The organism is Sporosarcina sp. NCCP-2222, assembly GCF_023168145.1.
GTDB lineage: Bacteria > Bacillota > Bacilli > Bacillales_A > Planococcaceae > Sporosarcina.
In genome coordinates this window covers 4772-46757 of the sequence record NZ_BQYK01000010.1, presented here as the reverse complement: position 1 = coordinate 46757, position 41986 = coordinate 4772, and the positions used below count along the sequence as shown (strand labels likewise).

Sequence of the window (41986 nt, the reverse complement as noted above, 5' to 3'; positions counted from 1 at the left end):
TGATTTGGATATGAGCAATATCATCATCCAGCATCTCAGCATACACCGTTTCGATTGGTATAATATCCCGTTCAATCTTCACGTCAAAAGGTTCTGCCGACTCTCCACGGCGGACAGATAAAGTGACATTCGTCCCTTTCTCGCCACGGATCAACAGTACAGCTTCAGATGAAGACATCCCCTGAATGCTTTTTCCGTCTACTGCCATAATGAGGTCATTCGGCAGTAGGCCAGCGCGTTCAGCAGGAGAGTTTTTAATTGGTGAAACGACTTTAATATAACCATTCGCTTCCTGGATTTCAGCACCGATTCCTTCAAAGCTAGAAGAAATGCTTTCATTCAATTGCTGGGCTTCCTGTTCATTCAAATAATCGGAGAATGGATCACCGAGGGACTCAATCATGCCATTAATGGCCCCATCAATCATTTTCTCTTCATCTACGTTGTCATAGTAGTTCTTTTTCACTTCATCGTAAGCGTCATAGAATTTCTTAAATTCTTTTCGCTCGCTCACCGTAGCGTTTTGAGGGTTGACTACTTCCACCACTTTTTCTTCGCCTGTCGTCAGTGCAAAAAAAGTGACTGCCGCACTGGCCAGTACCAAACCGAAAATCAGCATGACCAAAGTAAATGGTTTCAATCGAACATATCGGTTGGCCGGTGGCTGATATTCTTTCTGTTCCTCGTTGCCAGGGGTATTCTTTTCATTTTCTTCCATACAAGTCCCCCTCTTTCCTTCCAGCATTTTAGCATAAAGTTAAATACTGTTGATTCAATCCAAAAAAAGACCGCTTAGATGCAGCGAGCGGTCCTTCGATGCCACATTATTGAATTGCTGCATCCAATGCGACTTCAATCATGTCGTTGAATGTGGTTTGACGCTCTTCCGAGGAAGTCGCTTCCCCTGTCAGGATGTGATCGCTGACTGTCAAGACCGCAAGCGCTTGACGGCCGTATTTAGCAGCAAGTGTATAGAGGGCAGCAGTTTCCATTTCTACAGCCAACACACCATATTTCGCTAATTTTTCATGCTCAGCATGCTCATTGTAGAAGAAATCTTCCGTGAAGACATTGCCCACTTTAAGATTCAATCCTTTTTCAAGTCCTGCTTGGTAGGCTTTCAAAAGAAGATCGAAATTAGCAGTCGGTGCATAATCAACATCATTAAAGAATGTACGGTTGATCGGTGAGTTTGTAGTTGCACTTTGCGCGATAATGACGTCACGGACTTTAACGTCTTTTTGAATAGCGCCGCAAGTTCCGACACGGATCAATTTTTGTACATCAAATTCTTGCATCAGTTCCGTTATGTAAATGGAAATGGATGGAACCCCCATACCTGTTCCTTGAACTGAAATTCGTTTTCCTTTGTATGTTCCTGTGAAACCAAACATATTACGTACTTCGTTATATTGAGTGACATCCTCTAGGAATGTTTCCGCGATATATTTTGCACGCAGAGGATCCCCTGGCAACAAAATTGTATCTGCTATTTCGCCTTTTTTCGCATTGATATGTATGCTCATATCGTCACGCCTCACTTTCAGTTTTACTTTACTCATCATACAGTTAAACGGTCTATTATGCAATAATAGACCATTTAACGGCTCTGCTCCTGATAGCGTTCAAACAGCTCATCAAACACTGTGATCGGCATCTGTCCATCGGCTTTTTCTTCGAGATAACGAGAAAGACTGTCAAAAGAGCTTTCTTGCTTCGGAAAGCTATGGTCATGGAACATCGCTTCGGCAAATACCGCTTTTGCATCACCTTTTGGTCCTCCTCTGTAAGTTAGGACGAAATGATAGAAGGAACGGTCCATAGTAGCAGCTCCTTACTTTGTAAATAGTTTTTTGTATTCTCCATAACCTTCCTCATCCAGCCGATCAAACGGAACAAAACGTAAAGCGGCGGAATTGATGCAGTATCTCAATCCGGCAGGTCCCGGACCATCTGAAAACACATGGCCTAAATGTGAGTCTGCTGTTTTGCTGCGCACTTCAGTGCGTCTCATGCCATGACTCTGATCAAAATGCTCTGTAACTTCCTGTTTCTCAATGGGTTTTGTAAAGCTTGGCCATCCACATCCCGCGTCATACTTATCAGCCGAACTGAAGAGTGGCTTTCCAGAGACCACATCAACATAGATGCCGTCTTCGAACTGATCGTTAAATTCATTATGAAATGGCGGTTCTGTCCCATTTTCCTGTGTGACATAATATTGCATCTCAGTTAGCTTGTTTTTCAAATCCTCTTTCATGATGGATCCCCCCAAGTCACTTTTTTGTACTGCTCGCGTCCAGAGCCAATGGCATATCGATTATAGTGGGAAGGATTTTTCATATAATAATCCTGATGGCCTTCCTCGGCAGGATAAAATGGTTTCGCAGGTTTAATATCTGTCGCAATCGGTTTATTGAACTTGCCCGACATTTCCAATTCCCGTTTTGATTGCTCGGCAATTTTTTGTTGTTCTTCGGAATGCGTATAGATGGCGGTTCGGTATGATTCTCCCCGATCATAAAACTGGCCGCCTGCATCTGTGGGATCAATCTGTCTCCAAAAGACATCAACCAATTCTTTGTAACTGATCACGTCATCATCAAATGTGATTTCTACTGCTTCCCGGTGACCTGTTGTATTCGTGCATACCATTTCGTATGTCGGGTTCTCAATGTCTCCTCCCGTATAGCCGGACACAACAGATTGAACCCCTTCATAACGATCAAACGGTTTAACCATACACCAGAAACACCCGCCTGCAAATGTAGCTTTCTCTAAAGCCAAGTCCGTGCCCTCCTTTTATCGTCAATCAGGAATGATGACTTCCAATTCGATATTATCCTCTGCCAAGTTAAAAGTTTTAGCTTTCATCTGTATTTTACCGGAGATCGGTATTTCAGAAAGATTAATAAAAATTTCTTCTTCCTTTGGCCGTACGATAATCCAATCTGGCAATTTAACGGAGTCCTTCAAAAATTTCAAGATGGTCGCCGGTTGAATATTCAGGTTGCCAATTTCCATAGAAGATTGCTTCAAGATCAAATTGCCATCTTCCCTGACTACAGGGTCAAAATGCATCGTAACAGGTAATTTAAATGAAAATACTGTTGCTTCCGAATGCAGAACTACATCTTCGCCTACCTGCATAGTAACAGGCATGGTGTCCTGCTTGACCGCTTTGCTGATAAAACCGTTGGCTATACCCTCTAAATCAGCCTTCGTCGCTTTTACAGTCAATTTATTGCCAGCAGAATTATATGTTTGGACTTTGGGCAAAGGTTCCGAATCCTCAACATTTCCAAGAAACCAGATTAGCCCCACCAATACAGCCGCAATCCCTCCTAGCAATGTAAAAAAAGCGATTTTCCAAAAATTCAAGCGCCATCACTCCCCAAAATCCAATTTCCCTTCCGACAGTTCAGCCAAACCGCATTTCTGAATAGATGCTTGATAGCGGGCAGCCATCGTATCGTAGCCTTTTGCATTCGGATGAAAGAAGTCGGTATGATAAACTAAGTCTTCGTTTGTATCAAACAAATCGAAAACAGGTACAAAGCAAGCTTTTTGGTCCATAATTGCCTGCACCTCAATTGCTTCATTCCAATCCTCTATAATCGTCTCAAACTCATTTGGTTCATCCGTCACAATGGAAAAAGGATTATATAGACCCGCGATAACAACAATCGCATCGCCATTCAATCCGCGAATGATTTTAAAGACCTCATCTAATCGATTTTCAAATTCACCAAGTTCAGCATAGAATGGTTTCATCTTCAATTTGAAAATGTTGGCTTTTACGACCTTCATAATATCATTGCCGCCAATTGTCATATAGATAACATCGGCCTTTTTTATTTCTGATTGAACTTCTGGGTCTTCCAGCTGTTCAATCAGCTGGTCGCTTCTTTTTCCTCGTTTCGCCAGATTGTTGCTCTCAATTTCTTTAACGCCTTTCCATCTCTCCATGTCTCTTGTCATCCGGCCAAAATAGCCATCTTTTTTTCGTTCATCTCCAACACCTTCCGTCAATGAGTCTCCTAAACCGACTACATATACCGTTTCGGGAATGAAATAGTCCGGCACGTACCAGTCGGTGAAGGCAGAATCCACCCTTCCGGCGAAAGGGGCGCCGCCCTCGAGATTCTCATCGGCTTGGCAGCCGGCCAATAAACACGAGAAGATGACCATGAAGACAATGTACCTTCTCATAAACACAGTTCCTCATTTCTATGTGTAAGTGAAACTAGTCTTTTTCGGTCTTGCCAGTCCGCTTTTACACTTGAGTATGACAAGCAGCATGCCGTGTTGCCCTACGTGAATGGACTATGAAGTATCAGTCTGTATAATACATAAAACCGATTGCCCCTTCACCTGTGTGAGTACTGATGATCGGAGTTGTGAATGACAATTTCACGTCATTCCATCCCGATTCCTCGATGATTCGTTTCAAAGGTTCTGCCATCGCTAACCCATTTGCATGAGAAATACCAATCGCTTTAATGATTTTCCCTGCAGTTTCTTCTTTAAATGACTTTACTAATTGGGAGACGACTTGTTTATGGCTTCTTGCTTTTGAGACCGGAGTATAGACACCGTCCTGTAAGGTGGCAATCGGCTTAATATTTAGCAAGGAACCGATCATAGCTTTCCCTTTCCCGATTCTGCCGCCTTTCACAAGATTATCAAGCATGTCGACGACAACAAAGAGCGTAGTGTTTTTCCGCACTGCAGTGAGCCGGTCTTCAATTTCTTGGACTGACCGCCCATCCTTTGCCATTTTTGCTGCTTCGACCACTTGAAAAGTCAACGCATGTGAAATATACATAGAGTCAATGACTGTAACGGATGAATCAGTCATCTGAGCTGCTGCTTCTGCAGATTTCACAGTTCCGCTCATACCACCAGTCATATGGATGGATATGATCTCGCTCCCATCTGCGCCAAGCCGGTCATACAGTTCTTTAAAAACACCGACTGCCGGCTGTGAACTTTTCGGAAGTTCCTCTGCTTCCCGCATGAGGTCAAGAAAAGATTCGGGCTGGAGATCAACCCCGTCTTGATATGTCTTCCCTTCAATTTGAATGGTTAATGGCACTACGTGGATATCGTACTGATCCACATACTCCTTGATGAGATCCGCAGTGGAATCTGTCACGATATGAATCTTCTTCATGTATTACACTTCCCTTATCTTATTGGCAACGTTCTTCTTATTTTAGTATAGTAAAACGAAAGGAGGTCATTTTTATGACAGAGGCTTTTGATTATAAAAACGACAAAGAAGAATTATGGAATGCAATCACCCATGGAATTGGGTTTGCAGTCAGCATACCGGCACTGGTTTTCCTCATTCTTTCAGGCGTCGAAAAGGGAAAGGCCATTGCCGTTGTAAGCTTCGCAATATTTGGCGTTTCCATGCTCCTTTTATTCCTTATGAGTACACTGCTTCACAGTATGCCTAAAAAGCATAAACGCCTATTCTCCATCTTCGATCATTCTGCCATCTATGTCTTAATAGCCGGAACGTATACACCCTATTTGCTTGTAACAATACAAGGCAAATTGGGATGGGCATTGTTCGGCATCATTTGGGGACTCGCGGCAGCCGGCATATTGTTCAAGGTGTTTTTCATTCACCGCTTTGAATATGTATCGCTCATCTTCTATATCGTCATGGGATGGCTCATCATTTTTGCCATAAAGCCCCTCTATCAAAATATTCCTCTCCCAGGTTTCATCCTGCTTGTGGCAGGGGGAGTCCTTTATACAGCTGGCGCTTATTTTTACGCTGCCCGGAACATTCCATACAATCATGCGATTTGGCATGTATTTGTACTGGCAGGCAGCGCAGCCATGTATTTTAGCGTCTTATTATATTGTTAATGCTTAAACGCCTTCGAATCGTCGGAGGCGTTTCTGTATGCTTATGATTCCTCAATATTTTCCCGGTCATAAATAAAATAAGAAAACGGTGTGGAATCTTCCATGAAATGATCTTCGGATTCAGAGACGAGCTTCCACCCGGACCCGTAGGCAGGAAAATACGTGTCCCCTTGAAATTCCTTCCGTATAACCGTCACATAAATGCGATCGGCGAATTCTATTGCCATTTCGAATAGTTGGGCTCCCCCGATAATCACGATCTCCTCAGAGTACTCTCTGCCTTTTTTGATGGCTTCGTCAAGAGTATGGGCAACCACTGCCCCTTCGGCTTCATACGCCTCATTGCGCGTGACAACTATGTTTAATCTTCCAGGCAAAGGCCTTCCAATGGACTCAAACGTCTTTCTGCCCATGACGATTGCCTTCCCCATAGACATTTTCTTGAAATAAGCGAGTTCCTCAGGAATATGCCATGGCATTCTATTTTCAAAACCGATCACTCGGTTCAGATCATGCGCCACTAACATAGAAATCATTGTTCAACACTCCTTTACACTGCGATAGGTGCTTTTATTTTCGGGTAAGGGTTATAGTTCTCAATTTGAATATCTTCATACGTCAAATCAAAAATAGACTTTCCTTCAGCATGTAGCCGCAATGTCGGCAATTCTCTCGGTGTACGTGACAGCTGCTCCTTCACTTGCTCTACATGATTAGAATAGATGTGTCCGTCGCCAATCGTATGGATAAATTCCCCTACTCCATACCCGCACTCATGTGCGATCAGATGGATCAGTAAAGCATACGACGCTATATTGTATGGCACGCCTAGAAACACATCCGCACTCCTTTGATACAACTGGCAGGAAAGTTTGCCATCGGCAACATAGAATTGGAACATCGTATGGCACGGCGGAAGAGCCATGTCGTCCACTTCGGCGGGATTCCAAGCGCTGACTATGTGCCTTCTTGAATCTGGGTTGTTTTTTAATCCGTCAATTAAGTTTGTAATCTGATCAATCGTACGATCGCCGACTGTCCAAGAACGCCACTGCTTTCCATAAATCGGACCGAGGTCACCGTACTTTGCCGCAAACTGGTCATCTGTCAGAACACGTTCCTTATATATGGCCATCTCTGCTTCAAACGTTTTAGCAAATGATTCATCCTGATGAATGCGCCTGCCGAAATTCGTCATATCGGGTCCGGTGTACTCATCACTCTTTACCCACTTTTCAAAACCCCATTCATCCCAAATTGGATTCCGATCTTGAATCAATGTACGTAAATTAGTATCTCCTTTTAAAAACCACAATAGCTCGGAGGCGATCAAGCGAAAAGCAGTCTTTTTAGTAGTCATTAAAGGAAATCCTTCATTTAAATCATAACGCATCTGATAACCGAAAATGCTGATCGTTCCGGTACCTGTGCGGTCTTCTTTCACTGTTCCTTCTGATAAAATATGCTTACATAAATCCAAATATTGTTTCATCTCTAAAAGCCTCCTTGTACTTATAGCCAGTATAACGAAAAAACCACTGAAATGATATTAAGACAACCACTTCGGCGGTGTATTCTTCGCCACTTTTCAATGTTACTTCCTACCTTATCTATTCTTCGATAATAAACGTAACTTATCATATTTTTTCCTTATGAGAAATCAATGAGCTCTCGAGATCAATGAACACCAATCCAAATATTCGGGCTTCTTTTTTCGTTTTCAAACCAACCTCAATAATTTCCTTATTGTCCAAGCTACCACTCAAAAGCAAAAAGCACTTACCCACGAAACGTATCCATTTCAAAAGTAGTATATACGGAACGTCAAGTGGGACAAGTGCTTTTTACAGTTAGCATCGTGGAGGAATTATTGGGAGTCGAGAATCCACGTATTTTCAAACTCTCTAATACACCTGCTCGAGTCATCCGCTAGTCAACAATCCAGTTTTTCCTCTCAAGCATGCACGCTTATCTATGAATAAGAAATTTTATTACTTATATTTTTTGCCTTCTGCAGAAATAAAAAACCTTTCAAACTAAATATATAAGTTGTAAAGAATTACATACTAAAAAACGCTCATCATGATGACGAGCGTCCATACAATTTTATGACAACCATTTCGGCGGTGTATTTTTCGACCAGAAGATGTCTCCGATCGAGTGATGCGCTATAAACTCATCTTCTGCTGTGTGATAGTGAAAATTATAGAAAAAGCCGTCTTGCGGACGTTTTTCAGTCCGGACATGAAAACGGATCAAATCCTTTTCTTCATCTTTGTCGAAAACATGAAAAATCTTTTCTGCATAGTTTCCAGATGGTGTTTCTGTAATTGCGAGTCTTCGTTTATGAAGATCGCCTTTGCTTTCCAAAGTTCTTTGAATTACTTCCTCGATTTTAGGGAAAATAACAGCATCAAATTCATTTTGAATAACCGGACCGATTTTGGAACCAAACTTCAGATAAGACAGATCCTTCGCCGAGGTATATAACGCGGCAATGTCCGTAGAATCTTCCAATGAAGGTTCTGACTGAAAATAACTGTCTTCAAGACCAAAATCAAACTCCTGGCTAATGGAAGGTTGATCGCTTTCCCGAGTATCATCTTTCGGATTTAAGTTTGTCCAGATTTCATGGCTTGGCGATATGACACCTAATGTCAATATCGCAACGGCAGCCATCATGAGTTTTTGTAAGTATTGTCTCATTTCATTCACCCGCTTGATCGTACGTCCGATGAACTACGATATATTTGTCTTTTTTGTGTATATTTTCTAACACTCTTACTAAGTAAGACGAAAACAACTTGAAAAGGTTTCATATTTCTACTTTTCATTGTACAATAAAACCATGAAGATTTGGAGTGTAATGTAAGGAGGTTTTTATACAATGGATGTTCAACTATGGATTGGAATCGGAATGCTCGGACTCATTCTTTATTTAAGCTCCTTGAATTTTACTCATTGATCAAAAGAGTTCAGGTTAGCCTGAGACATTGGCTATATAACCTGGACAACCTTAGCGCTCCCTTTGCCTAAGTTCACGCGAATGATACGGCTGTTCAAGGGAGCCGGGTTGCGGTAATTCCGCAGCCTCCAATATTTTTTTAAGTACTTATTATAACTAATGAATCAAAAGCCGTCCTTTCATTTGAAGGACGGCTTTTTCACCTTTCGGCATAAGCAAAATGAAATTTTGTATTGGGCCGGACAATCCGGTTCAAGTGAAATTGTTCAAATACACCGGAGTCATAATGATCTTTTACGACGACTCGCTGACGTGAAACACGAAGTGCCTGCTCCATCCATTCATCCGTTAACGGGGTATGGACGCCCACCGAGCGCAAGGAGGTAAAATTCGTGGATTCCTCGATCGGTGCGCTGAACATCGTATCAATATATACAATATCCCAGGATCGATCTGCTTGTTGCTTCAATCTTTCAATTGCGTCTCCTTGAACAACATGAATACGTTTCATTGCAACGGCTAATTCAGGAACCGCAGCCTCGTAAGATTGAAGACCTCTCTTTGTAATAAAGGCCACCGCAGGATCTGCTTCCACTCCTTCCACCCGCCCATCATTGCCAGCAACAAAGGAAGCGATAATGCTGTCAGAGGCTAGCCCAAGCGTGCAATCAAAAAAGGAATTGCCCGCCTTTAAACGACTTACTTCTATTAAAGGATCTGTCTCCCCCTTCAACATCCGCTTTAAACGAAATGCCGCTGAATTGGGATGGAAGAAAAATGGCTCCTGCGAACCAAATGCGAAATATTCAAATCGATTTTTCCCGGCAACTAATACATGCGCAGAATAGGTCTCTTGCATATTGCGAACTGATCGTTTTCTTCGCTCGATCACCGGATGGCCAAGCAATTGACTTGCCGCTTCTGCCAGCCGATATGTTTCCTCATCGGGCCTTCCTGCAGTTGTAATGATGGTTTTCAATTTCCGCAAATTTGATCGAGGACCCCGGAAATATGCTCCTTGATTTGTTCCATTTCAAAGTTTTCAATTTGCTCCCGCGGGATGAAATACGCAAGTTTTTGATCCTTCCAAAAAGCGATGGAAGGTGAACTTGGCGGCACTTCGGGGAAGTAGCTCCGCATGATCTCAGTTGCTTCCTTATCTTGGCCGGCAAACACGGTCAATAGGTGGTCTGGACGATGCTCCGCTTGCCCCACTGCTTCCCTAACTGCAGGCCGTGCCAATCCGGCTGCACATCCGCAAACGGAATTAATGACTACGATTGCCGTCCCTTCAAGATTATCCATCGTTTCTTTTACCTCGTCGGCTGTCGTTAGCTCGGTAAAACCAGCAAGGACAAGCTCTTCCCGCATCGGTTTCACGATGCCTTTCATGTATTCATCATAAGCATTCATTTGAAATCCCCTTCCCAACCAATATGTCTATTCGTTTCCCGTTTTATTTTACATGTATTTATATTTAATTTCATGGAAACAGAACTGGAAGGCTTCTTTACGCACATTAAGGATCGGTTGATGGATAAAAACGCTAAAATGCATTTCATTTAACATTCTAATTTTAAGTTAATAAAAACTTGTTTGTACCGTATAATTAGCATGTTATTTAGCAATGGCTCATCAGTTATGATTTTCTCGCCAAAAGTTTTGCCGACTCACTTTGAATTTAAGCCCTATAATTGATATAACAACAATTGATGTCACACCAATTCAAATCGAATCTCGACCCTAATTGGTATGCTCTTTACTATTTTCTTCCTGTTTCCCACACTTTTGGAACCCGGTCTATTCTTATGGTCTTTTTGTCTCAGTCCTTTTCCGCATCCGTCCAGACGACCTTGTACAGAAAGGCGGTGTCATAAGCTTCTAGTTCTTCAGGCAACCCACCGTTGTCCGATGGACCGAGACTGCGGAGCATGCTGCCTTTTGTTCCGACCCAAGCAGCAAGATATGTCGGTTTATCCTTTAGGAGATTGGAATCTGTTCCTACCAGATTCCCAAATGAACGGGCTAAGGTTGCTACTTCAATGGGGTATGTGGTCGATGTGCTTCCTGAAGGGTAGCTGAGCACGATTTTCGCTTGTTTTTCATCAAGTTCCGCAACGTTAAATGCTAAATGCAATGAACTCCCCTTTGAACTGCTTGTCAAGCGTTGAAGATGTCACGAGCAATTCCTCTTTGAATTTTCCGCCATGGTAGACCTCGACGGAATATTTGAGATCTTCGTCTTCAGAAATTTTTCCGTTCACTGTAAAGAATTGCGGAATGGTTGCTCCTGACATCGAAAGTAATAACGCCTCCTGTTCGCTCAATGTATACGGCTCGATGCTCAATGTTTCACCGGTTGGATCTTTCGGAGACTGGAAAGAGCAGCCCGCTAAAAGAAATATCGAGATGAAGGCGATTAAATACTTATCGAAATGCTTCATTCAACTCCCCCTTTTATTGCTTGATCTTATTTGTTATACGTATTTTAATACAATAAGGTTCATTAAATATCCCTTATGCCAATTTTTATTAGAGAAGACTATTTCAGGTCTTTTAACTCAATTAATATTTAACCATTTACTTCAAAAACTGTTATTCATTTTCGACTAACAACTCACCTTATTTAAATCTATTCGGTTGAGGGGAAGAAAACGCTAAAATGCAATTCGATTAACATCCTAATTTGCAGATATTAACAGCCGCGAAACCGATAAAATCAGCGCTGTAATTCGCAATGGCACCTAATGTATGACGTGTTGTAAATGACCAACCAATAGGTATACCAAATCATCTGAATTTAAGCCATATCGTCGAGATATAACAAAAAACAGGGACACAACTTCATATGCGAATTGCGTCCCCGAATGGTATGTTATTTAAAGTTTTCACCCCGAGTTGCAAACTCGTAAGTATGTTTACATAATATTATTATCTGCTACTTGTAAAGCGGCTTAAAAAATCTTGCAGCCGTTCACTCTTCGGATTCACCAAAATTTCTTCCGGATGTCCCTCTTCTTCAATCACGCCTTCATTTAGGAAAAGCACACGATCGGCAATGTCCAATGCAAAATCCATTTCATGCGTGACAAGGATCATCGCCATTTCACCGGATTTCGCCAGTCCGCGAATCACTTCCAATACCTCACCGACCAGTTCCGGATCCAATGCGGAGGTTACTTCGTCAAACAGCATGACTTTAGGTTTCATCATCAGCGCCCTCGCCATAGCGACCCGCTGCTTTTGGCCACCTGACAATTGACTCGGATACAAATCAACCTTATCGGACAGCCCGACTTTATACAACATCTCCAAGGCGTTTTTGCGGACAGCTGCCTTCTCCTTCTTTTTTACAATGGTTGGGGCAAGCATGCAATTTTCCAATATGGTCATGTGAGGGAACAGGTTAAAATGCTGAAATACCATGCCGATGTCACCACGGATAGCCCGCAAGTGTTTCTCATCAGCAGGTAGCATTTTACTCCCCTTTTCCATCATCCAGAGGTTGTCACCATTTACTTCAATTACACCAGAAGTAGGCTCTTCCAATGTCATAAGCAATCGGATTATGGTCGTCTTCCCTGATCCACTCGGACCGATCAATGCCACTTTTTCTCCCGGCGCGATATCTAGATCGATCCCTTTTAGAACCTCTATATCTCCGAACGCTTTTCTGATATTTTTGTATTGCACAATCGGTGCATTCATTATCTAAAACTCCCCATCTTTATAAAGTTGCTGTTCTCTTATCGAATCTGCGATTGTATTTCCTTTCGAGCTTCCGTATTAGCAGTGCGGATGGATAACTCAATAAAAGGAAGAACAAAGCGACGACTGTTAAAGGTTCGACAAATTTATAATATTGCGCGCCATAGTCGTTTGCGATATGCAGCATCGCGACCACTCCAATTGTAGAAGCGAGAGGAACTTCCTTAAACATGATAATGAGATAATTCCCCAACATCGGTATCGTGGGAGGGATTGCTTGCGGTAAAATGATATGCAACCATTTCTGTTTTACCGATAAATTCAAAGCGGTCGCAGCTTCCCATTGTCCTTTTTCCACACTTTCGATTCCCGAACGATACACCTCTGAAGTATATGTGCTGAAGTGGAGACCGAGGCCAAGTATGGCTGCGGCGAACGGATTTAAAGCTATACCTATACCCGGAATGGCGGGCCAGGCATAATAAATGAAGAAAAGCTGCACGAGAGGCGGGGTTGACCGGATGAATTCTGCTATCCATCTAAACAACCAGTTAACTGGCTTCCACGGAATCCGGTTCATGAACACCCAGAAAAAGCCGAAAATCATAGCGAATGCATAACAGGCAATGGTCAAGCCGAGTGTAATCCATAATCCTTTAAAGATTAATGGAATGACATGAAAAAACACATCCCAACTCCAAGTCATCCGTGTACCACTCCCTTCTTCGCGAATTTTTCCATACGTCTAGTAAGAAAGATAAGTGGCAGCGCCAGAAGGAAATAGACAATTAAGATTAACAAATAAACTGTTGGCGCTTCAGACAAATGAGTGCTCCGATAAATATTTCCGTAATACAACAGATCCGTTAAACCAATCAATGAAACTAAAGATGTCGCTTTTAATATTTGGATAATGTAATTTCCAAATTCAGGTAACATCATGCGAATTGCCTGGGGCAAAATGACAAAACGCATCCGTTGGAACCCAGTGAAATTCAGTGCAATTGAAGCCTCTGTCTGACCGGCTGGTATGGAAAGGATGGCACCTCGAACAATTTCAGACATGTAAGCGCCGTAATTCAGTGAGATCGCCAATACTGCGACCCATATATCACTTCCGAGGTGAATATTGAACAAACCGGGCAATGCGTAGGAGAACCAGAATAACTGGACAATTAACGATGTGCCGCGGAAAATCTCAACATAAAATCCGGTAAACTTAGTAACTAGCAAGTGGTTCGAGACTCTTGAAAGGCCAGCTACGAGAGCAATTAGCGTGGAAAAAACGATCGATAATAATAACACGATCAACGTTATCTTTAACCCGCTCAATAAAACGAGCGAAATATCTGCTATGGAACCCATCGAAACAACTCCGTTTTTAGACTATTTCTGTACTCAGCAGCAGTCCCCCACTTGATAAAAGCGGGGGGTATGCTCAGCAAACCATTCGGCAACTTCTATTGGCGCACTAGACACTATAGGCCACCAACTAGTTTGTTGTCAGTAGTTTTCGCCGCAGCAAATGCTTTCTGTAGTCAGCTCTAGGTCAACAACGTTCAGCTCTTCTGTGAAGCCGTAAGGCTCAATTAGCTCTGCAATTTTTCCGCTTTCCTTCAGTTTTTTTAGTTCTGCATTGTATGCTTCGCGCAATTTATCATCATCAATACGGAACGCTGCCGCACCATAGCTCGGGACCCCTTCTATTTCGGGCTGTTCAAAGTCACCTACGAATTCCAATTTGTCTTTGTTAGCCGATTCCAAAGCCATTTTGATCGTCATTTCCGTGCCCGTCGTAGCGTCAGCTCTGCCAGATTCAACTGCTGCAAAGGATGCCGGAATATCAGGGACCATCATAATTTGCTTCTCATTTACCCCTTCTCGCAGCATGAAATCTTTTTCTGTAGCACCACTCATGACTGCCACTTTTATGTCTGGATTCGAAGCAATGTCCTTATAACTACGAAGGTCTTTCGGATTACCAGTCTTCACAATAAGACCTTCTCCGTATTGCATTTCTGGCTCACCGAATGCAACATTTTCGCAACGATCCGGAGTGATGGCCATCCCTGCAGTAATTACATCAAATTTCCTAGCGCCTAATCCAGGGATCAGCTGTGAGAAATCAGACAGATGCCCATCGACTTCCTCTATGCCAAGGTTTTCGAAAACGGCCGTTGCAATTGCGACTGCACCGCCTTTCAATTCACCATTTTCTTCATATGCATATGGTTTCTCATTTGCGAAACCAACTTTTACAACCCCTTTGTCCTGGAGGGACTTCAACAGATCCCCTTCTGCCGCAGTTGAATTGGATTTTCCATTCCCGCATGCGGCCAGCAATAAAACAATTCCCATGGCTACTACAATACCTTTGATTTTCTTCACAATTGACCTCCTTAGTATTTTCATCAAACCAGAAAGTTTGATAGTTTCCAGAGTAACATAGGAAATTTTTCAGTTCAACTGCATATCTACTTTTTCAACATCCAATTAACTAAATAACAAGCAACTAAACCATACATATCAACACTCTAGATAATTTGTATATTTTATTTAAAATTTTCATCCAGCGGCAATTTTTAAAGTGAAAGCGTTTCATTTATCGTTTTTTATGCAAGGTTTTTTCCAATTATACATTTATGATTTAATGAAAAAATAAAATAAAATAATTGTTGTAAAATATCGATTTAAGCACTGCTCTGTCTGTTCGCAGAGAGTTTTGACATGTACGTTTTTCATTATTTCTTCAACTCATTCAGCTTCGCACTCCCTTCACATTTTTTATTCGAATTAAAACAAAAAAGGTGACATTCATTTAACATGAATGTCACCTGCTTCTGTATTTAACCATTACGAATTTCTGTCATCTGCTTCCAAATAGAACCTTTGGCATCTTCCCCTTCTTCAATACGGGCAATTGCCATACCAACTTGGAGTCTGACTTCAAACTCAGGATCGTTCTCCGCTTCACGCAAAGCCGGAAGCGCATTTTCTGTACCTGTTTCATACAAAAACATCGCTGCACGCCAACGAACTAGCTTGTTTTTGTCTTTTAACGCCTCAATTGCTGCTGCTTCAAAACCTTCAAATCCAAGGTCGCTCATACAATCTCCCGCAGTCCGGCGCACTGCCCAGCTTTTATCTTGTAATGCTTTTTCCACTAACGGTATGACTGCTTCATCTTCCACCATTCCTAAGTAGACGGTCGCCAGCCGACGGATAGACATTTTTTCATCACCCAAGGCAGCTTCAAGAAGCGGAAGATCGGAAACATCAGGATCAGGCATTTGGTCAAGCAATTGGAAACGCTTTTCCCATTCATCCACACAAAACTCTTCAACGGACACCTTGTTTTTATTTTTGCCTGCAAGATTGTCTTTTTGTTCTGTAAATCGTTTTATGATTTCCGCTAACCTTTCCTCCGGGTATGCGGCTTCAATTTCGGAGACCACCGTTTCTCCAATCTCCTTTTTATCACCGTAGCGGATGCCATAGTCCGCCCATTTCCGCAACAAGATATAGTTTTCCACTTCAGCGCCTTGTACTTTATCCATCGCTTGACGAAAACGGTCGCTCAGACCGAATCTTTGTTCAGACTCACTGTCGAAAACTTTTACTTGCAGAGGAATATCTTTGTACGTTTGGACATGGACATACACTTCTCCAAAATGTTCATCTGCCGCCGGGGCTGTGTCTTGCACGCTTTCACTTTCTTCGTTGAAAACGGCTTGGACAGAAGCAAGTATCGATTCCCAGGCGACATTTCCCACACGCTCAATGGCCATAAAATTCAAGACATGATAAATCCCTTTCACACCTTGAATGGACAGCAATTCACGGATAGGTGAGGATACGTCTTGCGCATCCTCTTTTTTGTAGTTATGGCTGACGCCTGCCGGCAATTCAGTATCCAATACAATTTTCATCGAGTTGGGGCTAGGCGTAGGCTCAATCGTTACAATTTTCATGACGGAAACCCTCCTCTTCTTTAAGATTCAGCAATTTCTTGCAAATACGTCCAACGTTCAATTAACATTTCATACGTAGCATTTAACTCATCGAGCTTCCCAGTCAATACTTGCAATGTATCATAATCCGAACCGGACGTAACCATTTCTGCTTCCGTCAATTCGATTTCGGATTCCACTTTTTCAATATCAGCCTCAATTGTTTCCCATTCCCGCTTTTCAGCATATGTCATTCGTTTTTTAACTGGCTGCGGAGCCGTTTTCACTGGGACCGGCTCTGTTTTAGCCTCCACAGCGCGCTCCTTTGTTTCTGCTAATTTCTCATTCAAATAATCTGTATATACGCTGAAGATGACATCAACCTCGCCAGAACCGTCCAAAGCCCACAACTTCGTGGAGGTCCTATCCAAGAAGAATCGATCATGCGAAACTGTCAGGACGACTCCAGGGAAAGTGTCAATATATGATTCCAATACAGATAAAGTATCAATATCGAGATCGTTGGTCGGCTCATCTAATAAAAGAACGTTCGGCTGCTCCATCAATAGCTTCAGCAGGTGAAGACGTTTTCGTTCTCCGCCGGACAATTTACCAATTGGGGTACCGTGACTGGATGATGGGAACAAAAAACGTTCAAGCATTTGAGTGGCGGATATACGTACGCCATCTGAATCTTCTATGTCATTTGACGTTTCCCTAATATACTCAATAATTCGTTTGTTCTCGTCCATTACAGGAATTTGTTGATGGAAATGAGCAAGCTTAACAGTGGCCCCTCTTTCAATCGTCCCTTGATCCGGCAAAAGTTCACCAGCTATCAACTTCAGTAATGTTGTTTTCCCTGCCCCATTCGGTCCAACAATCGCAATGCGGTCTCCCGTCTGAAGAATGGCTGAAAAAGACCGAATCACTTCTTTGTCTGCATACGTTTTCGAGATTCCTTCCATCTCTACTACTTTTTTGCCAAGACGGGAGGTCTTTAAGGAAACATCTAAGTCCATACCATTATCATTTTTCTTCACTTGTTCTTCCAGTTCTTCAAACCGTCCGATTCTTGCTTTCTGCTTTGTTGAACGCGCCTTGGCACCACGTCTAATCCATTTCAGTTCATTGCGATAGCGATTCCGCATTTTGGCTTCTGTCGCCTGCGCCATTTCTAGCCGCAATGATTTCGCTTCCAGAAAATCCGCATAATTCCCTTTATGTGAGTACAGAGTCTTATCTGCAAGCTCATAGATACTCGTTGACAATGCATCCAAAAAATATCGGTCGTGAGTAATGAACAACACAGCACCCGGCTCGTTGTTCAAATAATCTTGAAGCCACTCAATCGACTTGACATCCAGGTGGTTGGTCGGCTCGTCCAACAACAATAGATCGGAAGGTTCGATGAGCACCTTGGCAAGGGATACTCTTTTTTTCTGCCCTCCGGATAACTCACCCATTTTCTTATCAAAAGTATCGATTCCTAATTTTGTAAGGATGGTTCTTGCTTTTGTGTTGAGATCCCAGGCAGACGTGGCGTCCATTTCATTTTGGAGACGGGCGTAACGTTCCTGATGTACAGTAGACTCCGAATCCTCCGATAGAGATGCGAGGGCATGTTCATAATCCAAATTAAGCTTAATGATCGGTGCCTCACTCGTAAAGACCGATTCAATGACTGTTTTATCCGGATCGACGAATGGCTCTTGCGGCAAATAAGCGATCGAATATTTATTGGGATGATCCTTTGTCAGTTCATCTGCCGGCTCCTGCCCAGCCAAAATCGACAACAGCGTCGATTTGCCAGTCCCATTGATGCCGATTAGTCCAATTTTGTCTCCACTCTCTATTGTAAAGGAAATCTTATTAAATAACGTTTTCTCCCCTACGGTTTTAGTTAAGTTCTCTATAATTAATTGACTCATCTTTCCACATCCATTTCTACTGACTGCATACTACTATCATAGCTCATAAGTAGTCCAGTGTGCATATAAGTTGTTTATAGCTGTCGCTTTCTAAGAGAGCCCGATATCGCTTTTGCACATGTTATTTCACCAAAAAATCAGTTAAAGGTTTAGCGGTAGGGGAACTGGGTATTCAGTGTACGGAAAGATTTTAAAATTGTTTTATTAACCACTGTTTATTATTATTTGAAAATAGAACTTTATAGACAATTCCGAAAGAGAAAGTGCTATTTATTAAGTCTGAATCAAATTAATAAATGGAAATAAATTATTTTTGACAAATAAAAAAGTTTGTTTATATAATAGAGCAATATAAAGGAGGAAATGAAATGTCGGAGTATACTAAAGAACAAATTGTCGAAAGTGTTCCACAAAAAGGATTCTTTGGCCACCCGAAAGGTTTGTTCACATTATTTTTCACTGAGTTTTGGGAGCGCTTTTCTTACTATGGAATGAGGGCCATCCTCGTTTTCTATATGTACTATGAAGTCTCTAAAGGCGGTCTTGGATTAAGCGAAGAACTCGCATTATCCGTCATGTCCATTTACGGATCTCTCGTTTACATGTCCGGTATCATCGGAGGTTGGCTCGCTGACCGTGTATTCGGGACATCAAGGGCTGTGTTCTTCGGTGGAGTCTTTATTATGCTCGGTCATATTGCACTTGCCATACCTGGAAATGTCGCATTATTCTTGCTCTCCATGGTATTGATCGTAATTGGGACAGGCCTCTTGAAACCGAATGTATCGAGTATAGTCGGGGATATCTATTCAATGGACGACAATCGTCGTGATGCTGGCTTTAGTATTTTCTACATGGGAATTAACATGGGTGCCTTCATCTCCCCATTAATTGTTGGCGAACTGATGAAGACAAGCTTCCACTTAGGCTTTGGTGTTGCAGCGATCGGAATGTTTATCGGTCTCGTCATATTCGTTGCTACGAAAAAGAAAAACCTAGGTCTTGCAGGATTGCAAGTAAAAAATCCACTTTCTGCAAACGAAAAGAAAAGAATTTTCACAATCTTTGCGGTTGTCGCTATTGTAATCGGTATCTTCGTTGCGATCGCCATTCCAAAAGGATGGTTAACTTTTGATTCGTTCATCGCAATCGTCGGTATTCTAGGATTCTTGATTCCTGCAGCTTATTTTATCGTCATGTACCGCAGTCCGAAAACGAATGACGTAGAACGGTCACGGATTTTAGCTTATATTCCTTTGTTCCTTGCATCTGTCATGTTCTGGGCGATACAAGAACAAGGTTCGACGATCTTAGCGCTTTATGCGGATAAACGCACCAACTTGGATTTCATGGGCTTCCATATCTCTCCAGCTTGGTTCCAGTCGTTGAATCCATTATTCATTATTACCTTTGCACCGATATTTGCATGGCTATGGGTGAAATTGGGCAACCGCCAGCCTTCCATTCCACAAAAGTTCTCGCTTGGTATCTTGTTTGCCGGTATTTCATTTATCGTCATCCTCTTACCTGCTTACTTCGGAGGAACGGATGCATTGGTGAATCCACTTTGGCTTGTCCTAAGTATTTTCACTGTCGTTATTGGTGAATTGTGCTTGTCTCCTGTCGGTTTGTCCGCAACGACTAAATTGGCTCCGGCAGCATTCTCGGCGCAAACGATGAGTCTCTGGTTCCTTTCCAACGCGGCAGCACAGGCGTTGAATGCACAATTGGTTAAACTCTATTCCCCAGAAACAGAAATGATGTACTTCGGTGTTATCGGCGGTGTCGCCATTGGGCTAAGTATTTTGCTTTTCGCGATTTCTCCGATTATCCAACGATTCATGCGTGGCGTACACTAATATCATCTAAGACTGCAGACTCCAACTTTACTGTTGGACTGCAGTCTTTTTTTTGAAAAAATCCTCAATACTATCCGATCTGATTAATACTTTTCTCTTCTTTTCGATATGATGAAGTATTGTCAATTCGAATCGGAGAAGAGGGATACCATGTATTTTTTGTTATTGATCATTTTACTTTCAGTATTGCTGTTGCCATTTCTCATCCCAGCCATTGAAAGAAACTTGGAGCTCTTTCTTTTTGTAATGGGATTGTCAGCTGCAATTTGCAGTGGTGTTTTGGACAAGGGATTATTACTGAAAGCCATTGAAGATCCTGCAATGATTACAATAGCAGTTGTGGCTGCTGGATTCTTATTCAAATGGATCCGCCATCCTTTCGAAACAGGAATTACAAAATTAATGCAGTTTCTTCCCCAGCGACTTTTCTTCCCGATCATCATTATCGTATTAGGTTTGCTTTCCAGCATCATAACTGCCATTATTGCAGCCATCATTCTCGCTTCCATTACGACGGTATTGAACCTCCACAGGAAATCTGAAATTCGTTTTGTCATTCTGGCTTGTTTCTCAATCGGGTTAGGTGCAGTCCTCACACCAATTGGCGAGCCTCTAAGCACGATCGCCACGAGTAAACTAAACGCTGATTTTTCCTACTTATTCAACCTTATTGGATCTGATATTTTATTAGGCGTAACGATTTTCGGCATTTTAGGGGCAGTATGCATTGAACCTGTAAAGAACCTGTCTCCAACCAGGCGAAGCCAAAGCGAGGAATCTGCCGCAGGCATACTTTGGCGAGGTGTGAAGGTATATGTATTTGTCATGGCATTAACGATGCTAGGCGCCGGATTTGAACCGGTCATCGAGCGTTTTTTAATCGGCGTAAACCCTTTGATTCTTTATTGGATCAATATGATATCCGCCATACTCGATAATGCTACGCTCGCCGCAGCAGAAATCAGCATCCAAATGGACGCACATACCATACGCTCTGTTTTGCTTGGCTTGTTAGTGAGCGGAGGTATGCTAATTCCCGGCAATATACCTAACATTATTGTGGCTGGGAAACTAAACATTACGAGCGCAGAGTGGGCTCGCTTTGGATTGCCACTTGGTTTACTCGCTATGTTATTTTATTTCATTGTCATCGTTACTACTCGCTAACCATGACAAAACAATAAAAAACCCGGTAGGCAGTTCTTATTAGAACTACTTACCGGGAATTGTTATTATTTTTTGCGCTTCGTCAATCTTCCAAGCAGGAATGCACCTGCTGCAAGGCCGATGGCAGTATTTGTTTTCTTATTAAACACTTGCTTCACAACAAGGTTTAGGTTTTGCGGACGCTCAGCCAATCTACGCATGAAATAGCCGTACCAGTCTTGGCCAAATGGAACGTACGTACAGAAATTGTACCCTTCTCTCGCAAGTTCCAACTGCATGTCGCGACGGAAGCCGTATAGCATTTGGAATTCAAATTTGTCGTTTGATATATTATGTTCTTTCACGAATTGCTTTACATGGTTAATAACATTGTGATCATGAGTAGCAATAGATGTAAATTTCCCGTTTAATAAATGCCATTCAATCAATTTGACATAGTTTTTATCGATATCGGATTTATCCTGGTATGCATACTCAGCAGGTTCCTTGTAAGCTCCTTTAACAATTCGGAGGCGGAAGTCCTTATGCTTGTGTAAATCCTCTTCTGCACGGAAGAAATATGCTTGGATAACCGTTCCTATGTTGTCATAATCCTTTGACAGCTCGTCAAGCAGATCGTAGGACGGTTGGAGACGGGCATAATCCTCCATATCGAAGTTGACAAAAATGCCATAAGAATGAGCTTTCGAAACGATTTCACGCAAGTTGTCCTTACAGAAATCATAATCGATATCCAAGCCCAATTGAGAAGGCTTTAAAGAAACATGTGCATCGACTCCGTTATCATGGATCGCTTCAATGACTTCCAGGATCTGATTTTTCGCAGCAGTCGCTTCCTCTTTTTCAAAGACGAATTCTCCAAGATTGTCGACTGTGCAAGAAATGCCATGCTTGTTCAATTCTTTGATGCTTGCAATCGTCTCGGCAATATTTGTTCCTGCCACTACATTTTGCGCGCCCATACGCAAACCATATTTCTTCGCTGCGCTATTAAGGAATTGGTTTTGAGATAGGCCGATAAAAAAGTCTTTAAGTAACATATGCATAGCTCCTCGATCAAAAGTTTTCGTTCCATAATGATTATACCACAAGCATGATTGTTCATTACAATAAAAGTCCGGCTTCCAGCATGTAATAAATGTTTATTTGCCTGGATCATCTAATCGGGTCGTAAATTGATCGACAATCTTCGTCAATTCTTCCGCGATTCCTTTTGTTTCATCCGAACGGCTCGCTACTTCCATAATTGAGGCGGTCGTCTCTTCAGTAGCGGAGGAAATATTATTTGTCTTCTCTTCAATTTCATAAATCATCGTTTTCAGATGATCAATCAATCGGACGACTTGATTTGATTTATCTGCTTCAGTAGTCATGAGATTTGAAATAAGATTGACGTCTTTAACAGTCTCCATGACAGCAGTTGAAATTTCATGCAATGAATTAGCCGTCATTTGAACAGTACCTGTCCCAGTTTCGATTCGGCTCATGCTTGCATCAGTGGAGGAAACAACTTGATGAATGGTTGTTGTAATATCTGTTACCAATTTTTCAACTTCCGCTACTTCCCCATTCGACTGCTCGGCCAGTTTACGAACTTCTTCCGCCACGACTGCAAATCCTTTCCCATGTTCACCTGCCCTTGCAGCCTCAATGGACGCATTTAATGCCAGCAGATTCGTTTGGGATGCAATTGTTGCGATCGATGTAGTGATTGCCTGAATCCTTTTTGCCGACTCGATCAACGCCTGGATCGTTTGATTTGTTTCCTCAGAAGAGGCTTTGATCTCCGTCATATCTTTGCTTATCTCTTTAGCGCGTCCTTCGCCCTCTTGAGCCATAGACATTGTCACATTGGAATTCTCAACAGTTATATCCGCTTTATTCTTCGTATTCTGCAAGCTGTCAGCCAGCGAATTCAAAATGGAAGAAGCATGTTCTGCGTGCCTGGATCCATCCGTCACCCCTTCAGCAACGTCCCCCATATTATGTGCAACCATTTGAATCGCTTCCTCCATTTCTCTTAACGCACGCGATGTGTTCACCGCATTCGACATCAAACGGTCAGAAGTTGATTTCATTGTGTCGATCATCCCACGTAAATTGGTCGTCATCTGATTTAATGTCCGGCTCAAGTCCCCTACTTCATCTCGACTGTTAAAGGGCAGATCTGCAATAGCTAAATTGCCGGAAGCAACTTCCTTTGCATGTTCAATCATCGAGGAAATCGGACGGGTTTTGCGCCGTAGAAGATAAATGGTTACGACCGCAGCGATCAACATTGGAATTAAGCTGATAAAAATTCCATTTCTCACAACCTCCCATGTACGATCGCCGACAATGCTTGCATCAAAGTCAATAACAGAGATAGCGATAACTTCCTTCGAAGGGTCGTGGTCCTTATAAATTGGCGCATAACCCGACAAGCGTTTCATCCCGCCAAACGTATATGGTTTTGAGTATGTTGGATGTTTCATTTCTACGAGCATGGCTACCGCTTTTTCATCCATCATGAATTGATCGCCTGCTTGGAAACCATCTGCTTTTAAATTGTCATCTAGAGCGATAATTTTACCATTTAAATCCAGTATGTATTGTGCATGAAAAATAGTCTTATGTTCTGTTGTCCAATTGAGCGTTTTGCCGACCTTATCAATTGTTGAGGCATCTCCAGTGAGCGCCTTGTCTATATCTTTGGAGAAGATTAAACCGGTCGTAATGTTAGCGCAGCCATATGCTTCAATGCCTGCTGCATCATAAAGCTTTTCATAGGCGGTCTTATAAGTGGCTACCGAAGTGATGGCCAACATGGCAATCAGTATGCCAACAATAATGACCCCTAGTTGGAATGTCAGTGTCTGCTTAATCTTCATGGGGTAGTTCGCTCCTCTATTCAATTGTAAATTATTTCTTCGTACATAGTCTATATTACTTCAAAACTAGTTATGAAAAAAGTACTTTAGCATACTAAATCTTAAATTATAGTGAACATATTTCTCCCTACAATTTGTCTTTTCTCTTAAGTTCTGCTATAACGAATAGATACTGTATGCTTCGCAAAAGCAGGAGGAATGAATCATGGCAAAACAGACCATTTTTGATTTGATACATACTATCGAAAAAGTAACATATAAGATGATCGTCAATTGGAGGGAATCGTCAGATATCGACTTGGGGATTACACATATTCTTGTATTGCATGAACTCCATTCACGGGGAGAAAGCAGGCCTTCCGATCTAGCGAAAATACTGCATGTGACGCCCGCCTCTTTGACACACCTATCCACAAAACTAGTAAAAATGAACTTGATTACTCGTACAAAGGATGAGACAGATCGCCGCACGACTTATTGGACAATTACGAAACAAGGGACAGAGCTGCTTCAAAAAGCCCAGAACGACGGCCAAGAACTGCACACCCAGTTTTTCTCCCATCTGTCGCCCGAAGAACAGACGTCATTACTGCAAATCTATCAAAAGTTAGACAGAGCATTAGGAGAATGAAAAAGGATTAATAAAATCACGCTCGCTCGAGATCTCTCCTTGAAAATTTACGTGTCCAGCCAGATATTCTGAAAGTAAACGGACAAAAAGAGCGCCACAGCAGCTTTCATGGAAGTTAGCCAATTCTAACTCCCAGAAAACAAAGTTGCGCTCTTTGTCCTGCCTTACATGTGTACCATTGCTCTTTCATATCCTTGAAAACGGCTTTCAAGCTTTTTCCCGAGAGAGAACAGCACTTCCTCGTTTCCATTCTTACTAATCAACTGCAGTCCTATCGGCATCCCATCCGTATCTTTTCCAAGAGGGATCGTAAGGGATGGCAGCCCCCAGGTATTTGCAAAAGCGATATAAGGCAAATATTTCTTGAATGTTTTTCGGATTGAGAAGAGTTCTTTGTAAACAATTCCATGTTGCGGCGCAGCACAATGATACACCGGCAAGACGATAATTCGATTTTCCAAATACTCCTCCAATGCAGCATCCCCGCTTGCCAAGAATTCATGTATTTGTTGAATTCTTTTTGGAGATGGCCTGAATAAGGAGGCACCAAACAAGGCCCACGATAGATAGTGGTGTATTTCCCCTGTCCCGCGTGTCTTTTCAGTGAAGTAGGAACGGATTGGTGTGACTGGTGCGTCCCCATAAGCTTCTCTAGCATTGCTCAGGCCACCATCAATAGACATGATTTCCTGCCAAATCTGGGCGGCTTCATCAAAAAACGGAATGGATTCACGTTCGGCTGTCATCTCTTCCTGTAAAGAAAGGTAAACCTCGTTCAACAGCCGCGTTGTGTTCGCAGAAAGCGGATAATCCGTCGTCCTGAAAACAGTAACGGTAAAACGTTTTAGTTCTTTTGCCAACGGCGATTCATAAGCAATAATGTCATAAAGGAGTTCGGCATCCCTGACCGATTTTGCTATTGGTCCAATTCCGAGCATCCTTTGTTGCAATGAATCTTCCACAAATGGATAGCTGCCCTTTTGGGATACTTTACCCTTTCCGGATTTGAACCCGACTACACCATTGAAGTGGCTTGGAAATCGTATGGAGCCGCCGATATCTGAACCTATTCCGATTGCTGCTCCGCCAGCTGCAATCATCGCTCCTTCCCCGCCGCTTGATCCGCCGGCCGTTCGGGTTACATCATGAGGATTGTTCGTTCTTCCATACAATTTATTATCAGTTTCCTGGCAAAAACAAAGTTCCGGCGTGTTCGTTTTTCCAAGGATGATGGCTCCTTCTGCCTTTAACCTTTCCACGACTTCGGCATCTTCATATTGAATAAATCCCTTGCGGCGAAGTAATCCACCAGTCGTTGCCATTCCCTCTACATCAAAGGATTCCTTTACACTAATCGGGACTCCAAACAATCGCCCTTTCCCTTTTCCTTCTTCTCTGGCAATGTCTGCTTGAATCGCTTCTTCACGGGCAGCTGCAAATCGTTCTTCTACTAAACAATTTACTATTGGATTTACTTTTTCTATTCGTTGAATATACTGTTCCACTGCATCGGACGAACTCACTTGTCCACTCTCCAGTAATTTCAAGAGGTCATGAACGTCCAAATCAAGCAACGACATTGCACCAAGGTCTTCTTTGGCTTTAATCATCATTTGCACCTTCTCTCTCAGCTATCTAGTTCTTTTCATTATACATGAATTCCACTACTATAGTTATGAAGATTCTAATACTTATGTAATATCACTCTACGGTATTACTATGCTATACATAGGGTCGATATTCAGTAAACTTGGGCTATTGTGGCATAAAAAAAGTCCCTGTACATTTACAGGAACTTCTTTCCACCAATTATTTCAATAAAATATCCCCCATAAAATGACAATAAGTATAATGAGAAGCGAGGCCCCAAATGCCAACCATTGTCCACGACCATCCGGTCTATACCAACCCATGTGTGCCACTCCTTTTCATAACTAGATTCTTATGTAAATTGTTCCCTTCCCCTTTTAAATATAAACGTAAGGACTTGGGTTCAAGATAATGTGTTCAAGAAGGAAGGATTATAATGTATCTACTAATTTGCAATCGAAACGCCGGCAATTCCACTGCCCATCAAAAACTCGAAGTAGTTAAGCGGGAACTGGACCGGCGAAAAATATCATATCAGGCTCTAATCAGTGATTCCGCAAAAGCAACAGCTATGTATTTACATCAGTATGTCGATTCTTGCAAAGCAGTGGTCATTATCGGCGGGGATGGTACGTTACATTCTGCCCTGCAAATATGCTTGCCGTCTCAAGTGCCCATCGCCTTCCTGCCTTCAGGCTCCGGGAATGATTCTGCCCGCAATCTGGGCATTACAGAAGATCCGCTTCTCTTTGTTAAGAAGCTGCTTCTGCATAACGAAGTACGACTCGATGCCCTTTCTGTGAATGGGATATATGGTCTTACCGTCGCAGGCTTCGGGCTGGATGCTTCTATCGGAGAACGAGCCGAAACTGCCAACTATAAAACATTTTTCAATAAAATCGGTTTGGGGAAATTTACGTATATAGTAGCCGCCGTTCTCGATCTCGTGACATTTCAACCATATACGAGCAAGTTGGTTGTAGACGAGAAGACATACGAATTTCCTGTGACCTGGCTCATTTCCTGCGGCAACATGAAATATTACGGAGGGGGGCTTGAGATTTGCCCAAAGGCTAATCCATTGGATGGCAAGATGAATCTCACCGTTTTGCACGGCGTTTCCAGGTGGCGGATTCTTCTTTCCCTCTTCCCAGCTTTGCTGAAGGGTGGGACAATTGAAGCAAAAGAAGTAATGTATGCATCTGGCCAGGTGGTTCAGATCATTGCAAATCGAAATCTGCCAATCGTTGTAGACGGGGAAATCTACTGTGAATCAGAAGCCACCATCCAAATTGTACCGTCCATAATAAGTTTTTTGACTACATAATTTCTCATTTTAATAAAGAAAACGCTTACAAATTTATCGGAAAGTTTTGTATGTGTCGATTCGTTGAAATTAATGAACAATTAGGATATTTCGTATGTCATTTCTGTTGAAATCATGTTACTATTAGAAAATATTTATGAAGATGCGGAGGAATACAGAAATGACTATGGTAGAACAAAACGAAAAGAAGCTAGTCTTCGTGGAAGATATTTTGATTGCCAATCAACTTTTGAAAGATGTCGTCGTCCATACCCCTCTCCAAAAGAACGAACGGCTTTCCGAAAAATACGATTGCCATGTCTACATCAAGAGAGAAGATTTGCAACATGTCCGCTCCTTCAAATTGCGTGGCGCCTATTATAAGATCAAACGAATTGAAGAAGAAGCCCGCGAAAAAGGAATCGTCTGCGCAAGTGCAGGCAATCATGCACAAGGGGTAGCGTACGCCTGTGCTCATCTGCAAATTCATGGCAAGATTTACATGCCGCAAACAACCCCAAAACAAAAAATCAACCAAGTGCGGATGTTCGGCCGAAATTACGTAGACATTATTTTAATCGGAGATACTTTCGACGATTCCTCTGAAAAAGCAAATGAATGCGCGCTCGCCGAAGATCGAATTTTCATCCATCCATTCGATGACGAGGATATCATCGCCGGCCAAGGGACGGTAGCAGTAGAACTGATGAACGATATTGAGGAACCGCTGGACTTCGTTTTTGCCAGCATTGGCGGAGGCGGACTTATGTCGGGGTTAAGCACTTATATCAAAAATCTTTCTCCACATACGAAAATGATCGGTGCGGAACCGGACGGAGCCGCCAGTATGAAAACAGCAATGGAGAAGAACGAAGTGACCACACTTGATACGATTGACAAATTTGTCGATGGTGCAGCTGTAAAATGTGTCGGCCATAAGACATTTGAGATATGCAACAGATATGTCGAAGATATCATCCGGGTGCCTGAAGGAAAAGTGTGCACATCCATCCTTGAATTGTACAATGAGCATGCCATTATTGCTGAGCCTGCTGGCGCATTGCCAATTGCCGCATTAGATTTTTATAAGGATCAAATCAAAGGCAAATCTGTTGTATGTGTAATCAGCGGCGGTAACAATGACATTGGACGGATGCAAGAAATTAAGGAAAAGTCATTAATTCATGAAGGGCTGCTGTATTATTTTATTATCAACTTTCCTCAGCGCGCTGGTGCTTTAAGGCAGTTTCTTGATAAAGTGCTTGGTCCCGATGATGATATTACAACATTTGAATATACGAAGAAAAACAATAAAGAGAACGGTCCCGGACTTGTTGGAATCGAAGTGAAGCGGAAAGAAGATTATCCAGGTCTGCTGGATCGGATGCAGGAAAATGGTTTTCCGTTTAAAGAAGTGAACAAGGACAGTACATTATTTGAACTATTAATATGAGAAAGAGCCTTGCGAAAAATCGCAAGGCTTTTTTAAGTTAGTTTGCAGATGTAGCAATCACAGTCGCAATCTTATCAATCAATGGAATTGTGCTAGATTTTTGATCTTGTGTCAAAATGCTGAAGATCAGGGTTTCTCCGTCTTTTGTTTCTGCATATCCCGCCAGACTGTTAACCCGATTCAAGCTACCCGTTTTGGCAATTACTTTTCCTTTGACCAATGGTGAAGTCAACCGATTGCGCAAAGTTCCTCCGATAAATCGATCATTTGCCCCTGCTACTGGAAGCCCCTGAACGTAAGTCGAATACCAGGGTGCCGAACGGACAAGAAATAAAAGCTCTGTCATTTGCGCAGACGTCACTTTATTGGAATGTGACATGCCGGACGCATCCTCGAATCGCCATTCCGAGCTATTAAGCCCAATAGAATCAGCAAATTCGCGCATGACGCGTAACCCTGCATTCCAACTGCCTTCTCCGTATTTTTGACGACCCATCGTCTTTGCCAGGATTTCAGCATGTGTATTGTTACTCAACTTCATGAATGGTTTCATCAAATCTTTGAGCGGCATGGAAGTTTTGACCGCAAGCACTTGTCCATCTGCAGGCGCTATTCCTCGACGCACCACTGATTTCGGAGAGAATTTAATGCCTTTGCTTGCCAAAGACTTTTTAAACACATCCAATGTATAAGCAGTCGGATTGGAAAGGGTCACCCATTCTTTTTTGCCAGAACTGCCGACGGGCACATTACCTGAGATAATAATGTTGTTTGTACCGCTTTGCCGTTTAATGGACAGTGTATTTTTCGAACCTTTCGGAACCGTATTGGTACGGTTTATCACTTTGACAATCCCAGTTTCTGGTGTCATTTTTACTTTAGCTTTATATCCTTTTTGGGTCGGGACAGCTTCGACAATGACAGTTCCCGCATCGTAATCTTTATTCGGAGAAAGCGTCAAGCCGGTAATTTGAGCCGCATAGTAACGGGATTCGTCACTCTTGTCAATGCTCGGGGAGAGTCTGACATCATCAAACCAATAGTCATCTCCTACAAGATTCCCGGTGATTTTTGTGACCCCTTGCTTTTTTAGCTGGGACGCAAACTGATCCAGATCTTGTTTTAACAACGTTGGGTCTCCCTGCCCACGTACGTACAGATTTCCCTGCAGAACGCCTTTTGAAATCGTCCCATCCGTCAACACTTCTGTCGTGAATTGGTACTCTTCACCAAGTGTATCCAGAGCTGCGGCAGAAGTTAGTAATTTAAGCGTAGAAGCTGGCGTGATCTTTTTATCAGCATCCGATTGATAGATAATTTCACCTGTTGATGCTTTTCTAATGGTCACACTACTATTGATCGCCTTCATGCGGCTATCCGACATAATCAGGTTAATCGACCGCTCTAAATTTGGATACGCGCTGGCGGCGTGTACTTCGGATGCCTCTGTTATCGGCGTGAACACAACGCCAATTGCTAGAAACATAGATAAGATGACAACTAGTACTCTACGTTGCAACTTCATTTCCCCTTTCTCAATTGTCATTCCTTTACAGTTTACCATGTTATCATTTATTGAGAAATAGATTCGTAGAACTTTTTTCATAATAAAACTAATTCTTATGCTCTAGGAAAATGAATAAATAAAGGATACATTCGACAAGAAAATGTATTCTTTGGCAATAAAACAATAAAAAAGACGACATTTCACAGAAAGGAAATGCCGTCTTTTATCATTTTTTATTTCTTTACGAGTTCTAATAGCAAGTCACAAACCAACTGATATATATTTTATTTCCAAGTACTCTTCGATGCCGAAATGGCTGCCCTCTCGGCCGATGCCACTCTGCTTAAATCCACCGAATGGAGCTTGTGGCGTGGATGGGAGGCCGTCATTCAGACCAACGACTCCGTATTCCAATTGTTCGCAAATGCGAATTCCATTTGTCAGGTTTTCAGTAATGACATAGGCAGCTAGCCCATAGTCGGAATCATTTGCCCTGCGGATTGCTTCCTCTTCCGATTGGAAAGTAACTATTGGCATCACAGGGCCGAATGTCTCCTCATGCATGCACAACATGTCATCGGTCACTCCGGATAATAGGGTCGGCTCAAAGAATAATCCGTCCTTTACAGACCCTCCTGCTTCTACCTTAGCACCTTTTGCTTTGGCATCGTCCACATGAGCTTGTACTTTCGCAACAGCCGCTTGATCGATAAGCGGACCAATCGTGATACCCTCTTCTAACCCGTTCCCTACTTTAAGCTCTTGTACTTTTTGAACGAGACGGGCCGTGAACTCTTCTACGATCGACTCTTGGACATATACCCGGTTGGCGCAGACGCAAGTTTGGCCGGCGTTTCTAAATTTAGTCGCCATGACACCGTCCACCGCTTTTTCGATCTGGCAATCATCCATGACGATCACTGGGGCATGGCCACCGAGTTCCAAGGAGATTTTCTTGACGGTATCCGCTGCTCCCCTCATAAGCAATTTTCCAACTTCTGTAGAACCTGTAAATGTCAATTTTGTGACGCGTTTATCTTGCTGCCACGCTTTGCCGATTGCGCTTGCATCTCCTGTCACTACATTGATTACGCCTTTTGGAATCCCTGCGTCCAGTGCGAGCTGGGCTAGTTTGATTGCGGTTAGCGGTGTTTGTTCTGCCGGTTTTATCACTACAGTACATCCTGCCGCCAGGGCTGGCGCTACTTTTCTAGTGATCATGGCAGCCGGAAAATTCCAAGGTGTAATGACAGCTGCCACTCCAACCGGTTGTTTATGCACAAAAATGCGCTTGTTCGGGCTGGAGGATGGGATTGTTTCCCCGTATATCCGTTTTGCCTCTTCTGCATACCAAGAAATGAACCCATTGGCATAAGCGATTTCTCCCCGTGCTTCCGCAAGCGGCTTTCCCTGCTCCTCCGTCATTGTCATGGCCAGATCGTCCGTAAACTGTTGGATTAAGAAATACCATCGCTGCAGTAGTTCACTCCGTTCATAGGCTGTTAATATGGACCATTGTTTAAATGCCGCGTGCGCTGCATCCACAGCAAGCTCCGCTTCTTTCTCACCGCCACGTGGGACTGTTGCAATTATTTCACCAGTAGCCGGGTTTTCCACTTCGATTACCGGCAAGGTTAATCCAGTTTTTTCTCCATTTATAATCATAGGATAGGTTTCCATTTAGACTCCTCCTTTACATGCTTTCTATTTTCTACTTTATCATTGTTACTTTCCCTATTCCTACTATCGTATACCCTTTTTAACCACAAATAATGAAAGTCATGCGTAAGGACCTATTGTTTCCCATAATCAATGCTTTCTTCGGCGAAACACGCAAACCGTATGCTACACTTAGTTTATCCCGCTAGTGTGTAACAGTGCATTAGCCCGATGGACGCACCTTATGGACGTCATCATCTTAACTATGAATGAGAAAGAAGGCAGTAAAATGGAAAGAAACGATGTCAAACTAACAACACTTACAACAAAAGGGGGATGCGGCTGCAAAATAGGTCCAGCAGATTTATCTCAGGTGCTTCGCACACTTCCTCCTGCACCATATGACGAGAATCTACTCGTCGGTTTGGATACAAGCGACGATGCAGGTGTGTATAAGCTGACAGACGATCTAGCAATTGTCCAGACGCTTGATTTTTTCACACCAATTGTCGATGATCCATATGATTTCGGTCAAATTGCGGCTACTAATGCCATCAGCGATGTCTATGCGATGGGAGGAAAACCGCTAACCGCCTTAAATATTGTGGCCTTCCCTATTTCCAAACTGGACAAAGAAATACTGACGGACATCTTAAGAGGCGCGGCCGATAAATTGAAAGAGGCCGGAGTTACACTAGTAGGTGGGCATTCTATCGATGACCAAGAACCGAAATTTGGATTAGCTGTAACAGGAACTGTCCATCCTAAGCATGTAAAAAGCAATGCCGGGGCACAGCCCGGTGATCAATTAATCCTAACAAAACCGATTGGTGTCGGAATTTACACAACATCTTTGAAGCACGGAGCCCTGAGCGAAGAGGAAGTAAAACAAGTGACATCCGTCATGACTACCTTGAATAAAACTGCTGCTGAAGTTATGGCACCATATGAAGTTCATGCTGCTACGGATGTGACAGGGTTTGGATTATTAGGACACGCAACGGAGATGGCTAAAGCGAGCGATGTTGGGATTCGAATCTTCTCAGCACAAGTGCCGGTTCTCCCTCGGACACGTGAACTTGCGGAGGCTGGAAGGATTCCTGGAGGTACAAAAAACAATTTGGCTCATGTGGAAGCGGATATCGCATTTGCAGAAACACTTGATCCAATTGACCGGTATATTTTATGTGATGCGGTGACATCAGGCGGACTGCTTATTTCAGTGCAGACCGAAAAAGCGAATGATTTGTTGCAAGACTTACGAAACCAAGGGGTCGATGCCCATATTATCGGAGAGATTACTGCGGAGAATCGGAAGAAGATAGAAGTCATCTAAGGTTATGCGAAGTGAAAGGTGAACAATAATGATACGAGATATTTCGTTAGAAGATTTAATGGAAATGCAACAACATGAGCGAATAACGACCGTCGATGTTCGCTCTCCGAAAGAGTACGAAGAAGCAACAATCCCTGGAAGCCTAAACATTCCTGTTTTTAACGACGAGGAACGTGCTGAAATTGGCACGCTTTATAAACAAGTGAGCCCTGAAGCAGCAAAAGAGCGCGGATTGGAAATATTTTCACAAAAACTCCCTTCTTTTATTAAAGCATTTAAAGAAATCGACGGGCCCACAACAGTATTCTGCTGGCGAGGCGGCATGCGAAGTAAAACGGCTGCTACTGTTTTGGAATTGATGGGCATCCATGTGAACCGGCTGAGCGGAGGGATTCGTACCTACCGCCAATGGATTGTAAAAGAACTAGAGAAAGAGGATTTTCCGCCCGAATTCATCGTTCTCGACGGCTATACAGGCACCGGCAAAACAACGATACTCCGACAGCTGGATAAACAAGGACTGCCGATTCTCGACATCGAACAACTGGCGGGACACCGCGGCTCCATTTTTGGCCAAATCGGACTGCAGCCGAACAATCAAAAGAAATTCGACTCACTCCTCGTTCATGAAATGAAAAAGCTAAGGGACAAACGCTTTGTCTTAATAGAAGGAGAAAGTAAACGGATTGGAAAAGTGCTTCTCCCTCCTTTCCTGTTCAACAAAAAAGAAAACGGCCGGCATGTCATCATCCACTTGCCGATTGAACAGCGGGTGCAGAACATTTTAGACGATTACGAGCCTTGGAACTCACCGGACCAGTTTCTCGATGCTTTCCAATTGATCAAGAAAAGAGTCAAGCCGGCTCTAGCGGTCGAGATCGAAGCTCATTTAGCGAATGAGGAATTTAAAAAAGCGGTTGAACTGTTGCTGCTGAATTACTATGATCCTCGCTATGAGCATTCTGCATTTACAAAACCAGGCGAAGCGATCGTTGTACATGCTGCCGACACAGAGGAGGCACTTACAAAAGTGGCAGAAATCTATGAATCGGCAATCGCTTCGGTCACTAGATAAACATCAGATTCCCTTTCAAGATGATTCATGTTTCCAACCAAACCATAAAAAGAGCGCAATTTCGTTACTCCCCTAACGAAATTGCGCTTTCTTTTGTATTATTAATTGTTTAAATCCGATCGGCTCTTCGGTTTTTCCATATGAGAAATTGTTCAATGACGACTGCTGTTATGGTGCCCGTAATCAACCCATTGGATAGAATGGCGGCAACAAGCCCTGGAAGTTTCGCAAAGCTGTCACTTGGAACGAACATCAGTCCAACACCAAGCATCAGACCGATCGCTACCACTTTATAGGCTTGTTGCTGATGTGGATCGGCCGAGAGTTCATGGAATGCCATTTCTACCATTTTTGAAAAGATGGCGAAGGTTACCGCATAAGCAACCGGTGCAGGCAATGCTGCGAACGTTGCCATTACGGCAGGAAACAAGGTCATCACAACGATAATTCCACTGCCAATAATAAAAGGTTTTAATGAGGCCATCCGAGTCGCTCCGACGAAACCTGCTGAACCGGATATCGGCACGGGGCCAATAGCTGAAAACAAACCAGCCAGCATATGATTGATGCCTGATGCAATCGAACCTTGCCTCACACGATCCTTCGTTTCAATCGAAAACGACTGCTTTAAAAGGTTTTCCATTACCCGTATGGAAGCCATCATGTTTGCAATCAATAACAATGTTATGAAAAGTGCAGTTACTGCCATTCCGCCATCCCACACAGGCTTCCCATATACAAGAATGTCAGGAAAGTCGATCACTTTTTCGGAAAGCGCTGAAATAGCCGGGGCTTTCCCAATAGCTAAAAATAGCAGCCAACCAATTAAAATCGCAAGCAAAACAGAATAGCGGGAAATCCAGCCCACTTTGTGATTCATCATGATAAACATAAGGATGACTATGATGATACTGCCACATACGACCCGGATATCAATTGCATCTCCTGCGTTTTCGATACCTAGCATCCCCTTGACAAATGTCCCGCTTAACTGCAAGATCAGCAGCATTAAATAAGTAAAGGTGACTGCCGGGGTAAACAGTTTTTTCATCTTGCCGACTAGTCCTAAGACCGCAAGCAGAATGAATAATACGCCACTATAAATCATCCCGCTCTGCAACGTCTGCAATGCATCTTCCTTTGTTGCATACAACACGCCGACCATCCCTGCATAGACGACAAAAATCCCCCACCATAAGCCGGCCGGTCCTTCATTAATCGGCATCCGATGGCCAACGACAGCTTGTACAATACAAGCCAAGCCCAGGACAAACATAGTTCTTTGGATGAAAAGGGCTGTCTCCGCCGCATCCATTCCGAAGACATGACCAATCGCAATAGGTGCTGCGATCGATGAGGCAATCAGAAAGACGGCCCATTGTAATCCGCCTGCTATATGTTTCATTCCATCACCTCATTCCGTACTAACTAATAATTCCGTTTTACAGTATACCACGTTCTTTGCCAATCATTGATTACAACAATTTTTCAATATAATCCATGCTATTTATTCCTCTACAAGCAAAAAAGTTGCCCCTGTCTCTTTTGAAAGACGAAAGGGCAACCCATCTTTTAGTTCTCTTGAATAAATGGAACAACCGCTTCCATTAAACCTTTTGCTAATGGCAAATCAGGATTCGTGTAGGTCGCGATGTTTTCTTCCCGGTTTTCTGATGAATCTTTTAATACATGGTTCATATTCGGCACGATAACCATCTTAGACTCTGGTTTTGCTTGATGTAAGGCTTCCGCGTCTGCGGGAACAACTTGCAAATCACGGTCACCATTGATGACGAGTACTGGAATAGAAAGCTGTTTCAACGAATCAACTGGGTCATAAGCCATCATCGACATCATATATGGTTGGACTGATGGCCTGAATACCGCATTTAATTCTTGAGGAACATCCTTCACCGCATGGCCCGCTTTCAATTGATCTAAAATATCAAACGCCTGCTGTTGCAATTCATCCGGCAATGCTTCTTTCAACTGCTCTTTCAACACGGCGTCCATCGGCCTTCCTATGCCAGCCAAGGAGACGAATAGATCGGCATCTGCTTTCTTAGCAGCCACCATGCCGACCAGAGAACCTTCACTATGGCCGATGATGCCGACTTTATTAAAACGGCTATCTTTTTTCGCCCAATCAGCGAAAGCTGTAGCATCCTCAATAAAATCATCCAAACGAATGTCCTCTTCTTTTGTCACGAGTGAACGATTATCCCCGATACCGCGTTTATCAAAACGAATAGAGGCAATGCCTTGATCTGCTAATGATTGGGCTACCATTTTAAGACTGTCGTTGTTCCCTGCCATCACCTCGGAATTACCGTCTTTGTCAGTTGGTCCAGAACCGGCAATGATGATCATGACGGGAAATGGCCCTTCCCCTATTGGTTCAACTAGCAAGGCTGACATTGTCCCACCTTTCACATCCACATCAATCCGCTGGCCAAGTTCTGGTCCTCGAAGCTTCAATTGGAAAGGGAACTCTTGCCCGGCCTGCGTAAATGTTCCGGCAAATCCAGCTTCGTCTTGTACGCCCTGGAACTCCATTTTTTGCCCCTGCAAGGTCATCTCCATCGTTAACTCAGAATCCTTACGCTCTACTTTTGATAACTTGTAATCATATAAACCTTGTGCAGGAATGCTGATTTGCCCACCTGTTCCATCTATGGTTATAGTAATCGGCAACGTTTGGCCAGCTACATCAATCGCCCCGTCCCAGATCCCTTCAATTTCACTCAAATCGCCATCTCCCTCCTTTAGCTTTTCCGTTCCTTTTTCATTTCCGCATGCAGTCAATGCCACCAAGGCAAAAGCGACCAGCAGGAATGCCAAATATCTTCTTCTCATTCATACCACCTCTTTTGTTATATATTAAGTATAACAAGATGAAATGATATTGCCAAATAAAAATAGAGAATTCTCCACTATCGAATTCTCTATCCTATTCAAATTATGTTATTTGATGAAGAATCCGTCCGATTTCGACCATTCGCAATAGATGACATCATGCGGATCGGAAAAACCTTCTCGTGTCAATTCTTGACGAAGCCACAATTCAGTTTTTCCAATAGCATGCAAGACCTCCTGCTGAATTTGTCCTTCATCAATGAGCAGCACACTTGGAGAGTCTTCTCTTTTGTTTATATCCAAGTCCCCACAAGTAACAGGTTTATATTTCGCGTATTGATTTATTGAAATATCTCCGCCTGGTTCAAGAAAGAGATCTTTCACCTCTCGTAAGGAAAATATGCCTTGCTGCCGAAGCATTGTGCGCAACTGTTCCATCTCTAATTGATTTTTGTTCATTAAGTGCAAATTGATTTCACCATCAACAATGAGATGATCAGGCTCCCCTTTTAATAATGCTCGGACCTTATTGGATTTTGTCACAAGTTTTTCAATCACATAAATCGCTGCAACCCACACACCTAATGAGAAAAGAAATTGCCAAATTGAAATCTTTGGATTATATAAGGTCTCTTCCAAAATCCCGCCGAACATCAACAAATAGATCATGTCATAAGGAGTCATTTCAGCTAAATGTTTTTTTCCAAGCGCCCGAATGACAATCATGAAAGCAATTAAACCGGTAACTAGCTTCAATCCATTAATCACATAATCCATCAGAAAAACCTCCTATTCTTCCTTGTAAAATAGGTACCCATTTACAGCTTGCCTGACACCGGGATACCAAACTGTCACATAGTTCGACAAGCTTGTAATCATTGTGTAATGTTTCAGTTTTGTCATGCGGGGTATTTTATTGTCAGCTCGATAAACTTTTAATAAACCAGGAGGCGTATAGTTATGGTACAAAGACGTGTAGTTGGTTATTATAATACGGAAGCGGAAGCAGTTGCAGCAATCGAGGATTTAAAGCGACAAGGTTACAATTCTAATGATATTTCAATCATCAGCAAAAACGAGCAGCAAGTAGATTATATTGAGGAAGAGACAGGTACACACGCTGCTGACGGTGCCGCAACAGGCGCTGCGACAGGTGGAGTCCTTGGCGGTCTTGGCGGTGTCCTTGCCGGAATCGGAGCTCTCGCCATTCCAGGTGTCGGCCCGATCATCGCGGCTGGCCCGATTGTTGCCGGAATTACCGGAGCGGCAGCCGGCGCTGGTGTCGGCGGACTTGCCGGCGCATTAATTGGAATGGGCATTCCTGAAGACGAGGCAGAGAGATACAACCAGTATTTCGATGAAGGAAAAATCCTAGTTCTCGTTGATGGAGAATACACTGATTTTGATCACCGCGCTGAATATCCAGATCGCCCACTTGTATAAATAATATGAAAAAGGGTTCTCCATTTCCGGAGAACCCTTTTTCTTTTATTAATAGTATGGTGAGATTAAAATATAAACGAGGACGCCTGTGAAACTGACATAGAGCCATAAAGGCATAGTCCACCTTGCAATTTTCCGGTGCCTGTCGTGCTCACGGTTCCATGCACGGGTTACAGTTGTCAAGACGAGTGGAACGATGACAGCAGCCAGCACGATATGGGTAATGAGGACGAAATAGTAGATGCCCGCCAGAACCCCTTCCCCCCCATACGGTGTAGAAGGCGATAAGTAATGGAACGCTACATATGTAACAAGAAACAGAGAAGTAGTGACTAGCGCAGCGTTAATAAAACGCTGGTGGACGTTAATATTCCTTTTTTTGATTGCTACCAGTGCCGCCACTAGAAAGAGAAACGTAAACGAATTAAAAATCGCATTTAATAAAGGCAATATGGTTACATCAAAAGCTTGAAAATCCTCGACGCCCGGAAGACGGGACAAGAGACCGATCGCTCCGATTAAAACAACGGAGATGCCAATGATCAGCGGCTTATAATTGCGTTTTCTAAAGGATTCTCCTCCGGTATATGATTTCATTTCCTAACAACTCCTCGAGGTTTGTTCATTTCTGAAAAAATCAGCTAAATTCAGTTTATCATAGATTAACCACAGCGGAACGAATGTTCACAGGGATGTCATGATTCAGTTTATTTACTGAATATCAGACTGCTGTAAATTCCCGTAGTCTACGTGAATTCTCAAAGCTGGCAGAACAAGCTGTTCAGGGTCCTAAACGATCCGCTCAGTCAAAGGCATTACAGTTGAGTCTGCATTGATGTAATTGAATATTTCCGTCGGTATCAGTGGAGAAATTGGTCTCTATCGAAGAGAGTGTTCCTTCTGCCGTCAGTTTAGCAACCTTGTCTGTTTACCTTAAGGTGTTGCAGTCGCTCTTTAAAATAAAATAGCCCCCGAACCGTGAAGCTCGGGGGCTATTACAATTATAAAGGCAACAAACGGACGGTATCCTTGTTTTTCAGCCCTTCAATCATCTGAATCCATCTCTCTGGCTTATTTGATAAGACAGAGTAATAGTCAGTAAGGAAATCAACAATTAGAGTGGCTGGAATTTCATTTGATTCTTCTAGTGGCATGAAACAGAAATCTAGCCCTTCAACTGCTTCCCCATCATTTTTCCAGGAAGGATGCACATAGTCGAAGTCCAGGCGCTGGTATCCCAAATGGGAAAGCACTTCACGACGAACGTATGGATTCATCGCCATGATACCACCAAAATCAAAATCCTCTCGTTCGTAAGGATCATAGATTTCCGCAAACATGCCGAATAGTTCTTTGCCGTTTTCCTTCGCTAGGCGTTTCAAGTCTTCTTCCCGTTGCTTTGCAAGAAAGCGACCAATCCCTTTTCCAGAAGATCCGATAATCGTAAAATCAGTCATAGCAATATTCCAGTGTGGATAATAACGATATTCGGTAGCCCCGACGACTTCTCCCTCTTCGACTGCGACAAAGACACGGATGCCTGGATCTTCAAGTGGCTCTTTCCAAAGGTCAAATTCCAGCACTTCCTCTGGCGGAAAAACTTCACCTAGTAATGTATGCATTTTGGCGAACAACGGATCTTCTATCGACGTGATTCTAGTAAATTCCATTTTCAAGTATCCCCTTATTTTCAATCTATTGAGTAAAACGGATTTTTCCATTCCATTAAGAGCGCGTAATTTTGTGATTCATCATCTTCCAAGTAATTTTGCATAACACGCAGAGGCGTTCTGCCACATTTGAGCAAGAAGGTGAGAACCGGATCACGCAACGTTCCGTTCACTACTTGTTCTGTATATTCTTCTGGCGTCATTTGTTCGGCGTATTTTCCGTACCCCGGCATCCTACCGCCGCCTAGTAGTCTCTTCAGATTAAGCTTAACGACGAGCTGGTACATGGCCTGCATCATAATTTGGCCCAGTCCGGCTTTCCTAAAAGCGGGATGTATGCAAATATCCACTATATATAATGTATCTCCATTTGGATCATGGTTACGGATATAGCCATTGTCTGTTACCTGTTCCCACGTATGATCTGGATGATCACTATCAAAAGACAGTAAAAGGCTTGTAATGGATCCAACAATCCTGCCATTATATTCAACACAAACCGCTCCTTCTGGAAAACGGCTGACATGTTGCGCGAGCTGATCACGATTCCACCAAAGCTCCTCGGGAAATGGCGGAGGAAAACATTCGCTTTGCAAATGAATCATTGCATCTGAGTCTTGCATCGAATAATTCCGTACAACAACAGGGATAAAACTCCCCTCGACAGGGACTAAAATGTCACTGCGGTACATCGTTGCCAGCACCTCGCAATGCATTTGTCCCCCAATCGGTATACAGATCTGTCCGGCGATCACGCCATGTTGTGACGGATCCTTTTTCCCTTACTTCATATAACAAGGAAAGATCCAAGTCAGCTGTCACCAGCATATCATTATTTAATTCCCCTTCCGCCGCAAGACCTTTTGGAGGGAATGGAATGTCGTTTGGCGTGATGATGGCGGCCTGGCCAAAATTTGCACGCATTAAATCAACGGTCGGCAGGGAACCTACTGTTCCAGTCAGTACGACATAGACTTGGTTTTCGATAGCCCTTGCGTGACTTGTATAGCGCACCCGATGGAATCCATGCCTGTCATCTGTACAAGATGGACAGAAAATAACATCCGCACCTGCAGCCTTCACCATTCGGACGATTTCCGGGAATTCGATATCGTAGCAAGTAA

42 protein-coding genes are annotated in these 41986 nt (G+C 42.9%); 9 read left to right on the top strand and 33 right to left on the bottom strand.

Annotated features, from left to right (window positions below; all coding sequences use genetic code 11):
• The 8 genes from NCCP2222_RS17725 to NCCP2222_RS17690 all read right to left on the bottom strand — a co-directional run.
• Positions 1 to 718, bottom strand: a 718-nt coding sequence (locus NCCP2222_RS17725; protein WP_248513718.1) for a S41 family peptidase, incomplete at its 3' end; no start/stop codon positions are given.
• A 106-nt stretch (positions 719 to 824) separates the two neighbouring features.
• On the bottom strand, positions 825 to 1526 hold the full coding sequence (gene deoD / locus NCCP2222_RS17720) for a purine-nucleoside phosphorylase (RefSeq protein WP_248513717.1): 702 nt from the start codon (positions 1524 to 1526) through the stop codon (positions 825 to 827).
• A 74-nt stretch (positions 1527 to 1600) separates the two neighbouring features.
• On the bottom strand, positions 1601 to 1822 hold the full coding sequence (locus tag NCCP2222_RS17715) for a YozE family protein (protein ID WP_248513716.1): 222 nt from the start codon (positions 1820 to 1822) through the stop codon (positions 1601 to 1603).
• Between the two features lie 12 nt (positions 1823 to 1834).
• Positions 1835 to 2260, bottom strand: coding sequence for a peptide-methionine (R)-S-oxide reductase MsrB (msrB, locus tag NCCP2222_RS17710; RefSeq protein ID WP_248513715.1), 426 nt, complete (start codon positions 2258 to 2260; stop codon positions 1835 to 1837).
• The gene (gene msrA, locus NCCP2222_RS17705) at positions 2257 to 2787 is read right to left on the bottom strand and encodes a peptide-methionine (S)-S-oxide reductase MsrA (RefSeq protein ID WP_248513714.1); all 531 of its coding nucleotides are present in this window, start codon (positions 2785 to 2787) and stop codon (positions 2257 to 2259) included. Before msrA ends, msrB begins: the two co-directional genes overlap by 4 nt.
• Positions 2788 to 2808: 21 nt before the next feature.
• Positions 2809 to 3381, bottom strand: a complete 573-nt coding sequence (locus NCCP2222_RS17700) for a YpmS family protein (RefSeq protein WP_248513713.1) — start codon at positions 3379 to 3381, stop codon at positions 2809 to 2811.
• A 6-nt stretch (positions 3382 to 3387) separates the two neighbouring features.
• Positions 3388 to 4212, bottom strand: coding sequence for a GDSL-type esterase/lipase family protein (locus NCCP2222_RS17695; RefSeq protein ID WP_248513712.1), 825 nt, complete (start codon positions 4210 to 4212; stop codon positions 3388 to 3390).
• Between the two features lie 124 nt (positions 4213 to 4336).
• On the bottom strand, positions 4337 to 5176 hold the full coding sequence (locus NCCP2222_RS17690) for a DegV family protein (RefSeq protein WP_248513711.1): 840 nt from the start codon (positions 5174 to 5176) through the stop codon (positions 4337 to 4339).
• Positions 5177 to 5250: 74 nt separating this feature from the next.
• On the opposite strand from NCCP2222_RS17690, the gene trhA reads away from it, so the two are divergent.
• Positions 5251 to 5886: a PAQR family membrane homeostasis protein TrhA gene (gene trhA, locus NCCP2222_RS17685; RefSeq protein ID WP_248513710.1), complete on the top strand. Its 636-nt coding sequence runs from the start codon at positions 5251 to 5253 to the stop codon at positions 5884 to 5886.
• Positions 5887 to 5927: 41 nt separating this feature from the next.
• On the opposite strand, the gene NCCP2222_RS17680 is transcribed toward trhA, so the two are convergent.
• The 13 genes from NCCP2222_RS17680 to NCCP2222_RS17620 all read right to left on the bottom strand — a co-directional run bounded on the left by NCCP2222_RS17680 (position 5928) and on the right by NCCP2222_RS17620 (position 18440).
• Positions 5928 to 6422: a dihydrofolate reductase gene (locus NCCP2222_RS17680; RefSeq protein ID WP_248513709.1), complete on the bottom strand. Its 495-nt coding sequence runs from the start codon at positions 6420 to 6422 to the stop codon at positions 5928 to 5930.
• Positions 6423 to 6436: 14 nt separating this feature from the next.
• On the bottom strand, positions 6437 to 7378 hold the full coding sequence (locus NCCP2222_RS17675) for a thymidylate synthase (RefSeq protein ID WP_248513708.1): 942 nt from the start codon (positions 7376 to 7378) through the stop codon (positions 6437 to 6439).
• 614 nt (positions 7379 to 7992) lie between these two features.
• Entirely contained in the window at positions 7993 to 8592 is a 600-nt protein-coding gene (locus NCCP2222_RS17670) for a YpjP family protein (protein WP_248513707.1), read from the bottom strand.
• A 458-nt stretch (positions 8593 to 9050) separates the two neighbouring features.
• A complete protein-coding gene (locus NCCP2222_RS17665; RefSeq protein WP_248513706.1) occupies positions 9051 to 9839 on the bottom strand; it encodes a class I SAM-dependent methyltransferase in 789 nt (262 codons plus the stop codon).
• Positions 9827 to 10264, bottom strand: a complete 438-nt coding sequence (locus NCCP2222_RS17660) for a BrxA/BrxB family bacilliredoxin (protein ID WP_248513705.1) — start codon at positions 10262 to 10264, stop codon at positions 9827 to 9829. The genes NCCP2222_RS17665 and NCCP2222_RS17660 overlap by 13 nt, the downstream gene beginning before the upstream one ends.
• Positions 10265 to 10673: 409 nt before the next feature.
• Complete coding sequence (locus NCCP2222_RS17655) at positions 10674 to 10988, bottom strand: hypothetical protein (protein ID WP_248513704.1); 315 nt, start codon at positions 10986 to 10988, stop codon at positions 10674 to 10676.
• Positions 10972 to 11295, bottom strand: coding sequence for a hypothetical protein (locus NCCP2222_RS17650; RefSeq protein WP_248513703.1), 324 nt, complete (start codon positions 11293 to 11295; stop codon positions 10972 to 10974). The genes NCCP2222_RS17655 and NCCP2222_RS17650 overlap by 17 nt, the downstream gene beginning before the upstream one ends.
• A 487-nt stretch (positions 11296 to 11782) precedes the next feature.
• Positions 11783 to 12559 carry an ectoine/hydroxyectoine ABC transporter ATP-binding protein EhuA gene (gene ehuA, locus NCCP2222_RS17645; RefSeq protein ID WP_282570733.1) on the bottom strand — a complete coding sequence of 259 codons (777 nt, stop codon included), beginning with the start codon at positions 12557 to 12559 and terminating at the stop codon, positions 11783 to 11785.
• Positions 12560 to 12578: 19 nt separating this feature from the next.
• The gene (ehuD, locus tag NCCP2222_RS17640; protein ID WP_248513702.1) at positions 12579 to 13265 is read right to left on the bottom strand and encodes an ectoine/hydroxyectoine ABC transporter permease subunit EhuD; all 687 of its coding nucleotides are present in this window, start codon (positions 13263 to 13265) and stop codon (positions 12579 to 12581) included.
• Positions 13262 to 13924, bottom strand: coding sequence for an amino acid ABC transporter permease (locus NCCP2222_RS17635; RefSeq protein WP_248513701.1), 663 nt, complete (start codon positions 13922 to 13924; stop codon positions 13262 to 13264). The genes ehuD and NCCP2222_RS17635 overlap by 4 nt, the downstream gene beginning before the upstream one ends.
• Positions 13925 to 14062: 138 nt before the next feature.
• A complete protein-coding gene (gene ehuB / locus NCCP2222_RS17630) occupies positions 14063 to 14947 on the bottom strand; it encodes an ectoine/hydroxyectoine ABC transporter substrate-binding protein EhuB (RefSeq protein ID WP_248513700.1) in 885 nt (294 codons plus the stop codon).
• Positions 14948 to 15405: 458 nt separating this feature from the next.
• Complete coding sequence (locus NCCP2222_RS17625) at positions 15406 to 16530, bottom strand: conserved virulence factor C family protein (RefSeq protein ID WP_248513699.1); 1125 nt, start codon at positions 16528 to 16530, stop codon at positions 15406 to 15408.
• A 20-nt stretch (positions 16531 to 16550) separates the two neighbouring features.
• Positions 16551 to 18440, bottom strand: coding sequence for an ABC-F family ATP-binding cassette domain-containing protein (locus NCCP2222_RS17620; RefSeq protein WP_248513698.1), 1890 nt, complete (start codon positions 18438 to 18440; stop codon positions 16551 to 16553).
• Positions 18441 to 18808: 368 nt separating this feature from the next.
• Here NCCP2222_RS17620 and NCCP2222_RS17615 point away from each other — a divergent pair, with 368 nt between their 5' ends.
• Positions 18809 to 20299: a peptide MFS transporter gene (locus NCCP2222_RS17615; RefSeq protein ID WP_248513697.1), complete on the top strand. Its 1491-nt coding sequence runs from the start codon at positions 18809 to 18811 to the stop codon at positions 20297 to 20299.
• 150 nt (positions 20300 to 20449) lie between these two features.
• Complete coding sequence (locus NCCP2222_RS17610; protein WP_248513696.1) at positions 20450 to 21466, top strand: DUF1646 family protein; 1017 nt, start codon at positions 20450 to 20452, stop codon at positions 21464 to 21466.
• Between the two features lie 65 nt (positions 21467 to 21531).
• Here NCCP2222_RS17610 and NCCP2222_RS17605 read toward each other — a convergent pair whose 3' ends face one another.
• On the bottom strand, positions 21532 to 22506 hold the full coding sequence (locus tag NCCP2222_RS17605; protein ID WP_248513695.1) for a proline dehydrogenase family protein: 975 nt from the start codon (positions 22504 to 22506) through the stop codon (positions 21532 to 21534).
• 102 nt (positions 22507 to 22608) lie between these two features.
• On the bottom strand, positions 22609 to 24336 hold the full coding sequence (locus tag NCCP2222_RS17600; RefSeq protein ID WP_248513694.1) for a methyl-accepting chemotaxis protein: 1728 nt from the start codon (positions 24334 to 24336) through the stop codon (positions 22609 to 22611).
• Positions 24337 to 24541: 205 nt separating this feature from the next.
• Here NCCP2222_RS17600 and NCCP2222_RS17595 point away from each other — a divergent pair, with 205 nt between their 5' ends.
• Entirely contained in the window at positions 24542 to 24967 is a 426-nt protein-coding gene (locus NCCP2222_RS17595) for a MarR family winged helix-turn-helix transcriptional regulator (protein ID WP_248513693.1), read from the top strand.
• Positions 24968 to 25131: 164 nt separating this feature from the next.
• Here NCCP2222_RS17595 and NCCP2222_RS17590 read toward each other — a convergent pair whose 3' ends face one another.
• The gene (locus NCCP2222_RS17590) at positions 25132 to 26577 is read right to left on the bottom strand and encodes an amidase (protein WP_248513692.1); all 1446 of its coding nucleotides are present in this window, start codon (positions 26575 to 26577) and stop codon (positions 25132 to 25134) included.
• Between the two features lie 416 nt (positions 26578 to 26993).
• On the opposite strand from NCCP2222_RS17590, the gene NCCP2222_RS17585 reads away from it, so the two are divergent.
• The gene (locus NCCP2222_RS17585) at positions 26994 to 27884 is read left to right on the top strand and encodes a diacylglycerol/lipid kinase family protein (RefSeq protein WP_248513691.1); all 891 of its coding nucleotides are present in this window, start codon (positions 26994 to 26996) and stop codon (positions 27882 to 27884) included.
• A 166-nt stretch (positions 27885 to 28050) separates the two neighbouring features.
• Positions 28051 to 29316 carry a threonine ammonia-lyase IlvA gene (gene ilvA / locus NCCP2222_RS17580; RefSeq protein ID WP_248513818.1) on the top strand — a complete coding sequence of 422 codons (1266 nt, stop codon included), beginning with the start codon at positions 28051 to 28053 and terminating at the stop codon, positions 29314 to 29316.
• 37 nt (positions 29317 to 29353) lie between these two features.
• Here ilvA and dacB read toward each other — a convergent pair whose 3' ends face one another.
• Together dacB and NCCP2222_RS17570 are read right to left on the bottom strand one after the other, a co-directional pair.
• A complete protein-coding gene (gene dacB, locus NCCP2222_RS17575) occupies positions 29354 to 30841 on the bottom strand; it encodes a D-alanyl-D-alanine carboxypeptidase/D-alanyl-D-alanine endopeptidase (protein WP_248513690.1) in 1488 nt (495 codons plus the stop codon).
• Positions 30842 to 31084: 243 nt separating this feature from the next.
• The gene (locus NCCP2222_RS17570) at positions 31085 to 32503 is read right to left on the bottom strand and encodes an NAD-dependent succinate-semialdehyde dehydrogenase (RefSeq protein WP_248513689.1); all 1419 of its coding nucleotides are present in this window, start codon (positions 32501 to 32503) and stop codon (positions 31085 to 31087) included.
• 268 nt (positions 32504 to 32771) lie between these two features.
• On the opposite strand from NCCP2222_RS17570, the gene selD reads away from it, so the two are divergent.
• Both selD and mnmH read left to right on the top strand, forming a co-directional pair.
• Positions 32772 to 33818, top strand: coding sequence for a selenide, water dikinase SelD (selD, locus tag NCCP2222_RS17565; protein WP_248513688.1), 1047 nt, complete (start codon positions 32772 to 32774; stop codon positions 33816 to 33818).
• A gap of 28 nt (positions 33819 to 33846) precedes the next feature.
• Positions 33847 to 34893, top strand: coding sequence for a tRNA 2-selenouridine(34) synthase MnmH (mnmH, locus tag NCCP2222_RS17560; protein ID WP_248513687.1), 1047 nt, complete (start codon positions 33847 to 33849; stop codon positions 34891 to 34893).
• 109 nt (positions 34894 to 35002) lie between these two features.
• Here the strand turns inward: mnmH and NCCP2222_RS17555 are convergent, their stop codons facing one another.
• The 3 genes from NCCP2222_RS17555 to NCCP2222_RS17545 all read right to left on the bottom strand — a co-directional run bounded on the left by NCCP2222_RS17555 (position 35003) and on the right by NCCP2222_RS17545 (position 38526).
• A complete protein-coding gene (locus NCCP2222_RS17555; protein WP_248513686.1) occupies positions 35003 to 36298 on the bottom strand; it encodes a purine/pyrimidine permease in 1296 nt (431 codons plus the stop codon).
• Positions 36299 to 36465: 167 nt separating this feature from the next.
• Entirely contained in the window at positions 36466 to 37749 is a 1284-nt protein-coding gene (locus NCCP2222_RS17550) for an alpha/beta hydrolase family protein (RefSeq protein ID WP_248513685.1), read from the bottom strand.
• Between the two features lie 108 nt (positions 37750 to 37857).
• On the bottom strand, positions 37858 to 38526 hold the full coding sequence (locus NCCP2222_RS17545; RefSeq protein ID WP_248513684.1) for a DUF421 domain-containing protein: 669 nt from the start codon (positions 38524 to 38526) through the stop codon (positions 37858 to 37860).
• A gap of 183 nt (positions 38527 to 38709) precedes the next feature.
• Between NCCP2222_RS17545 and NCCP2222_RS17540 the strand changes: the two genes are divergently transcribed.
• Positions 38710 to 39192, top strand: coding sequence for a general stress protein (locus NCCP2222_RS17540; protein ID WP_248513683.1), 483 nt, complete (start codon positions 38710 to 38712; stop codon positions 39190 to 39192).
• 48 nt (positions 39193 to 39240) lie between these two features.
• On the opposite strand, the gene NCCP2222_RS17535 is transcribed toward NCCP2222_RS17540, so the two are convergent.
• The 4 genes from NCCP2222_RS17535 to NCCP2222_RS17520 form a co-directional block, all read right to left on the bottom strand.
• Positions 39241 to 39789 carry a DUF420 domain-containing protein gene (locus NCCP2222_RS17535; protein ID WP_248513682.1) on the bottom strand — a complete coding sequence of 183 codons (549 nt, stop codon included), beginning with the start codon at positions 39787 to 39789 and terminating at the stop codon, positions 39241 to 39243.
• Between the two features lie 404 nt (positions 39790 to 40193).
• A complete protein-coding gene (locus NCCP2222_RS17530) occupies positions 40194 to 40862 on the bottom strand; it encodes a GNAT family N-acetyltransferase (RefSeq protein ID WP_248513681.1) in 669 nt (222 codons plus the stop codon).
• Positions 40863 to 40882: 20 nt separating this feature from the next.
• Positions 40883 to 41554: a GNAT family N-acetyltransferase gene (locus tag NCCP2222_RS17525; RefSeq protein ID WP_248513680.1), complete on the bottom strand. Its 672-nt coding sequence runs from the start codon at positions 41552 to 41554 to the stop codon at positions 40883 to 40885.
• A partial coding sequence (locus tag NCCP2222_RS17520) for a nitrilase-related carbon-nitrogen hydrolase (protein ID WP_282570732.1) occupies positions 41541 to 41986 on the bottom strand: 446 nt, incomplete at its 5' end. The genes NCCP2222_RS17525 and NCCP2222_RS17520, both read right to left, overlap by 14 nt.

Coding starts and splice junctions, on each gene's coding strand:
- NCCP2222_RS17695 (WP_248513712.1), bottom strand. CDS start 4,212: ATGAGAAGGTACATTGTCTTCATGGTCATCTTCTCGTGTTTATTGGCC.
- NCCP2222_RS17635 (WP_248513701.1), bottom strand. CDS start 13,924: ATGGGTTCCATAGCAGATATTTCGCTCGTTTTATTGAGCGGGTTAAAG.
- NCCP2222_RS17620 (WP_248513698.1), bottom strand. CDS start 18,440: ATGAGTCAATTAATTATAGAGAACTTAACTAAAACCGTAGGGGAGAAA.
- NCCP2222_RS17585 (WP_248513691.1), top strand. CDS start 26,994: ATGTATCTACTAATTTGCAATCGAAACGCCGGCAATTCCACTGCCCAT.
- NCCP2222_RS17615 (WP_248513697.1), top strand. CDS start 18,809: ATGTCGGAGTATACTAAAGAACAAATTGTCGAAAGTGTTCCACAAAAA.
- NCCP2222_RS17595 (WP_248513693.1), top strand. CDS start 24,542: ATGGCAAAACAGACCATTTTTGATTTGATACATACTATCGAAAAAGTA.
- NCCP2222_RS17545 (WP_248513684.1), bottom strand. CDS start 38,526: ATGGATTATGTGATTAATGGATTGAAGCTAGTTACCGGTTTAATTGCT.
- deoD (WP_248513717.1), bottom strand. CDS start 1,526: ATGAGCATACATATCAATGCGAAAAAAGGCGAAATAGCAGATACAATT.
- NCCP2222_RS17570 (WP_248513689.1), bottom strand. CDS start 32,503: ATGGAAACCTATCCTATGATTATAAATGGAGAAAAAACTGGATTAACC.
- NCCP2222_RS17690 (WP_248513711.1), bottom strand. CDS start 5,176: ATGAAGAAGATTCATATCGTGACAGATTCCACTGCGGATCTCATCAAG.
- selD (WP_248513688.1), top strand. CDS start 32,772: ATGGAAAGAAACGATGTCAAACTAACAACACTTACAACAAAAGGGGGA.
- trhA (WP_248513710.1), top strand. CDS start 5,251: ATGACAGAGGCTTTTGATTATAAAAACGACAAAGAAGAATTATGGAAT.
- NCCP2222_RS17555 (WP_248513686.1), bottom strand. CDS start 36,298: ATGAAACATATAGCAGGCGGATTACAATGGGCCGTCTTTCTGATTGCC.
- NCCP2222_RS17625 (WP_248513699.1), bottom strand. CDS start 16,530: ATGAAAATTGTAACGATTGAGCCTACGCCTAGCCCCAACTCGATGAAA.
- NCCP2222_RS17675 (WP_248513708.1), bottom strand. CDS start 7,378: ATGAAACAATATTTGGATTTATGTAAGCATATTTTATCAGAAGGAACA.
- NCCP2222_RS17715 (WP_248513716.1), bottom strand. CDS start 1,822: ATGGACCGTTCCTTCTATCATTTCGTCCTAACTTACAGAGGAGGACCA.
- NCCP2222_RS17525 (WP_248513680.1), bottom strand. CDS start 41,554: ATGTACCGCAGTGACATTTTAGTCCCTGTCGAGGGGAGTTTTATCCCT.
- NCCP2222_RS17530 (WP_248513681.1), bottom strand. CDS start 40,862: ATGGAATTTACTAGAATCACGTCGATAGAAGATCCGTTGTTCGCCAAA.
- NCCP2222_RS17660 (WP_248513705.1), bottom strand. CDS start 10,264: ATGAATGCTTATGATGAATACATGAAAGGCATCGTGAAACCGATGCGG.
- NCCP2222_RS17610 (WP_248513696.1), top strand. CDS start 20,450: ATGTATTTTTTGTTATTGATCATTTTACTTTCAGTATTGCTGTTGCCA.
- NCCP2222_RS17535 (WP_248513682.1), bottom strand. CDS start 39,789: ATGAAATCATATACCGGAGGAGAATCCTTTAGAAAACGCAATTATAAG.
- NCCP2222_RS17600 (WP_248513694.1), bottom strand. CDS start 24,336: ATGAAGATTAAGCAGACACTGACATTCCAACTAGGGGTCATTATTGTT.
- mnmH (WP_248513687.1), top strand. CDS start 33,847: ATGATACGAGATATTTCGTTAGAAGATTTAATGGAAATGCAACAACAT.
- ehuA (WP_282570733.1), bottom strand. CDS start 12,559: ATGAATGCACCGATTGTGCAATACAAAAATATCAGAAAAGCGTTCGGA.
- NCCP2222_RS17605 (WP_248513695.1), bottom strand. CDS start 22,506: ATGTTACTTAAAGACTTTTTTATCGGCCTATCTCAAAACCAATTCCTT.
- ilvA (WP_248513818.1), top strand. CDS start 28,051: ATGGTAGAACAAAACGAAAAGAAGCTAGTCTTCGTGGAAGATATTTTG.
- NCCP2222_RS17550 (WP_248513685.1), bottom strand. CDS start 37,749: ATGAGAAGAAGATATTTGGCATTCCTGCTGGTCGCTTTTGCCTTGGTG.
- NCCP2222_RS17680 (WP_248513709.1), bottom strand. CDS start 6,422: ATGATTTCTATGTTAGTGGCGCATGATCTGAACCGAGTGATCGGTTTT.
- NCCP2222_RS17650 (WP_248513703.1), bottom strand. CDS start 11,295: ATGAAGCATTTCGATAAGTATTTAATCGCCTTCATCTCGATATTTCTT.
- msrB (WP_248513715.1), bottom strand. CDS start 2,260: ATGAAAGAGGATTTGAAAAACAAGCTAACTGAGATGCAATATTATGTC.
- NCCP2222_RS17590 (WP_248513692.1), bottom strand. CDS start 26,577: ATGATTAAAGCCAAAGAAGACCTTGGTGCAATGTCGTTGCTTGATTTG.
- NCCP2222_RS17670 (WP_248513707.1), bottom strand. CDS start 8,592: ATGAGACAATACTTACAAAAACTCATGATGGCTGCCGTTGCGATATTG.
- NCCP2222_RS17540 (WP_248513683.1), top strand. CDS start 38,710: ATGGTACAAAGACGTGTAGTTGGTTATTATAATACGGAAGCGGAAGCA.
- dacB (WP_248513690.1), bottom strand. CDS start 30,841: ATGAAGTTGCAACGTAGAGTACTAGTTGTCATCTTATCTATGTTTCTA.
- ehuD (WP_248513702.1), bottom strand. CDS start 13,265: ATGACTTGGAGTTGGGATGTGTTTTTTCATGTCATTCCATTAATCTTT.